The sequence below is a fragment of the Aestuariimicrobium sp. T2.26MG-19.2B genome, from assembly GCF_950101875.1.
GTDB lineage: Bacteria > Actinomycetota > Actinomycetes > Propionibacteriales > Propionibacteriaceae > Aestuariimicrobium > Aestuariimicrobium kwangyangense.
Genome location: NZ_CATNLW010000002.1, coordinates 114045 through 170662, shown reverse-complemented (window position 1 = coordinate 170662; position 56618 = coordinate 114045). Strand labels below are relative to the sequence as shown.

General features: G+C 67.7%; 51 protein-coding genes and 4 tRNA genes (2 of these 55 cut by a window edge). 18 read left to right on the top strand and 37 right to left on the bottom strand.

From position 1 onward, the window contains the following. The 7 genes from QQZ11_RS10560 to QQZ11_RS10530 all read right to left on the bottom strand — a co-directional run. Positions 1-860 carry the 5' portion of an ABC transporter permease gene (locus tag QQZ11_RS10560; protein ID WP_022910074.1) on the bottom strand. 211 nt of this gene lie to the left of the window's left edge, so the window shows 860 of its 1071 coding nt (coding positions 1-860); the start codon lies at positions 858-860; the stop codon falls past the left edge of the window. 111 nt (positions 861-971) lie between these two features. Further along, positions 972-2864 carry an ABC transporter substrate-binding protein gene (locus tag QQZ11_RS10555; protein WP_284550353.1) on the bottom strand — a complete coding sequence of 631 codons (1893 nt, stop codon included), beginning with the start codon at positions 2862-2864 and terminating at the stop codon, positions 972-974. Positions 2865-2985: 121 nt separating this feature from the next. Beyond that, a complete protein-coding gene (locus QQZ11_RS10550; protein ID WP_284550352.1) occupies positions 2986-4230 on the bottom strand; it encodes an ROK family transcriptional regulator in 1245 nt (414 codons plus the stop codon). Positions 4231-4304: 74 nt separating this feature from the next. After that, positions 4305-5480 (bottom strand): NAD(P)/FAD-dependent oxidoreductase, encoded by a 1176-nt coding sequence (locus QQZ11_RS10545; RefSeq protein WP_284550351.1) that lies wholly within the window; start codon positions 5478-5480, stop codon positions 4305-4307. Positions 5481-5619: 139 nt separating this feature from the next. Then, positions 5620-5691: transfer RNA gene (locus tag QQZ11_RS10540), tRNA-Val, on the bottom strand. 1 nt (position 5692) lies between these two features. Further along, positions 5693-5763: transfer RNA gene (locus QQZ11_RS10535), tRNA-Cys, on the bottom strand. A 44-nt stretch (positions 5764-5807) separates the two neighbouring features. After that, positions 5808-5880, bottom strand: a tRNA-Gly gene (locus QQZ11_RS10530). A 159-nt stretch (positions 5881-6039) separates the two neighbouring features. Here QQZ11_RS10530 and QQZ11_RS10525 point away from each other — a divergent pair. The 3 genes from QQZ11_RS10525 (at position 6040) to QQZ11_RS10515 (ending at position 8423) form a co-directional block, all read left to right on the top strand. Then, positions 6040-6111: transfer RNA gene (locus QQZ11_RS10525), tRNA-Val, on the top strand. A 365-nt stretch (positions 6112-6476) separates the two neighbouring features. Then, on the top strand, positions 6477-7439 hold the full coding sequence (locus QQZ11_RS10520; RefSeq protein ID WP_284550350.1) for a YihY/virulence factor BrkB family protein: 963 nt from the start codon (positions 6477-6479) through the stop codon (positions 7437-7439). Between the two features lie 168 nt (positions 7440-7607). Then, positions 7608-8423 (top strand): sirohydrochlorin chelatase, encoded by an 816-nt coding sequence (locus QQZ11_RS10515; protein WP_284550349.1) that lies wholly within the window; start codon positions 7608-7610, stop codon positions 8421-8423. A gap of 16 nt (positions 8424-8439) precedes the next feature. On the opposite strand, the gene QQZ11_RS10510 is transcribed toward QQZ11_RS10515, so the two are convergent. Beyond that, complete coding sequence (locus QQZ11_RS10510; RefSeq protein ID WP_284550348.1) at positions 8440-9321, bottom strand: PPK2 family polyphosphate kinase; 882 nt, start codon at positions 9319-9321, stop codon at positions 8440-8442. Between the two features lie 17 nt (positions 9322-9338). Here QQZ11_RS10510 and msrB point away from each other — a divergent pair, with 17 nt between their 5' ends. Further along, positions 9339-9758: a peptide-methionine (R)-S-oxide reductase MsrB gene (gene msrB / locus QQZ11_RS10505; RefSeq protein WP_022910067.1), complete on the top strand. Its 420-nt coding sequence runs from the start codon at positions 9339-9341 to the stop codon at positions 9756-9758. Between the two features lie 43 nt (positions 9759-9801). Here the strand turns inward: msrB and hemQ are convergent, their stop codons facing one another. Both hemQ and hemE read right to left on the bottom strand, forming a co-directional pair. After that, positions 9802-10503, bottom strand: coding sequence for a hydrogen peroxide-dependent heme synthase (gene hemQ, locus QQZ11_RS10500; RefSeq protein WP_022910066.1), 702 nt, complete (start codon positions 10501-10503; stop codon positions 9802-9804). Beyond that, on the bottom strand, positions 10500-11570 hold the full coding sequence (gene hemE / locus QQZ11_RS10495) for a uroporphyrinogen decarboxylase (RefSeq protein WP_284550761.1): 1071 nt from the start codon (positions 11568-11570) through the stop codon (positions 10500-10502). Before hemE ends, hemQ begins: the two co-directional genes overlap by 4 nt. A 183-nt stretch (positions 11571-11753) precedes the next feature. On the opposite strand from hemE, the gene QQZ11_RS10490 reads away from it, so the two are divergent. Then, positions 11754-12350 (top strand): DUF3000 domain-containing protein, encoded by a 597-nt coding sequence (locus tag QQZ11_RS10490; RefSeq protein WP_051139747.1) that lies wholly within the window; start codon positions 11754-11756, stop codon positions 12348-12350. Positions 12351-12376: 26 nt separating this feature from the next. Then, complete coding sequence (locus tag QQZ11_RS10485; protein ID WP_284550347.1) at positions 12377-13753, top strand: HRDC domain-containing protein; 1377 nt, start codon at positions 12377-12379, stop codon at positions 13751-13753. 12 nt (positions 13754-13765) lie between these two features. Here QQZ11_RS10485 and dxs read toward each other — a convergent pair whose 3' ends face one another. The 5 genes from dxs to QQZ11_RS10460 all read right to left on the bottom strand — a co-directional run bounded on the left by dxs (position 13766) and on the right by QQZ11_RS10460 (position 22533). Next, on the bottom strand, positions 13766-15679 hold the full coding sequence (dxs, locus tag QQZ11_RS10480; protein ID WP_284550346.1) for a 1-deoxy-D-xylulose-5-phosphate synthase: 1914 nt from the start codon (positions 15677-15679) through the stop codon (positions 13766-13768). Positions 15680-15760: 81 nt separating this feature from the next. Next, positions 15761-16246, bottom strand: a complete 486-nt coding sequence (locus QQZ11_RS10475; protein WP_284550345.1) for a hypothetical protein — start codon at positions 16244-16246, stop codon at positions 15761-15763. A gap of 192 nt (positions 16247-16438) precedes the next feature. Then, positions 16439-19267 (bottom strand): aconitate hydratase, encoded by a 2829-nt coding sequence (locus tag QQZ11_RS10470; RefSeq protein ID WP_284550344.1) that lies wholly within the window; start codon positions 19265-19267, stop codon positions 16439-16441. A 105-nt stretch (positions 19268-19372) separates the two neighbouring features. After that, complete coding sequence (locus QQZ11_RS10465) at positions 19373-20521, bottom strand: class I SAM-dependent RNA methyltransferase (protein WP_284550343.1); 1149 nt, start codon at positions 20519-20521, stop codon at positions 19373-19375. Next, positions 20521-22533, bottom strand: a complete 2013-nt coding sequence (locus tag QQZ11_RS10460; protein WP_446698846.1) for an APC family permease — start codon at positions 22531-22533, stop codon at positions 20521-20523. Before QQZ11_RS10460 ends, QQZ11_RS10465 begins: the two co-directional genes overlap by 1 nt. 168 nt (positions 22534-22701) lie before the next feature. Between QQZ11_RS10460 and QQZ11_RS10455 the strand changes: the two genes are divergently transcribed. After that, complete coding sequence (locus QQZ11_RS10455) at positions 22702-23349, top strand: potassium channel family protein (protein ID WP_211217331.1); 648 nt, start codon at positions 22702-22704, stop codon at positions 23347-23349. A 45-nt stretch (positions 23350-23394) separates the two neighbouring features. Continuing rightward, positions 23395-24087: a potassium channel family protein gene (locus tag QQZ11_RS10450; RefSeq protein WP_022910056.1), complete on the top strand. Its 693-nt coding sequence runs from the start codon at positions 23395-23397 to the stop codon at positions 24085-24087. A 9-nt stretch (positions 24088-24096) separates the two neighbouring features. Here the strand turns inward: QQZ11_RS10450 and QQZ11_RS10445 are convergent, their stop codons facing one another. The 4 genes from QQZ11_RS10445 to QQZ11_RS10430 form a co-directional block, all read right to left on the bottom strand. Next, positions 24097-24465 carry an OB-fold nucleic acid binding domain-containing protein gene (locus tag QQZ11_RS10445; protein WP_284550342.1) on the bottom strand — a complete coding sequence of 123 codons (369 nt, stop codon included), beginning with the start codon at positions 24463-24465 and terminating at the stop codon, positions 24097-24099. 5 nt (positions 24466-24470) lie between these two features. Beyond that, a complete protein-coding gene (locus QQZ11_RS10440; protein ID WP_284550341.1) occupies positions 24471-25322 on the bottom strand; it encodes a DUF3710 domain-containing protein in 852 nt (283 codons plus the stop codon). A gap of 85 nt (positions 25323-25407) precedes the next feature. Further along, positions 25408-25866 carry a dUTP diphosphatase gene (gene dut / locus QQZ11_RS10435; RefSeq protein ID WP_284550340.1) on the bottom strand — a complete coding sequence of 153 codons (459 nt, stop codon included), beginning with the start codon at positions 25864-25866 and terminating at the stop codon, positions 25408-25410. Further along, a complete protein-coding gene (locus QQZ11_RS10430) occupies positions 25859-26359 on the bottom strand; it encodes a DUF3093 domain-containing protein (RefSeq protein ID WP_022910052.1) in 501 nt (166 codons plus the stop codon). Before QQZ11_RS10430 ends, dut begins: the two co-directional genes overlap by 8 nt. Positions 26360-26422: 63 nt before the next feature. Between QQZ11_RS10430 and QQZ11_RS10425 the strand changes: the two genes are divergently transcribed. Further along, positions 26423-26710: a DUF4235 domain-containing protein gene (locus QQZ11_RS10425; protein WP_051139714.1), complete on the top strand. Its 288-nt coding sequence runs from the start codon at positions 26423-26425 to the stop codon at positions 26708-26710. A 77-nt stretch (positions 26711-26787) separates the two neighbouring features. Here QQZ11_RS10425 and QQZ11_RS10420 read toward each other — a convergent pair whose 3' ends face one another. Beyond that, positions 26788-27084 carry a DUF4193 domain-containing protein gene (locus QQZ11_RS10420; RefSeq protein ID WP_022910051.1) on the bottom strand — a complete coding sequence of 99 codons (297 nt, stop codon included), beginning with the start codon at positions 27082-27084 and terminating at the stop codon, positions 26788-26790. 153 nt (positions 27085-27237) lie between these two features. Beyond that, positions 27238-28293 (bottom strand): ferrochelatase, encoded by a 1056-nt coding sequence (locus QQZ11_RS10415; RefSeq protein WP_284550339.1) that lies wholly within the window; start codon positions 28291-28293, stop codon positions 27238-27240. 168 nt (positions 28294-28461) lie between these two features. Here QQZ11_RS10415 and sepH point away from each other — a divergent pair, with 168 nt between their 5' ends. Continuing rightward, positions 28462-29778, top strand: coding sequence for a septation protein SepH (sepH, locus tag QQZ11_RS10410; RefSeq protein WP_342395082.1), 1317 nt, complete (start codon positions 28462-28464; stop codon positions 29776-29778). A gap of 28 nt (positions 29779-29806) precedes the next feature. Here the strand turns inward: sepH and QQZ11_RS10405 are convergent, their stop codons facing one another. From QQZ11_RS10405 to QQZ11_RS10390, 4 genes are read right to left on the bottom strand one after another with little or no spacing between them, the layout of a single operon-like run. Continuing rightward, positions 29807-30658: a sulfurtransferase gene (locus tag QQZ11_RS10405; protein ID WP_284550337.1), complete on the bottom strand. Its 852-nt coding sequence runs from the start codon at positions 30656-30658 to the stop codon at positions 29807-29809. Next, positions 30655-31311, bottom strand: coding sequence for a thymidine kinase (locus QQZ11_RS10400; protein WP_284550336.1), 657 nt, complete (start codon positions 31309-31311; stop codon positions 30655-30657). The genes QQZ11_RS10405 and QQZ11_RS10400 overlap by 4 nt, the downstream gene beginning before the upstream one ends. Then, positions 31304-32497: an alkaline phosphatase family protein gene (locus tag QQZ11_RS10395; RefSeq protein WP_284550335.1), complete on the bottom strand. Its 1194-nt coding sequence runs from the start codon at positions 32495-32497 to the stop codon at positions 31304-31306. Before QQZ11_RS10395 ends, QQZ11_RS10400 begins: the two co-directional genes overlap by 8 nt. Then, entirely contained in the window at positions 32494-33084 is a 591-nt protein-coding gene (locus QQZ11_RS10390) for a DUF5998 family protein (RefSeq protein WP_284550334.1), read from the bottom strand. Before QQZ11_RS10390 ends, QQZ11_RS10395 begins: the two co-directional genes overlap by 4 nt. A gap of 55 nt (positions 33085-33139) precedes the next feature. Here QQZ11_RS10390 and QQZ11_RS10385 point away from each other — a divergent pair, with 55 nt between their 5' ends. From QQZ11_RS10385 to QQZ11_RS10370, 4 genes are all read left to right on the top strand, one after another. Then, entirely contained in the window at positions 33140-34183 is a 1044-nt protein-coding gene (locus tag QQZ11_RS10385) for an App1 family protein (RefSeq protein ID WP_284550333.1), read from the top strand. A gap of 103 nt (positions 34184-34286) precedes the next feature. Beyond that, positions 34287-36824 (top strand): DNA gyrase/topoisomerase IV subunit A, encoded by a 2538-nt coding sequence (locus QQZ11_RS10380; protein WP_284550332.1) that lies wholly within the window; start codon positions 34287-34289, stop codon positions 36822-36824. 114 nt (positions 36825-36938) lie between these two features. Further along, on the top strand, positions 36939-38159 hold the full coding sequence (locus QQZ11_RS10375) for a Gfo/Idh/MocA family protein (RefSeq protein ID WP_284550331.1): 1221 nt from the start codon (positions 36939-36941) through the stop codon (positions 38157-38159). Positions 38160-38367: 208 nt separating this feature from the next. Continuing rightward, positions 38368-38862 carry a beta-class carbonic anhydrase gene (locus tag QQZ11_RS10370; RefSeq protein ID WP_284550330.1) on the top strand — a complete coding sequence of 165 codons (495 nt, stop codon included), beginning with the start codon at positions 38368-38370 and terminating at the stop codon, positions 38860-38862. Positions 38863-38915: 53 nt separating this feature from the next. Here QQZ11_RS10370 and QQZ11_RS10365 read toward each other — a convergent pair whose 3' ends face one another. Together QQZ11_RS10365 and QQZ11_RS10360 are read right to left on the bottom strand one after the other, a co-directional pair. Continuing rightward, a complete protein-coding gene (locus tag QQZ11_RS10365) occupies positions 38916-40268 on the bottom strand; it encodes an MFS transporter (protein WP_446698845.1) in 1353 nt (450 codons plus the stop codon). 16 nt (positions 40269-40284) lie between these two features. After that, the gene (locus QQZ11_RS10360; RefSeq protein WP_284550758.1) at positions 40285-42384 is read right to left on the bottom strand and encodes a DNA gyrase/topoisomerase IV subunit B; all 2100 of its coding nucleotides are present in this window, start codon (positions 42382-42384) and stop codon (positions 40285-40287) included. Between the two features lie 230 nt (positions 42385-42614). Here QQZ11_RS10360 and QQZ11_RS10355 point away from each other — a divergent pair, with 230 nt between their 5' ends. Next, positions 42615-42827, top strand: a complete 213-nt coding sequence (locus tag QQZ11_RS10355) for a DUF7455 domain-containing protein (RefSeq protein WP_022910039.1) — start codon at positions 42615-42617, stop codon at positions 42825-42827. A gap of 88 nt (positions 42828-42915) precedes the next feature. Then, positions 42916-43275 carry an L-rhamnose mutarotase gene (locus QQZ11_RS10350; protein WP_284550329.1) on the top strand — a complete coding sequence of 120 codons (360 nt, stop codon included), beginning with the start codon at positions 42916-42918 and terminating at the stop codon, positions 43273-43275. A gap of 81 nt (positions 43276-43356) precedes the next feature. Here QQZ11_RS10350 and QQZ11_RS10345 read toward each other — a convergent pair whose 3' ends face one another. From QQZ11_RS10345 to QQZ11_RS10310, 8 genes are all read right to left on the bottom strand, one after another. Beyond that, on the bottom strand, positions 43357-45213 hold the full coding sequence (locus QQZ11_RS10345) for an ABC transporter substrate-binding protein (protein ID WP_284550328.1): 1857 nt from the start codon (positions 45211-45213) through the stop codon (positions 43357-43359). Then, positions 45210-45416 (bottom strand): hypothetical protein, encoded by a 207-nt coding sequence (locus tag QQZ11_RS10340; RefSeq protein ID WP_157438916.1) that lies wholly within the window; start codon positions 45414-45416, stop codon positions 45210-45212. Before QQZ11_RS10340 ends, QQZ11_RS10345 begins: the two co-directional genes overlap by 4 nt. After that, positions 45413-46447, bottom strand: a complete 1035-nt coding sequence (locus tag QQZ11_RS10335; RefSeq protein WP_284550327.1) for an ABC transporter ATP-binding protein — start codon at positions 46445-46447, stop codon at positions 45413-45415. Before QQZ11_RS10335 ends, QQZ11_RS10340 begins: the two co-directional genes overlap by 4 nt. Next, positions 46440-47537 carry an ABC transporter ATP-binding protein gene (locus tag QQZ11_RS10330; RefSeq protein WP_284550326.1) on the bottom strand — a complete coding sequence of 366 codons (1098 nt, stop codon included), beginning with the start codon at positions 47535-47537 and terminating at the stop codon, positions 46440-46442. Before QQZ11_RS10330 ends, QQZ11_RS10335 begins: the two co-directional genes overlap by 8 nt. After that, positions 47534-48466, bottom strand: a complete 933-nt coding sequence (locus QQZ11_RS10325; protein WP_284550325.1) for an ABC transporter permease — start codon at positions 48464-48466, stop codon at positions 47534-47536. Before QQZ11_RS10325 ends, QQZ11_RS10330 begins: the two co-directional genes overlap by 4 nt. Before the next feature lies 1 nt (position 48467). Beyond that, complete coding sequence (locus QQZ11_RS10320; RefSeq protein ID WP_022910032.1) at positions 48468-49562, bottom strand: ABC transporter permease; 1095 nt, start codon at positions 49560-49562, stop codon at positions 48468-48470. Between the two features lie 243 nt (positions 49563-49805). Then, a complete protein-coding gene (locus tag QQZ11_RS10315) occupies positions 49806-50336 on the bottom strand; it encodes a GNAT family N-acetyltransferase (RefSeq protein WP_284550324.1) in 531 nt (176 codons plus the stop codon). Beyond that, on the bottom strand, positions 50336-51718 hold the full coding sequence (locus tag QQZ11_RS10310; protein ID WP_342395085.1) for an RNA polymerase sigma factor: 1383 nt from the start codon (positions 51716-51718) through the stop codon (positions 50336-50338). Before QQZ11_RS10310 ends, QQZ11_RS10315 begins: the two co-directional genes overlap by 1 nt. A 163-nt stretch (positions 51719-51881) precedes the next feature. On the opposite strand from QQZ11_RS10310, the gene QQZ11_RS10305 reads away from it, so the two are divergent. Beyond that, positions 51882-54077 carry a S9 family peptidase gene (locus tag QQZ11_RS10305; RefSeq protein WP_284550322.1) on the top strand — a complete coding sequence of 732 codons (2196 nt, stop codon included), beginning with the start codon at positions 51882-51884 and terminating at the stop codon, positions 54075-54077. Between the two features lie 18 nt (positions 54078-54095). Here QQZ11_RS10305 and QQZ11_RS10300 read toward each other — a convergent pair whose 3' ends face one another. Continuing rightward, positions 54096-55217 (bottom strand): ScyD/ScyE family protein, encoded by a 1122-nt coding sequence (locus QQZ11_RS10300; protein WP_284550321.1) that lies wholly within the window; start codon positions 55215-55217, stop codon positions 54096-54098. Between the two features lie 300 nt (positions 55218-55517). On the opposite strand from QQZ11_RS10300, the gene QQZ11_RS10295 reads away from it, so the two are divergent. Continuing rightward, positions 55518-56441 carry a sigma-70 family RNA polymerase sigma factor gene (locus tag QQZ11_RS10295; RefSeq protein ID WP_284550757.1) on the top strand — a complete coding sequence of 308 codons (924 nt, stop codon included), beginning with the start codon at positions 55518-55520 and terminating at the stop codon, positions 56439-56441. A gap of 117 nt (positions 56442-56558) precedes the next feature. Here the strand turns inward: QQZ11_RS10295 and QQZ11_RS10290 are convergent, their stop codons facing one another. Then, positions 56559-56618 carry the 3' portion of an acyl-CoA thioesterase gene (locus QQZ11_RS10290; protein ID WP_284550320.1) on the bottom strand. 813 nt of this gene lie beyond the right edge of the window, so 60 of the gene's 873 nt are visible here — the last part of the coding sequence; the start codon falls outside the window, past its right edge — the gene reads right to left on this strand; its stop codon occupies positions 56559-56561.

Here is a 56618-nt window from a genome sequence, read left to right as displayed (position 1 = left end):
ATCATGTAGTAGCCCACGCCGGGGTACTGGAAGTAGGTCTCGATGAACACCGACCCACCGAACATGAACCCGATCGAGAGGGCCAGCTGCGTGATCATCGGCAACATCGAGTTGCGGCCGATGTAGGAGCGGGTGATGACCCGGTCGGACAGACCGCGCGACTCCGCGGCGCGCACGTACTCGGCGCCGAGCACCGACACGGCGCTGCCCTTCATGCCCAGGGCCCACCCACCGAACGAGGTGACCACGTAGGCGACGATGGGCAGGGCGGCGTGGTGCAGCACGCTGAGCACGTAGTCGAGGTTGGGGCCAGGCGCCACGTCGACGGAGTAGGCGCCACCGGTCGGGAAGACCCGGTAGATGCCGGTCAGCACGTAGAGCAACAGGATGGCCACCAGGTAGCTGGGCACCGCGCTGAGGAAACTGACGGTCAGCGTCATGATGCGGGCACCGACGCTGCTCTGGTGGGCGGCCATGGCCTGCCCGACCGCGCAGCCGATGATGAAGCTGAGCAGCAGCGAGACACCGACGATCATCAGCGTCCAGGGCAGTGCCTCGGCGATGACGGCGACCACGGTGGTGCCGGGATTGGTGAGGGGACGACCGAGGTCACCGCGCAGCACATTGCCCAGGTACTGCAGGTACTGCTGCCCGACGGGCGAGTTCGGCTGCAGGCCGTAGATGGCATTGATGCGGTTCTGGATCTCGATCTCGGTGAGGCCACCCTGCATGCGCAGTTGCGACTCGAGGGCTGCCATCGGGTTGCCCGGCATCAACCGGACCATGAAGAACGACAGCGTGACGACGATGTAGATGATGACCAGCGACAAGACGAGCCGCTGGAGGATGTACTTGACCATTCAGGTGCACTCCTGGGTGTGGGCTGTGCCCCAGCCCTCCACAGGCCTTCCGGTGCCGGGCACCGGAAGGCCTGCGGAGGGTGGGACGGGTTGGCGTCCTTCAGTGATCGATCACTTCGGGACGATGTAGCCCTGCTGCATGGCCAGCGAGAGACCGCCGGTCATGTTGTTGGAGATGATGTCCCAGAGCTCGCTCGAACCGTTCTGGTCGGCAGGCGGCCAGTTGTCGAAGTGCTTGGTCGAGTACGAGAACTGGTACACCTTGGTGGCGTACCACAGGTACGGCATGTCTTCGTTGACGAGCTGCGCCCAGGCCCAGGTGGCCTTCTTCATCTCGTCGTTCGGGGGGACCGTGCGCTCCTGGTTGGCAATGGTCGAGGGGATGTCGACGGTACCGAGACCGGGGACGTCCATCTTCGGGCCGAAGCCGATACCGCGCTTGCCTGCGTAGTTGCCCTGGTTGGTGAAGTTGTAACCGGGGCCGAGCAGCGAGGCGTAGTTGCTGATCGGGTTGTTGCCACCCACGAAGGCCATCCCGATCTCGAAGTCACCGTTGTGCTGGTCAGCGTCCTGCTGGGCACCTGAGGTGGCCTTCACCTCGGACTTGATGCCGAACGCCGTCAGGGCAGTCGCAGCCGCGTTGAACGAGGTCACGATGTCGGAGGTGTCGGCGTTCACGGTCAGGGTCAGCGTGAACGGCTTGCCGTCAGGCTTGATCCACTGGTTGCCCTGCTTCTTGAAGCCCTTGCTGGTCAGCAGGTCGCTGGCCTTCTTGGCGTCCACGGGGTAGGGGTTCAGCTGCTTGAGCTGCTCGGGGGTCAGGTACAACTTGTCGAGCGTCGGCGACAGACCGGTCGGGATCTCCTTCCAGGCGCCACCTGCTCCCTCGACGTTGCCGTACGCAGCCTCGGCCAGCTTCTGCCGGGGGATGACGTAGGCGAGGGCCTGACGGACCTCCTTGATGTTCAAGGGGGCCTTGTTCGAGTTGAACGCCATCACGAACCCGAAGGCCAGCGGCAGGGCCGTCTTGGCGCCCTCGGTGTCACCCCAACGCTTCAGGATGGGCGGGGGCAGGTAGACGTTCGAGAAGTCCGCACCGTCGCTGAACAGCTGCGGGTAGATGGTCTGGTTCGACCCGTTGAGGTAGTCGATGCCGGCCACCTTGATCTTGTCGGCGGCCCAGAAGGTGGGCGACTTCGAGAGCTTCGCCTCCTTGGTGGTGATGTTGTCGAGCTTGAACGGGCCGTTGCCGATCAGCTTGTCGACCTTGAGGGCCGCGAGCTTCTGGAAGACGGCGCCCATGCGCTTGAACTCCGCCATCGAGGTGGCGCCCTCGGGGTCGGTCGCGGCCTTGGCGAAGTACGCCTCGGCGTCCTTCTTCAGTTCGTCGGTGACGAAGGAGCCGTACACGCTGGAGGGGTACACGACGATGTTGGGCAGGATGGCCAGCTTGGCCAGCGACATGTCCTGGCCCTTGGCGAGGGTGAACTCGACGGTCGAGTCGTCCTTGGCGGTGGCCGACTGGATCGTGCGCCAGAAGCCGTCGCCGCGGGTGGCGTCGAGGTAGACGGTGTCGACCAGGTCCTTGGCGGTGACGGGGGTGCCGTCCTCCCACTTGGCCTGCTTCTGCAGGTGGACGACGAGCTTGTCACCGCTCTCGTCCCAGCTCTCGGCGAGCTGCGGAACGAAGTCGGTCAGACCCGGCGCCTTCAGGATCGCCAGACGCATCGAGACGAAGTCGTTCTGGATGCCGAGCCCGTTGACGTTGTAGGGGTTGAACGACCACGTGGTGTTCCAACTGCAGCAGGGCGACAGCTTGATGTATCGGTTCGAACCGGCGGCGGTCTTGCCACCTGAACTGTTGTTCGGTTGCGTGTTGCCGGTGCTGCCCTGACCTGCTGTTCCCGCCGTGCAGGCGGCCATCAGTGACATCAGCACGGCCACGACCAAGGCCATTGCGGCGGGCAGACGCCCGCCCCGACAGCCCGGGGTACCTCTGCTCATGGATCCTCCTTGATCCTCAGCGCCCAGTTGCGCCATGTGCCATGACTATTCCAGCGCCGGAGCAGTTAGTCCCGAACTTGGACGAAATACACCGTTTCGTTACACAACTGGTGGCCAAGGATCACGGTCGTCGTCCTGACAGGCCCCGGGCGTCCGGGCTGACCCGTTCGTCCAACACCATCGTTGCGGCCCCAATGGCGATCGCCTCGTGCATGGCCCGCGAACTCTGCACGTGCACGGGTCGAGCCGTCCGCAGCACCGCCCTCTCCCCCAGCCGACGTGCCATCGGCGACTGGACGAGATCGGCGTACCTGGCCCAGGAGTGGCCACCGATCACCACCTCGTTCACGTCGAGCAGGTCGGTCAACGGGGCCAGTCCAGCTGCCAGGTCGTCGGCCAGCGCATCCAGCACGCGGGCGCTGGCGGCGTCACCGTCGCGCGCCTGCTGGGCCAGCACCGCAACCAGCGCGTCACGGCCGGTCGGGCTGTTCTTGGCCGACTCCACCTCTGCCGGATCGAGGGCACCCACCTCGGCCGCCGCATGGATCAGGTGGCGGGGTGAGATGCGGTGCGCGAACGAGCCCGGCACCACACAGCACGACAGGGTCGGCTGCGAGGTCTGGACGATGAACATGTTGACCTCGCCGAAGTTGTGCGACACCCCGTGCTGCACGGCCCCGTCATGCACCAGCCCGAAACCCAGCCCGGCGCCCAGGTAGACGTAGAGGAAGTCGGGAGCGGTGGAACCCTGCCGCAGCCACGCCTCGCCGGCCGCCGCCGCGATCAGGTCCTTCTCGACACAGACCGGCAGTCCCAGTCGCGACCGCAACAGGGTGGCGATGGGCACGTCGCGCCAGGTCTGCAGCAGCGGAGGATTGATCATCACCCCGCGGGCGACGTCGATCGGACCCGGCACCCCCACCCCGACGCCCATCATCCTGCCCAGGGCAGCCGGGTGCCCGGCCGTCACCCGCTCGACCGCGGTGACGATCCCGTCGAGCACGCAGGCCGGGTCGGCGTCGTCCTCCAGCACCACTGTCGTGCGCTCGACCACCTCGCCGGCGAGGTTCACCATCAGGACGGCGACACTGACGGGGTCGAGGTGGATGCCGATCGAGAACATGCCCTCGGAGTTGAGCCCCAGCATGGTTCGGGGCTTGCCCGGACCGTTGACCTCCCGGCCCAGTTCCACGACGAGTCCTTCGTCGAGCAGCCGTCGGGTGAGGTTCGAGACGGTCTGCTCCGACAGGCCCGTGAGCCCGGCGATCTCGACCCGACTGATGCCCACGGTGGTACGCCGGATGCAGTCGAGCACCACCCGTTGATTGAAATCCCCCAGCCGCGGCACGTTTGACCCACGTTGCATGGAGGTCATTGAACCAAATGACCAACCTCCCCACCTGATCGGGTTGGTCTCAGGCGCGTCGCGATCGACCAGCGTCAGTCGGCGTCGAGCCATTCGACGTCGTCGACACGACGCCCGATGGCCTGCTTGAGTGGCGAGGTCGCATCCCAGTCGTTGAGGTGCATGCCAGCCACCACCGTGCCGTCCCGCACCCACAGCACCCGCATCGTGCGGGCCGCACGATCTCCGGTGACCACGGTCTGGTCGTCCGGCTTCGACCTGCCGACGTACTCCATGCCGAGGTCGTACTGGTCGGTGAAGAAGTAGGGCTGCCGCTCGTAGGGGGAGTCGTCGCCGGTGAGCTGCCTCGCGACGTACTTGCCCTGCTGCAGCGCCGTGTCCCAGTGCTCCACCCGCAGTCGTCCGAGCCGGGGGTGGTCGTGGTTGGCGATGTCGCCGATGGCGAAGACCCTGGGGTCGCTGGTGCGCAGGTGCGCGTCGACGAGCACACCGTCGTCGACCTTCAGACCGGCGCCCCGGGCCAGGTCGACGTTCGGCTCGGCACCGATGCCCACCAGTACGAGGTCGGCCTCGACCTGGGACTTGTCGTCCAGGGTCAGCACAGCCCCCTGGCCGTGGGACGAGATCGAGGTCACGTTCACCCCCGTGCGCAGGTCGACGCCGTGCTCGCGGTGCAGGTCGGCAAAGACCTGTGCCATGTCGTTGCCGAGCACTGCCTGCAGGGGCAGGGCGTCGCGGACGAGGACGATCGCCTGACCGCCCGCCTGTTGCACGGCTGCTGCCACCTCGAGCCCGATCCAGCCGCCGCCGATGATCGCCACCCGCTCGGGCAGGTGCGCCAGCAGGGCGTGGGCGTCGTCCAGGGTTCGAAGGTAGGCAACGGGCGCACCGGAGTCGTCTGCCATGGGCAGGGGACGGGGGCTCGACCCGGTGGCGAGCACGAGCTGGTCGAACGCCAGCCTGCGGCCATCGGGGAGCACGACCTCGGCAGCGTCCAGGTCGACCTCGTGCACCGTCGTGTCGGTCAGCAGTTCGACGTCGTGCTCGGAGTACCACGTGTCGTCGTGCACGAAGGCCTTGGCCTCTGCATCCTGCTTGCCGAGCAGCAGGTCCTTCGACAGCGGTGGCCGCTCATAGGGCAGGTGGGGCTCAGCGCCGATCAGGGTGATCGGGCGGGTGTCGCCTCGCTCACGCAGTTCTGTCGCCACACTGGCTCCGGCCAGTCCTGCACCGATGATCACCACGGACATCGCAATCCCTCCTCGACGAGTGTGACCACCCTAGTTGAGCAGGCATGACGGGGGCAGGAGTCGTGTGAGGTGATCACGCGGCAGGGACGCGAAAGGCTCCTGACCAGCGTTTCCGCTCGTCAGGAGCCTGTTCGTTCGGTGGGCGATACTGGGTTTGAACCAGTGACCTCTTCCGTGTCAGGGAAGCGCGCTACCACTGCGCCAACCGCCCGAGGTGGAGACGGGATTTGAACCCGTGTACACGGATTTGCAGTCCGTTGCCTCGCCTCTCGGCCACTCCACCAGGGAGAAGTGACCTCAAGCCTCGACTGGGCTGAGACCCCTCCGAGCGGACGACGAGATTCGAACTCGCGACCCTCACCTTGGCAAGGTGATGCTCTACCAACTGAGCCACGTCCGCATGCCCCCGGCCCGGATCTTCCCTTGCGGGATCCCGTTCTTGGGGCGTTGAAAACCATAGCGGACTCTTCAGCGGATGCACAAACCGGACGACGACCGAGCGTGTCCGGGCGGCGATGTGCAAACCGGGCGCGGCTGCTGCTACGGTTGCTTCTCGCACGGGCGATTGGCGCAGTGGTAGCGCGCTTCGTTCACACCGAAGAGGTCACTGGTTCGAACCCAGTATCGCCCACCCGTCTGGACGGCCCCTGACTCGCGGAAACGCGGTCAGGGGCCGTTCGCGTGCGATGAGCCCCCGAGCGCGTGGTCTCCACCGGTCGTCCAGCTCGGGAGGAAGGGCGGCCACCCTTCCCTTGGCGCGCACCTCCTGAATGGGGGGATGGAGGGCGCAGCGTGAAGGGTGACCAACGTCGGCAACGCTACAGAGCGCTCCTTGCCACGTATCGGCGCCCCCTGCATTGGCGTCGGGTGCGACCCGGCGGAGCGTCGCCCGCTCCTGCGGGCAGACCCGTGGCACCATCGTGGGGTCAGTCCTTCCCCCTGGCACTTCCCCGTTCGAAAGCTCCTCCGTGCATGCTCACCGGATCCGTTGTCGTCATGCCCCAGCCTTGGCGTGAGCGCCTGCTCGACGTCAGCCGCCACCCTGCGCTGGCCCGGCTCGCCCTTGCCGCGAGGGTTCCGTGGCGCACCATCCAGGCCGCCATGCGCTACCGGGTCATGGGTCTGGCCGCCGAATCGGCCTTCTTCGCCGTGTTGTCCCTGCCCCCGCTCTTGTTCGGTCTGGCAGGGTCGGTCGGCTTCGTCGCCCAGCGCTTCAGCGTCCAGTCGGTCGAGGAGTTCAAGACACGCATCGTTGACGTCGCCAGCCCCCTGCTGACCACCTCGGCCATCGACCAGGTGCTGGTGCCCACCCTGAACGAGGTGCTCGGGTCGGGGCGTGTCGACGTCATCTCCATCGGCTTCCTGCTCGCCCTGTGGTCGGGGTCCCGGGCCATGAGCGTCTTCATCGACACAGTCTCGATCATGTACGGCCACGCCGGCAAGCGAAGCATCATCCACGCCCGGGCCCTCAGCCTGGGCATCTACCTGGTCGTGCTCCTGCTGACGGCCGTGATGCTCCCACTCGTCCTCGCCGGGCCGAGCCTGGTGGCGCGACTGCTGCCGACCCAGGTCGCCTGGGTCGCCGCCGCCTACTGGCCCACCGTGCTGATCGGGTCGACGTTGTTGCTCACCACGTTGTACTGGCGAGCGGTGCCGCTTCGTCGCAAGTGGCGGGCCGACCTACCAGGCGCCCTGCTCACCCTGGGCCTGTGGTTGGCAGGCTCGTGGGTCATGCGTCGCGTGCTCGACGAGTCCCTGGGGGGATCGTCGCTGTACGGCCCCCTGAGCGCGCCCATCGCGCTGCTGCTGTGGCTCTACCTGACCTCGCTGGCGGTGCTGATCGGGGCGGCGTTCAACGCCGCCCTGGAGTCCGTGTGGCCCGAGTTCTCCGGGATCAGCGTCGTCCAGGCCGAACTGATCCGTGAGGGCGTGGCCGAGGGCGACTCTCCCTTGTCGTGAGTGGTCAGCACGGCCCCCCACCCGGGCGACGGCCGCGTTCACATCGCCGGTCTGATGGACGTCCGTCCCGAAATGTGGGATTTGCCCTTGCGGATTGTCCACATGGCGAGAAGAGTACGCATCACGGCAACGGCGCCACCCTTCCATTCAACTCGGAAAGGCAGATCCATGACTGCTCCGGCCCTGGTGCTCGCCGCTGTCGGCGGCGACGACGCGCATGTTCGTCAGGTGGTGCACACTCTCGCCACGCGCATGATGAAGCTCCGTCCGACGGTTTCGGTGCAGACCGCCATGGTGGACGGTTCTGGGTACCAGCTGCGGGCTGCGGTCGAGCGCCTGTCCCAGCAGGGTGCCGACGAGATCGTGGTGGTCCCCCTCGACGTCACCAGTGCCATCGACGCCCACCCGGATCTGGCAGGTGAGCTCGGGGACCTCACGGCGACCTACCCCCTGCTCCGGATCGCGATGGCTCGTCCGATCGGCCCCGCTGCCGAGCTGCTGAACATCCTCGACGACCGGCTGCGTACCGCACTGCGAGCCACCCGGACCGTGGAACTCGACGCCCTGGTGCTCTCCCTCCCTGCCGGTGGCGACGTGCGCGGACACGGACTGGTGTCCCGCCGGGCCCGTCAGTGGGCCACTCACCACAAGCTCCCCTGCGTCGTCGCGGTCGCCGACGGCTCCGGCCCCAACGTGGCCCAGGCCATCGCCACCCTGCGGGGCCAGGGACGACGCCACATCGCCGTCGGTTCCCTGTTCCTCGCCGAGGGCCCCCGCTGGACGGCCCAGGCCGAACTGGCGCTGCACAGCGGTGCAGTCGCGGTCAGTGGACCCCTGGGTGCCGACGAGCGCGTGCTCGACCTGGTCATGGCCCGCTACGCCTACGCGGCGATGGACCTGCTGGAAGCGGACTCGGATGCGCCGCTCACCGACGTCGAACTGCACACCGAGGACGCCCTGATCGAACTGCTCGCGCACAGCTGATCACCCGAGCGCGGCGTCAGCGCAGCTTGGCCAACTCCTCCAGTTGCTCGGCTGCGCTGAACTCACCCACGGGCCACCCGAGGTTGAACGCCCGCAGGTGTTCGAGCAGGAGCTGGGCCACGGCCCAGTTGCGATACCACTTGCGGTCGGCTGGCACGACGTACCAAGGGGCCACGTCGGTGTTCGTCCGCGAGATGGCCTCGCTGGCGGCCGTCTGGAACTCGGCGAAGTGTCGTCGGGTGTCGAGGTCACCGGGGTTGTACTTCCAGTGCTTGTCGGGATTCTCGAGCCGCTCCGCCAGCCGCTCGTACTGCTCGTCCCACGACACGTGGAGCCAGCACTTCAGCACGGTCGTGCCCGACGCGGCCAGGTCGGCCTCGAATGAGTTGATCTCGTCGTAACGGGCCTCCCACGTGGCCTTGTCGATCCAGCCGTTCACACGGGTCACCAGCACGTCCTCGTAGTGCGAGCGATCGAAGATGCCGATCATGCCGCTGGTCGGCAGCGCCTTCTTGATGCGCCACAGGAACGGGTGCGACTTCTCCTCGTCGGTGGGTGCCTTGAACGCCTTCAGTTGAACGCCCTGGGGGTCGACCATGCCGATCGCCTTCCGGATCACCCCACCCTTGCCTGACGTGTCGAGTCCCTGCAGCACCAGCAGCAGGCTGCGGGGAGGGGCCTCGTCCACCCGCGACGCTGCGTAGAGCCGCTCCTGCAGGTCCGACAACTCCGGATCGATGATGGCCATGTGTGCCGCCGAGTCCCGCTTGCCACGTCCTGGGTAGCCCAGTCGGCCTCGGGGATCCACGTCGTCGAGGTTGAACGCTCCAGCGGGCACCCGGAGCAGGTCGGTGAGATTCAGCTCTGCGTTGATCGGTTCTGCATTCTTCGTGGCCATCCGGGCATCATAGGAGGATGACCAACCCCACCACCCCCCGCGTGACGAAGACCTCGGACGAATGGCGTGCCCAGCTCAGTGACCTGGAGTACCACGTGCTGCGGGAGAGCGGCACCGAGCGTCCGTTCACCGGGGAGTACACCGACACCACCACGACGGGCGTCTACAGCTGCCGGGCGTGCGGTGCGGAGCTGTTCACCTCGACCGAGAAGTTCGAGTCCCACTGTGGGTGGCCGAGCTTCTACGCCCCGTCCGACAACGACGCGATCCGCTACCTGACCGACGACTCCCTGCCGGGGCGGCCCCGCATCGAGGTGCGCTGCGCAGCCTGCGACTCCCACCTGGGCCACGTCTTCGAGGGTGAGGGATACGACACCCCGACCGACCAGCGGTACTGCATCAACTCCGTCAGCCTGAAGCTGACCCCCCGATCCTGAGGGCAGGCCGGGGTGGGCCGCCGAGGTGGCGACCCGCTCCGGGTCAGGACCAGCTGGCCACGATCTGGGCCAGGTCGCGACGGCGCCCGGTGAAGAAGGGCACCTCCTCGCGGGTGTGACGGCGCGCCTTGGCGGCACGAAGGTTGCGCATCAGGTCGACGATCCGGAAGAGCTGGTCGGCCTCGAAGGCCAGCAGCCACTCGTAGTCACCGAGGGCGAAGGCGGAGACGGTGTTGGCGCGCACGTCGGCGAAGTCCTTGGCCAGCATGCCGTGTTCGCGCAGCATCTCGCCGCGCTCCGCGTCGGGCAACAGGTACCACTCGTAGGAACGCACGAACGGGTACACGCACACGTAGGCTCGCGGATCGTCGCCCATCAGGAAGGCGGGGATGTGTGACTTGTTGAACTCTGCGGGACGATGCAGGCCCACCTGCGACCAGACCGGGTCGAGCACCGAACCGAGCGCTCCGCGACGAAGGGCCAGGTAGGCGTCCTGGAGCACCTCGGTCGAGTCGGGTGCGCTCCACCACACCAACAGGTCGGCGTCGGCACGGAAACCGGCCAGGTCGTAGAACCCACGGATCACCAGTCCGCGACCTGCATTGGCCTCCTCGATGGCCCGCAGCGTGGCGGCCACGTCGTCGGCGCCCACCGAACCGGTCCTGCGGAAGACGGCGTACTGGGTGTAGTGCAGGCCGGCGTTGATGGCCTCATGGTCGACGGGGGTGGTGGTCGTGTCGTTCACGACAGGTCCTTCCTGATTCGGGGGCCCTCGGTGTGCACCAGCTCCACGATCCGGGTGAGCACATCAGGATCTGTGGTGGGGGGCACACCGTGTCCCAGGTTGAAGATGTGGCCGGGGGCCTTGGCCCCGGCGCTGATCACCGCGCGCACCCGCTCGGCGAGCACGTCCCACGGGGCCAGCAGCAGGGCTGGGTCGAGGTTACCCTGCACCGCCGTGCCGCCCCCGACCCGGTCGGATGCCACATCGAGCGGGGTACGCCAGTCCACCCCGATCACCCGGCTTGGCACCTCGTCGGCAGCGGGGACGCCCATCGCCTCGGTCATCGCCGGCAACAGTTCGGCGGTGCCGACACCGAAGTGGATGCGGGGCAGGCCCTCGGGCAGTGAGGCGAGCACGGACGCGCTGTGGGGCAGCACGCGGGCGCGGTAGTCCTGCTCGTCCAGCGAACCGGCCCACGAGTCGAAGAGTTGGACGATCCTGGCACCCCCGGCGATCTGAGCCGCCAGGAAGGCTGACGAGATCCCTGTCAGCCACGCGCACAAGCGCTCCCACAGCTCGGGCTCCCCCACCATGAACGCCTTCGCCACGGCATGGTCCTTGGACGGGCCCCCTTCGACGAGGTAGCTGGCCAGGGTGAAGGGGGCTCCGGCGAAACCGATCAGGGGCACCGACTCGTCCAGTTCGGCCACCGTCTGTCGGGCGGCCCTGGTGATCGGCTCGAGCGCCGCCGGGTCGAGCTCGGGCAGCCGGTCGAGATCGGCGGCCGTGCGCACGGGGTGCGCCACCACCGGGCCGGTGCCGGCAACGATGTCGAGGTCCACCCCTGCCGCCTTGAGCGGGACCATGATGTCGGAGAAGAAGACTGCGCCGTCGACCCGGTGGCGTCGAACCGGCTGGAGGGTGATCTCGGTCACCATGTCTGGGTCGAAGCAGCTGTCGAGCATGCGAGTGCCGGCCCTCGTCTCGCGGTATTCCGGCAACGATCGACCCGCCTGCCGCATGAACCAGACCGGCAGACGGTCCGCCTGCCTCTGGTGTGCCGCCGCCAGCAAGGCGGGCTCAGCCACCCCCGAAGGGAGGAACCCGTGGGAGGGGGCGACGGGGGTGTGGTGGGCGAGGGGCTTGGGGACGGTCACCCAACAATCCAACCACACCCCTCCAGACCCGCAGGGGCGGCCGGGGAGCCGCTGGCCGCCCGGGGTCGGCGTGGCAGCAGCCCCCCGACGGCTGGCACGCCGTACCGTGTGGGGGTGAGCGCGATTCCTCCCATCCGGGCTGCTGCGGACAGCTTCGCTCTGGTCGAGCGCCAGCTTGCCGAGTTCCGCTGGCGGCCCGAGGTGCAGGTGACCGAGATTCCCGCCCCGAACCGGATCGCGCCTCGCGCGGCGGCCGTCCAGGCGGTGGTGATGGGCGACGGGGACGAGATCGGTAACGGGCGCCTCGTGCTGCTCCATGACCCAGCCGGCAACGAGGCATGGGCCGGCACCTTCCGGCTGGTGTCGTTCGCGCGCGCCGACGTCGACGAGCAGATGGTCGCCGACCCCCTCCTGCCCGAGGTCGGTTGGTCCTGGCTCACCGACTCGCTGACCCAGCGTCACGCCGACTTCACGGCCGCCTCCGGCACGGTCACCTCGGTCGCGAGCCGCAGCTTCGGTGAGATGGCCGACGACCCGGCTCGCAGCGAGGTCGAGATCCGGGCGTCGTGGACCCCCGTGTTCGCCGATCCCGCCGATCTGGTGCCGCACCTGAGGGCATGGCAGGACCTGCTCTGCACCACGGCGGGGCTGCCCTCGCTGCCGGACGGGGTCGTGCAACTCGCCCCGCGCAGTGGTCTGCGGCCGCTGTGAAACGAGAACCCGAGGAATCATTGACCGTGACCCCAGAACCCCCCGCAGAACCCCCCACGGACGGCGCATCCCCCGACACCCCGGGGACGTCCGACAGCCCCGCCTCGCCGAGCCTGCCCGTGCTGCGGGAGCCGGCCGACGGCATCCCACCCTTGGTCGACACCCCTGACGCCTTGGCCGACACCATTCGCGCGCTGACGGCCGGCGAGGGTCCGATTGCCGTCGACGCCGAACGGGCCCAGAGCTTTCGTTACTCGTCGAAGGCCTACCTGCTGCAGCTGCGTCGTTCAGGTTCGGGAACCCACCTGATCGACCCGGTCGCGTTCGAGGACGCCGACGGGACCCCCCAGCTTGCGCAGTTGCAGGCCGCCATGGCCGACGCCGAATGGGTCATCCACGCCGCCAGTCAGGACCTGCCGTCCCTGGCCATGGCGGGACTGGTGCCCACGAGGGTCTTCGACACCGAACTCGCCGGTCGCCTGCTGGGGCTGCCCCGCGTGGGCCTGGGTGCCCTGGTCGAGGCCGAGTTCGGGGTGCAGTTGCTCAAGGAGCATTCGGCCGCCAACTGGTCACAGCGTCCGATTCCCACGGAGTGGTTGGCCTACGCGGCCCTCGACGTGGAACTGCTGGTCGAGTTGCGGGAGCGGATGGAACAGCAACTGCGCGAGGCGGGCAAGCTGGAGTGGGCCCACCAGGAGTTCGCCTTCGGCATCGTCAAGGCCTTGGAGCCCGTCGCCGACAAGGGCGACCGCTGGCGGCGGACGAACGGGTTGCAGCACGTTCGCAGCCGCTTGGGACTCGCGCTCGTCCGCGAATTGTGGGACGAACGAGACCTGCTCGCCGAACGCTACGACCTCGCCCCGTCCAAGGTGCTGCCCGACAAGGCCATCACGGAACTGGCCGCGTCGATGACCTCTGGCCGGCAGAGCGCGTCCCATCCTGCGACCAGGCCCGATCCGGTGCTGCCCACCCGGGCAGACCTGCGCACGATCGAGGGGTTCAGGCGACGCAACGCCCGCCGTTTCGAGAACAACTGGCTGGCAGCCATCGAGCGGGTCTCCCAGCTCCCGAGCCGGGAACTGCCTCCCCTCAAGGTGCCGCCCGTGGGTCCGCCCAACCCTAAGAGTTGGGAACAGCGCGACCCCGAGGCATGGGCACGGTGGAACCGGGTTCGACCCGCCACGCAGCAGGTTGCCGAGGTGCTGGGGATGCCACCCGAGCAGTTGATCCAACCGGAGGCGCTCAAGCGGATCACCCACCGCCCGCCGAGCCCGTTGACCGAACAGAGTGTGGACGAGGCTCTGGCCACCCTGTCGGTGCGCCCCTGGCAACGGAGCCACCTGGTGGCGACCTTGCTCGAGGGTCTCACTCCTCGCCCGGAGGACTCGCTGCCCCCGGGCTGACCTGGCGGACGGTCAGCCTCGGGACGCGTTGACGTCCTCGGACTGCTCCTCGGGCTGCATCCGCAGCCACCGTTCGGTGACCTGCCGCGCAATCGTCTGGGGCGTCAGGCCGCAGTGTTCGAGCACTTGTTCGCGTGAGGCATGGTGCAGGTACTCCAGGGGAATGCCCAGGTCCATGACGACGGTGGACGATTCACGGCCGCGAAGCAGTTGGGCGAGTCGTGAGCCCACTCCCCCGTTGACCAGGTTGTCCTCGATGGAGACGACCAGACGGTGCTGGCCGGCCAGTTCGACCAGGCCCTCGGCGACGGGCAGTGACCACAGCGGATCGACGACGATGACACCGATGCCCTGTTCCTCGAGGCGCCTGGCAACCTCGACCCCGAGACCGACGAACTGGCCGTGGGCCACGACGAGCACCTGCTGGTCACCGGAGAGGTGGACGACGTCGCAGCTGTGGCGGTGGGCGAGGGCCGGGATCGGGTCGGGGAGCTTCTCCTTCGAGTAGCGCACGACGGTGGGCGCGTCGGTCACACTGATGGCTCGCTCCAAGGCGGCCTTCAGCCGATCGGCGTCCCGTGGCGCCGCCAGTTGCAGCCCGGGGACCAGACCGAGCAGCGACATGTCCCACATGCCGTGGTGACTGGGCCCGTCCGGACCGGTGATGCCCGCCCGATCGAGCACGAAGGTGACGCCTTGGCGGTGCATGCCCACGTCGAGCAGGGTCTGGTCGAAGGCCCTGTTGAGGAAGGTGGCGTACAACGCCACGACCGGATGGAGGCCGGCCGAGGCAAGCCCTGCCGCGGAGGCGACGGCGTGCTGCTCGGCGATGCCGACGTCGAACGTGCGATCGGGGAAGGCTGCGGCGAACCGGGCCAACCCGACCGGGTGCAGCATGGCGGCGGTGAGGGCGACCACCTCGGGGTGGGCGTCACCGATCCGCACCATCTCGTCGGCGAAGATGTCGGTCCACGTGGCGCGGCCACCCTCGGAGAGGGACTCGCCCGTGATCTCGTCGATCTTGCCAACGGCGTGGAAGCGGTCTTCCTCGTGGTTCTCGGCAGCGTGGAACCCGGCACCCTTGCGGGTGATGCAGTGGACGATGACCGGACCACCGAAGCCCTTGGCTTGTTCGAGGGCGCGTTCTGTTGCCGCCTCGTCGTGACCGTCGATGGGGCCGATGTACTTGATCCCCAGATCGGAGAACATGCCCTGGGGCGCCAGCACGTCCTTGATGCCGGTCTTGACCCCGTGCAACAAGTCGTAGGCGGGACGCCCCACCAGTGGGGTGTTGTTGACCCCCCGCTTGACGAACCCCAGGGTCTGTTCGTAGCGCTTGTGGGTGCGCAGTCCCGACAGGTGTTGGGCCAGCCCCCCGACGGTGGGGGTGTAGGAGCGGCCGTTGTCATTGACCACGACGACCAGCCTCAGGTCGGGCTCCGCGGCGACGTTGTTGAGTGCCTCCCACGCCATTCCCCCGGTGAGGGCACCGTCACCGATCACGACCACGACAGTGCGGTCCTGGTGCGTGACCCGGAAGCCCTTGGCCAACCCCTCACCCCACGAGATGGAGGTTGAGGCGTGGGAGTTCTCGACCCAGTCGTGGGGTGACTCGGCCCGCTGGGGGTAACCCGCCAGTCCCCCGCGCTGCCGCAGTCCCGGGAACTGGTCGAGTCGTCCAGTCAACATCTTGTGCACGTAGCTCTGGTGCCCGGTGTCGAAGATGATCGGGTCGTCCGGGGAGTGGAAGACCCGGTGGATCGCGAGGGTCAGTTCGACGACTCCCAGGTTGGGGCCCAGGTGTCCGCCCGTGCGGCTGACGTTCGAGATCAGGGCTCCCCTGATCTCGGCTGCCAACGTCTCGATCTGGCCCCGTGACAAGCCTCGGAGGTCGTCGGGGCCACTGATGCGCTCGAGCAGTGACATGTCGACCAGTCTAGGTCCAGCGATTGAAGGTTCACGCATTCAGCACGGGAAGGTCTCCACCCCAGGCAGGTGACGGTGACCTCACAGACGGCTCACGAAGATCTTGCCGCGCAGCGTCTCCTCGACCAGCATCACCGCTCGACGCAGGCGCACCAGTCGCGCCTCCTCGGTCTGCAGCAGTTCCACGGTGCCGTCGAGCACCGGCGTGTCGACGTACTCCTGCAGCCCGGCCCGCGCCTGCATCAGCCCCTCTCGGGTCGCTCGTACCTGCGACTCGACGTACTGAGCGGCCAGCCGCGCCAGCACCACGGGTTGGCGTCGCAACAACGGGTAGCCACGGTACTCGTGGGGGCAGCAGTCCAGCAGGAAGGCAGCAGCCGACTGCTCCCAGTCGGGCTCGCAGGCAGGCAGCACCGATTCGGGCCAGCCCGGCGGCACGAACATGCGGTCCTCGTCACGGATCGGCTTGCGACGCTCCCCCGATCGGGCACGCGGCTCCCGCCGGGGTTCCCAGTCGAGACCCTGCTCGACCTTGGCCCAGTCATGGCGAAACACGGTGGTGCTCATGGCTCGTCCCCTCACTCCCGCCCCGTGGGGCCTCGTCTCTGTTCGATTCTAAATCGAACACGTGCAGGAGTCTAGGGGCGGCGTCCGACAATTCGGGCCCTGGCCCGAGCCACCATCCGAACGACGAGCGGCCGGTCCCCACTGGGGGCCGGCCGCTCGTCGTCCGATCAGGCGGGACGGTGACGTCTCAGGTCACGCCTTGGCGAGGTTCCGCAGGACGTACTGCATGATGCCCCCGTTGGTGTAGTAGGCGCGCTCCCCGGGGGTGTCGATGCGCACCACTGCCTCGAACTCGGTCACCGAGCCGTCCGGCTTCGTGGCGGTGACGTGCATCGTCGAGGGCGTCGCGCCGTCATTCAGACCGGTGACACCCGAGATCGAGAAGGTCTCGTCCCCGGTCAGACCGAGGGAGTCCGCGCTCGTGCCTTCGGGGAACTGCAGCGGGAGCACGCCCATGCCGATCAGGTTGGAGCGGTGAATGCGCTCGTAGCTCTCGGCGATGACCGCCTTCACACCCAGCAGGGCCGTGCCCTTGGCCGCCCAGTCACGCGACGAGCCCGAGCCGTACTCCTTGCCGGCCAGCACCACCAGGGGCACACCGGCGGTCTGGTAGTTCACCGATGCCTCGTAGACCGTGGTGACAGGTGCACCCTCGACGGTGAAGTCGCGGGTGAAACCGCCCTCGGTACCCGCGGCGATCTGGTTGCGCAGGCGAATGTTGGCGAACGTGCCCCGGATCATCACCTCGTGGTTGCCACGACGCGACCCGTAGGAGTTGAAGTCCTTGCGCGCGACCCCGTGCTCGGTCAGGTACGTACCAGCCGGGGAGTCCGCCTTGATCGAACCAGCAGGTGAGATGTGGTCGGTGGTCACCGAGTCGCCCAGCTTCAACAGCACTCGAGCACCCTCGATGTCGCGAACCGGATCGGGGGTGGCGGGCATGCCCTCGAAGTAGGGGGGCTTGCGCACGTAGGTCGAGTCCTCGGCCCACTCGAAGGTGTTCCCCTCGGGCGTGGGCAGCGAGGTCCAACGCTCGTCGCCCTTGAAGACGTCGGCGTACCGATCGGTGTACATCTGGGAGTTGATGGACGAGGCGATCACCTCGTCGATCTCCTCGGGGGTCGGCCAGATGTCGCGCATGAACACGTCGTTGCCGTCGCGGTCCTGACCGATCGGGTCGTTGAACAGGTCGATGTCCATGGTGCCCGCGAGGGCGTAGACGATGACCAGCATCGGGCTGGCGAGGTAGTTCATCTTCACGTCGGGGCTGATGCGTCCCTCGAAGTTGCGGTTGCCCGAGAGCACCGCAGTGACGGCGAGGTCGTTGTCATTGACCGCCTGCGAGATCTCCGGGATCAGCGGGCCGGTGTTGCCGATGCAGGTGACGCAGCCGTAGCCGACGAGGTTGAACCCGATCTGGTCCAGGTAGCGCGTGAGATCGGCCTTGTCGTAGTAGTCGGTCACGACCTGCGACCCGGGAGCCAGCGAGGTCTTGACCCACGGCTTGCGGTTGAGCCCACGTTCGGCTGCCTTCTTCGCCACCAGCCCGGCCCCGATCATCACGCTGGGGTTGGAGGTGTTGGTGCAGGAGGTGATGGAGGCCACCGTCACGGCGCCGTGGTCGAGGTTGAACTGCTCACCCGTGGCCAACGTGATGGGCACCCCAGCCTCGGGACGTGACTGTTCGCCCCCATCACCCATGTGGACGGGTCGGGCCGAGTCGTCATGGTCGGCCGGGTTCGAGCCGGTGGGGTCGGAGGCGGGGAAGCTGTCGGCGACGGTCTTGTCCCAGTCGTCCTTCTCCTCCGCGCCCCCCGGCAGCTGGTTCGCGGGCGCATACGCCTTGAGGGCCTCGCGGAACGCACTCTTGGACTGGTCCAGGCGGATCCGGTCCTGCGGGCGCTTCGGGCCAGCGATGGAGGGCACCACCGTGGACAGGTCGAGCTCGAGGTACTCGGAGTACACCGGCTCGTGTGCTGCGTCGTGCCACAGTCCCTGTGCCTTGGCATAGGACTCGACGAGGGCGATCTGGTGAGCCTCGCGGCCGGTGAGGCGCAAGTATTCCGTCGTCTTCTCGTCGATCGGGAAGACGGCGATGGTCGAGCCGTACTCGGGCGACATGTTACCGATCGTGGCGCGGTTGGCGACCGGCACAGCCGACACCCCCTCGCCGTAGAACTCGACGAACTTGCCGACCACCTTGTGCTCGCGCAGCATCTCGGTGATCGTGAGCACCAGGTCGGTGGCGGTGGTGCCCTCGTTGAGCTTGCCCGTGAGCCGGAATCCGACCACGCGCGGGATGAGCATCGAGACGGGCTGGCCGAGCATGGCGGCCTCGGCCTCGATGCCGCCCACGCCCCAACCAACGACGCCGAGCCCGTTGACCATGGTGGTGTGCGAGTCGGTGCCGACGCAGGTGTCGGGGTAGGCCTGCAGCACGCCGTCGACGGTGCGGGGGAAGACGACTCGGGCGAGGTGCTCGATGTTGACCTGGTGCACGATGCCGGTGCCGGGGGGAACCACCTTGAAGTCGTCGAACGCAGTCTGGCCCCAGCGCAGGAACTGGTAGCGCTCGCGGTTGCGCTGGTACTCGATGTCGGTGTTCTGCTGGAACGCCTCGGCGGTGCCGAAGACGTCGGCGATGACCGAGTGGTCGATCACCAGTTCGGCCGGGGACAAGGGATTCACCTTGTCGGGGTCGCCGCCGAGGTCGGCGACGGCCTCACGCATCGTGGCGAGATCGACCACGCAGGGAACGCCGGTGAAGTCCTGCATGATGACGCGGGCCGGGGTGAACTGGATCTCACGGCTCGGTTCGGCGCTCGGATCCCACTGGCCGAGGGCGCGGATGTCGTCCGCTGTGATGTTGGCCCCGTCCTCGGTTCGCAGCAGGTTCTCCAACAGCACCTTCAGGCTGTAGGGCAGCTGCTCGTGACCGGGAACCGTGTCGAGACGGAAGATCTCGTACTCGGTGCCCTGCACGTCGAGGGTGGACCTGGCTCCGAAGCTGTTCACGCTCATGGTGTCTCCTGTGGCTCAAAGTCTCTTGACGTCAAGATATCACGCGGTCCGACGCCGTCCCCGTCAGTCTGCCGCAATCGGCGCGAGGAGGGGCGGGGAGGGGGCTCAATGCTCAGTCGGACGAAGGCTGGCGACCGCTTCGAGGTGCTGGGTCATGCCGAACAGGTCGAAGCCCCGGATCCACTCGGGTTTCCAGCCCTGCTCGGCGAAGAGGGCGAGGTCACGGGCGAACGATGCGGGGTCGCAGCCCACGTGCACGATCGCTCGAGCGCCGAGCCCCGCCACGTGCCCGACGACCTTGCGTCCCGCGCCCTGACGGGCGGGGTCGAGCACCACCAGGTCGACGTGGTCGGGCAGCCGTCCGAGTGCTCGGTCGAGGGGGGCCGCGATGAAGCGGGCGTCGGGGACGTTCCGCCTCGCCTGCGCCACCGCGTGCTTGTTGATCTCCACCCCGGTGACCCGGACGCCGCGGTCGCTCAGTGCGCCGGCGAACAGTCCGACACCGCAATAGAGGTCGAGCGCGGTCTCCCCCGCCCGAGGGTCGAGCCCGTCGAGCACCACCTCGGTCAGCAGTTCGGCTGCTCGGGGGTGGACCTGCCAGAAGCCGGCGGGGTGCACCCTGAACCGGTGGCCCAGCACGGTGTGCTCGACCAAGGCCGGTCCGTGGATGACCCGCCCGTCGGACACGGCCGAGACCCCGGACTCGCCGACCGCCAGGCGCAACTCGTCACCCTCGGCGCGGGCCGCGAGGTCGTCCAGCAGGTGACGGTCACGTAGCGCGGGGTCGGCGATCAGGCACCCCTGGGCTGGCAGGTCGACCAGGTGGTGGCTTCGATGGGCCAACAGTCCCAGTCGGGTGCCCGAATGACGCAGGTCGAGTCGGGTGCGCCAACCCAGCAGGTCACCGGCGGACTCGACCGTGCCCGACCACTCGATCCCGGCCAGACGGAGCAGTTGCTCGGCGAGCACGTCGGTCTTCCAGCGCAGTTGCCCGGCCTGGCTGACGTGCTGCAGGTCGCAGCCGCCGCACTCACCGGCCACCGGACAGGGAGGGACCACGCGGTCGTCCGAGGCGACCAGCACCTCGGTGACCTCGCCGCGCCAGAAGGCCTCTCGCGTGTCGTCGGTTATGCGCACCATCACCCGCTCGCCCGGGAGGGCACCGCGGACGAAGACCACTCTCCCCTCATGGCGGGCGACGGCATGGCCACCGTGTGCCACCCGCTCCACCTCGAGGGGTCCCACCACAGCCATCAGTAGGTGGCCCGGTCGTGCTCGACCTCACTGCGCCACGCCAGCGGGTCGTCCTGCGAGAAGCGTTCGCGGGAGGACTTCAACTGGTAGGGCACCGAGGTCACCATCACCCCGCTCATGAAGTGCAGCCGGGTCCTGATCAGCAGCGCTGTCTGGTTGTGCAGCAGTTGCTCCCACCAGTGCCCGACCACGTACTCGGGAATGAAGACGTTCACCACGTCGCGGGGATTGTCGGAGCGCAACCCGCGGATGTACTCGATGAACGGACTGGTCAGCTCCCGGTAGGGCGAAGCGAGCACGCGCAACCGCACACCCAACTCGGCGGCGTCCCAGTCCTCGATCAACTGCTGGGTCTCGGCGGTGTCGACCGAGACGGTGACGGCGTCGACCGACGACGCACGGGCAGCCTTGGCGAACATCAGGGCGCGCACCGTGGGCTTGTTGAGCTGGTGCACGAAGACCACGTTGCGGATCCTGCTCGGCAGCACCCGGTCGCTGTTCGACTTGATCCGGGTCTCCTCGGTGACCATGTCGTAGTGGTGGCGCACCAGCTTCATCGCCGCGAACACCAGGGCCATCGCGATGATCGCCAGGTACGCCCCGTGGGTGAACTTCGAGACGAGCACGATGACCAGCACGACACCGGTCATGGTCAACCCGATGGCATTGATCACCCGCGAGCGCTGCATGGTGGCCCGGCGGGCCGGATCGGTCTCGGTGCGCAGGTGCCTCGTCCAGTGTTTGAGCATGCCGGTCTGGCTCACGGTGAACGAGACGAACACCCCCACCACGTAGAGCTGGATGAGGGCCGTCACCGAGGCGTTGAACGCCAGCACCAGTCCGGCAGCCGCGCAGGCGAGCAACACGATGCCGTTGGAGTAGGCGAGTCGGTCGCCTCGGCTGTGCAACTGCTTGGGCAGGTAGCTGTCGCGCGCCAGGATCGAGCCGAGCACGGGGAAGCCGTTGAAGGCGGTGTTCGCAGCCAGGAACAGGATGATCATCGTGGCGATGATGACGAAGTAGAACGCAGGTCTGAAGTCGGAGAAGACGGTGGTGGCCAACTGGCCCACGGCGGTGCTCGCCTGCTCGTGGCGTTGGGTGCCGTCGGGCAGCACGTAGTACGAGCCGCCGTGCTCGTCGATCAGGCGCACGTCCACCTTGTTCGCGAGAACGATGGTGCCCAGCAGCATGGTGACCGCGACCCCGCCCAGCAGCCCCAGGGTGGTTGCGGCGTTGCGGCTCTTGGGTTCGCGGAACGCCGGCACGCCGTTCGAGATGGCCTCGACACCGGTCAGGGCGGCACAACCGGACGAGAAGGCCCGGGCCAGCAGGGCCACCATGGCGAAGCCGGTCATCGCCGTGTACTGGGGGTTGGTGCCGATCACCTGCCAGTCGGCGGTGGGGGCCCGCAGTTCCTGTCCCAGCACGAAGATCTGGAACAACCCCCAGGCGGTCATGCCGAGGATGCCCACCATGAAGCAGTAGGTGGGGATCGCGAAGATGGTGCCGGACTCCTTCACCCCGCGCAGGTTCAACAGCATCAGTACCATGATCATGACCGCGGCGATCGGCCCCTCGTGGCCCTGGATGAAGGGCAGCGCCGCCTCGGCATTCTGGATGCCCGACGAGACCGAGACGGCCACGGTCAGCACGTAGTCGACCATCAGGGCACTCGCCACCGTGAGGCCGGCATTGGGTCCGAGGTTGACCGTGGCCACCTCGTAGTCGCCACCGCCGGAGGGATAGGCGTGCACCGTCTGGCGGTAACTGGTGACCACCACCAGCATCACCACGGCGACGACGATGCCGATCTTCCACGAGAACCCGTATCCCGCCATGCCGGCCAGCGACAGGGTGAGCAGGATCTCGTCGGGGGCGTAGGCCACCGACGACAGGGCGTCGGAGGCGAAGACGGGCAGCGCAATGCGCTTCGGCAGCAGCGTCTCGCCCATCTGGGCGCTGGCCAGCTTGCGGCCCACCAGTAGGCGTTTCAGGGCATCCAGCGCGTTCACGAGCGCTCACAATACGCCCCGCAGGGCGTGCCCGGGCATTCGCCGGATCGGCCTCACGGCCCGGCAGGCGACGGGGTGCCGTTCAGCGTAGGCTGACCCGCGAACGGCCCACCAGGAGTGGGCCGCCGCCGGAGTCGAACGAAGGGACAGCGCGTGCACGTCGTCATCATGGGTTGTGGACGAGTGGGCTCGACCTTGGCCAAGAGCCTCGAGAAGCGCGGGCACACGGTGGCGATGATCGACATCGACGTCGACGCCTTCCGCCGTCTCGGCCCCGACTTCCGTGGCGACACCGTCAAGGGGGTCGGCTTCGACCGCGAGGTGCTCCGGCAGGCCGGCATCGAACACGCCGGCGGGTTCGCTGCCGTCTCGTCGGGTGACAACTCCAACGTCCTGGCCGCCCGCACGGTGCGCGAGGAGTTCGGGGTCGACAACGTCGTCGCCCGCATCTATGACCAGGGCCGCGCCGAGGTCTACGAGCGACTGGGCATCCCCACGGTGGCCACCGTCAGGTGGGCCGCGAACCAGGTGCTGCGTTCCCTGCTGCCCGAGGGGTCGGAGCCCGTGTGGCGCGATCCCGCCGGTGGCGTCCGGTTGGTGCAGATGCACCACCACGAGGACTGGGTGGGCAAGCGGGTGTGGCAGATCCAGGAGGCGGTGCGCACCCCGCTGCCCATCGTCATGCGATTCGGCAAGGGCATGATCCCCGCCGAGGACACGGTGCTGCAGGATGGCGACCTGTTGTACGTCGCCGTCGCCTCCGACCGCCTCGACGAGGTCGAATCGGCCCTGGCCAACCCGCCGGTCAAGCACTGAGCGTCGACCACCACCCCACCACCAGTTTCTGGAAGAAGGACAGACATGCGTGTCGCCATCGTCGGAGCCGGCAACGTCGGGCGATCGATCGCCCGCGAACTGCTGGCCAACGGCCACTCCGTGCTGCTGATCGACCGTGACCCCAGGGCCATCAAGACCGAGTCGGTGCCGGACGCGGAGTGGCTGCTGGCCGATGCGTGCGAGCTCGACACCCTCGAGGAGGCCAGGCTCGACAGTTGCGACGTCTCGATCGCAGCCACCGGCGACGACAAGGCCAACCTGGTGCACTCGCTGCTCGCCAAGACGGAGTTCGCCGTCCCGCGCACGGTCGCTCGCGTCAACCACCCGGGCAATGAGTGGATGTTCGACGAGGTGTGGGGGGTGGACGTTGCCGTCTCCACCCCGCGGTTGATGTCGGCACTGGTCGAGGAGGCCGTCAGTGTCGGCGACCTGGTGCGGCTGCTGACCTTCAAGCAGGGATCGGCCAACCTGGTCGAACTGACCCTTCCCTCGTCGTCACCGGTGGTCGGCACCCAACTGCGCGACATCGTGTTGCCCGGGGACGCCGTGCTGGTCGCACTCATCCGCGACGGGATCGCGACCGCTCCCGAACGTGACGGTGCCCTGGAGGGCGGGGACGAGTTGCTCTTCGTGGTGTCGCCGGAGTTCGAGACCACCCTGCGCGACGTGCTGGCTCCCCGCGAGAAGGTCGAGGGCGACAAGCGGGCCTTGGGCTGAGCCCTCGTGTCAGCCGACGATCCGGTACTCGGGGTTGAAGATGACCTTGCGTCCGTGGTCGTTGGCGAGCCGTCCCTGCACTCGCAGACGGCGCCCGCTCTCGATGCCGGGGATGTGGTCACGTCCCATCCAGACGAGGGTGACCTTGCCGGTGCCGTCGGTCAGTTCGGCCTCGAGCCAGCGCCGGTCACCGCGAGGTTCGATGGTCAGGCAGTTGACCATGCCCTGCAGGTTGACCCGGTCGCGCACGTGGCAGTCGGTGACCTGCGTGCAACCCGACTTCTTCGCCTCTTGTGCCAGCACCTGGTCGGCGGCCTCGGCGTCCGACTGCAACAGACGCCGCATGGCCTGCCGGAACCCTCCGCGTCGCTCGCCCATCGCCGTCAGCCCTCCACGGGAACCATGGACTCGGGCAGTGACATGGGAATGAGGTCACCGGGCACCTTGGGGTCGGTGCCCCGGCGTACCACCGTGTTGCGGAAGACCTCGAGGAGCAATTCGGCGTCGGGGCTGGAGAAGTCGTCGGCCAGGGCCGCCTGGCCCATCAGCGTTCCGCGCAGCAGCCACCGTGGGCCCTGGGCGTACCAAGTGCGGGACACATGCATGAGTTGCTCACCCTGCTCGTTCTGCACGGGCACCGTGCGACGCACGTCCGGCCCGTAGGGGCCCTCCTGCACCTGTGTCTCGCCCCCTTGCTGGGGGGTGGCGTTGACCACCTCCGCCACCACCTCGTCGACCATCGAGGTCGTCAGAGGGGCCGCGAACAGGGCCAGCTCCAGAGCGGACTGGCCCGCCATGATGAGCGCGCTCTGCACCTCATTGGTGGTCTGGTCGGCCTGCAGTTGCATCTGCATGTCCTCGAACGGGGTGATGATCAGGGTGCCGAAGTCGAGCCGGTCAACCTCGTCGGCGTCCAGGTCGACCTCCTCGATGTCGAAGGGGCCGTCGGCCCGCAGGGACGAATCGACCGGCCGCCCCCGGTCGTCATCATCGTCGTCCTCGTCGTCGTCTTCTTCGAGGTCGTCATCCTCGTCGTCTTCTTCGAGGTCGTCATCGTCGTCGAGGTCATCGTCATCGTCGAGCTCATCGTCGTCGAGATCATCGTCATCGGGGTCGTCGAGGCGGACGCGGTCACCCTCGTCGTCCAGGAGCTCATCGGCATGCGCCTGCGGGTCGACCCCGTGCTGCACCTCATCGGCGCCCTCGTCAACCTTCTTCTTGCGTCCGAAGATCATCGCGCATCCTTCCATCGGCACGTGGTCAGCCCGCACGAGCGTGCGGGCACACAGCACAAGTCTAGACACCCCCGCACGGCTTGGGTCAGCCGGTGAATCCGCCCGTCGAGCCGAACCCGCCGCTCCCCCGGTCGCTGGGGGGCAGCACGTCGACCTCCACGAGGTCGGCCAGCCCGACCCTTTGGAAGACGATCTGCCCGGCCCGGTCGCCCCGCGCCAACTCGATGGCTCGGTGGGGGTCGGTGTTCAGCAGGCACAGCTGCACCTCGCCGCGGTAGCCGGCATCGATGGTCCCGGGAGTGTTCACCATGGTCAGCCCGTGACGAGCAGCCAGACCCGACCGGGGGTGGATCAGACCGACCCACCCCTCGGGGATGGCCAGCGCAACACCCGTGGGCACCAGCACGCGTTCCCCGGGCGCAATCGTGACATCCACGGCCGTGACCAGGTCCATCCCGGCATCCCCGGGCCGTGCGTAGCCCGGGGTCGGCAACTCCGGATCCAGCTTCTGGATGAGAACCACCGGGCGCTCGACCTCAGTCATCGCTGCCACCACCCGTCGGACCCTGCTCGTTGACCGCGCGGGCCAGTTCGTCGGGTCGACGGCTGGCCACCAGCCAGGTGCGGTGCCGGTCGGCCGGGTCGTGCAACTGGATCCGCACCGATCGCGACAGCCAGGGACGAAGGTGCAGCCACTCGTCGGGACGCCCCGACCGGAGAGCTGACTTCGTCTGGGTGGCCGTCAGCGCGGAGGCCGTGCCGAGCCAGGTCGTGTCGACCCAGGCACCGCCCACCTGCAGGCGGCCCCCGTCCACCCGGATCACCGTCCGACCCCAGGCGTACAGTCCGCCCACGGTGAGCACCATCACCACGACCAGGCAGCCGAGTCCCCAGGTGGTGCCCAGGAAGGCCCAGACGGCCACCACGAGTGAGCACGCCAGCAGGAGCAGTCCGGCGGACCAGGACAGCGGGACCCATTGTCTCTCCCGGTAGGTGACGGGCGGGTGCCCCTTCGACGGGGTGGTGGGTTGGATCACGGCCCCCACGCTAGTCGCCGCGATCAGCGCTCGCACCAGACCCTCGCCCCTAGGATGGTGCCCATGAAACTCACCGACAAGGTTCTGCTCAAGGTCTACGCGGCCGTCCTCGCTTCGGTGTCGACCGTGGCCACCCAGAAGCTGCTCGCCGCCGGCTGGGAGTTCGTGACGGGCGAGAAGCCACCGGAGCCGGGTGACCCCGAGGTCTCGGGCGCCGCCGCGTTCACCTGGGTGCTGGCCAGCGCAGTCGGTTACGGGGTCAGCCAACTCGCGGTGCAGCGGGCCACGGCGCGGATGACCGTCAAGCGCGGTGGTCTTCGCCGCTCCCACCCGTTGCAGATCAAGATCTGAGGACGACGAGGGGCCCGACACCGTGGTGTCGGGCCCCTCACGTTCGTCCCCGGAATCGCTCGGGGTGCGGGTCGCGCTCAGACGCAGTCGACGCAGATCGGACCCTTCTTGGTCTCCTCGGCCAGTTGGCTGCGCTGCTTGACCAGGTAACAGCTCACGCAGGTGAACTCGTTGGCCTGCCGGGGCAGCACGCGAACCGTGAGTTCCTCGTGCGAGAGGTCGGCCCCGGGGAGTTCGAAGGCTTCGGCAGCCTCGACCTCGTCCTCGTCGACCTTGCCTGAGTTCTTGTCGTTGCGGCGAGTCTTGAGCTCCTCGAGGGAGTCCTCATTCATTTCCTCGTCGGTCTTGCGTGGGGCGTCGTAGTCAGTCGCCATCGGTGTCCTCTCCCGGTCACGTCCATGCCTGCGGCCCCGCTCCGGGCGGGGTGTCGCGGCATTCCTATCACAGCTGTCAAGGCCGCCGCGACCGGGGTTGTTCCCATCGGCCGTCCGCCGAGGGCTGAGCGGTGCCTTCGCTCAACCCCTGCGTCAGTGCACGGCCTCGCGATCGGGCTCCCGGAGGTTGCTGCAGCACCCCAGCCCACCGCAGCCCGGGGGCGTCTCGGTGGGGTCCCGGCGCGCCGCCGCCGCTTCGATCCGGTCGACCAGAGTGCGGACGAACGCGGGGTCGACTCCGGCGGTCGCCGAGCGAGCCATGCTCAGGCCGAGCCTGTCACAGGTCTGTCGGGCCTCGGTGTCGAGGTCGTAGATCACCTCCATGTGGTCGGAGGTGAATCCGATGGGAGCCAGCACCACGGAGCGCACTCCTCGTTCCGCCAGCGCCTCGAGGTGGTCGTTCACATCGGGTTCGAGCCACGGCTGGCTCGGCGGGCCCGAGCGCGAGCAGAAGGCCAGGTCGAAGTCCTCGACCCCCAGCAGGGCGCAGACCCGCTCGGCGACCCGCTGGTGCCAGGCCACGTAGGTGCCGGGCTGACCCGCCGGCCCGGAGGCATCGTCCATGGCGGTGGGGATGGAGTGGGTGACGAAGACGACCCTGGCACCCGGCTCGACGCTCGCCAGGGCCGCGGCCACCGCGTTGGCGTTGGCCTGGACGAAGCCCTCGTCCAGCGCGTAGTTGCCGATCCGCAGGAACTCGAAGCCCTCACCCTCGCCGTCGTCGCGGTCGGCGGCCGCCTCGGCCAGCGCCTCGCGGTAGCTGCGGCACCCCGAGTAGCTGGGGTAGGCAGCCGTGGTGAGGACGACCAGTCGGCGTCGTCCCTCCTGCTTGGCCGCGCGAAGGGTGTCGGGCAGCAGAGGGTGCCAGTGGCGGTTGCCCCACAGCAGGGGCCAGTGGTGTCCGCGGGCCGCGAACTCCGTCTCGATGGCTGACAACAGCTCACGGTTCTGGTCGTTGATCGGGCTGCGGCCGCCGAACAGGAAGTAGTGCTCACCCACCTGGCGGAGCCGCTCCTCGGGGATGTTGGCACCCCGGGTCACGCTCCTCAGGAAGGGCACGACGTCATCAGGCTGCTCGGGTCCCCCGAAGCTCACCAGCAGTACCCCGTCGATGGGGCGATCGGGCTCGTTCGCAGGTGCGGTGTCCATGCGCAGCATCGTCGCACAACGCGCCAACTCGGTCATCGGCGGAGGTGGACCAGGCGCCCCTGGATTCCTGCGGCCGGGGTCGCCGGGAGCGAGGGCGCCAAGCATCAAGTGCTGGTTCAGCGGCACGAGGCGCGGCGCAGTGGCCTCGCGGTAGTGTCGGGCGGAAGAATGGTGAGGACGATCATGTCTGCGAACGAGCCAGGACACCTTTGTCACATTCCCGCCCGTAACCAGGACGCATTGGAGATCCCCATGGAGAGCGCGCTCAGTCCCCGCGACATCCAGGCACGCATCCGGGCGGGCGAGAGCCTCGAGCAGGTCGCCCAGGCAGCCGGCGTTCCGATGGAGAGGGTCGAGGTCTTCGCGGCTCCGGTGTTGGCCGAGCGGGAGCACGTCGCAGGGGCTGCCCAGGCCGCTCCTGCCCGCAGAACGGGCGAGTCGTCGACCACCCGCTCCCTGCGCTCGGTGGTCACCGAGAGGCTGCAGCATCGGGGCATCGACATCGATGACGTCAGCTGGGACGCCTGGCGGGAGCCCGACCGCAGTTGGACGCTGGTGGCCCGTTACCACTCCGGCAGCGCCGAGCACGAGGGCCGCTTCCGATTCGACCAGCGGGCCCGGTTCAGCGTCGCCCGCAACGACGAGGCCCGTTGGCTGATCGGGGACGTCTCGCCCCTGCACGGGCCCCAGCCGGGGCGGCACACCGGGCGACACGGTGACCCCGACCAGGAGCCCACGGTCGACCTGAACGACGAACTTGCCCTGGTGCGTGCCGTGCAACCGGGTGGTCGGACTGCCAACCCTGCCCCGACCCCCGCGGCCCCGACCTCCGGTACACAGGTCGAGCCGGCAGTGTCGAACCCCGAGCCCGATGACTACGCCGAGGCCGACCTGCAGGAGGTCGACGGTGTCTACGACATCGTCCCGCAGCAGTCCGAACTCGACGTCCTCTACGAGATGCTCTCGTCGTTCAACGAGGACTCGGTGAACATCTACGCCGGTCTCACCCAGCCGGTGGTCGACGAACTGCTCGAGGGCGACCAGCCCCCGACCTCGTCCGACGTGGACGAGGCCCGCGCCGAGGAGGTCGAGGAGGCGGAGGTCGAGCACGAAGCCCAGTCGCACCAGTCAACCCAGTCGCACCAGTCAACCCAGTCGCACCGGGGAGACCAGTCACCGGGGACCGGCCCGAGTCTTCCCCCCGGGCAGCCGGAGGGCCTCGAGCAGGATCCACTGATCGCCCCGCACCTGATCCACGGCTCCCAAGCCGAGACGGAGTCCCCACAGGGCCCCGCCGAAACCCAACATGCCGAAACCGACCCGGACGGGACCGAAGCGGGAGAGACCGAAGTGGAGTCCATCCCGGCCGAGTCGAAGGAGTCGACCCAGCCAGCACGCCGCAAGCGCACCCCGCGCAGGAAGTCGGGCCGGGCGCAGGTGCCGAGTTGGGACGAGATCATGTTCGGCGGGCCCAAGGACTCCTGACCGGCCGACCGGTCAGCACGGGCGCCGATCAGGCGTCCGGGTTCGGACCCGTCGTAACCGGCCGTGTGGGATCGGAGATCCAGTCCGACCAGGAACCGGGATAGATCGACAGCCCGGTCAGCCCGGCGGACTCCGCGGCCAGCAGCGCCAGGCTGGCGGTCACGCCCGATCCGCAGCTGAACGCGTCACCGGGACCCAGCCCGGCGAAATACGCTCGGATCTGGTCGGGGGACGCGAAACCGTCGGTGGTGGCAACCTCGGTCACCGGTTTCGAGACCGATCCCGGGATGTGCCCCGCCACCGGGTCGATGGTCTCGTTCTCGCCCCGGTAGCGATCAGCGGCCCTGACGTCGACCACGGATCGTCCGGCTGCGATCGCGGCGGCCACACCGTCGGCATCGAGTTGGGGCAGCTGGCCACTGCGCAGGACCACGTCACCGAGGTGTGGCTGGGGCACACGATCCGTCACCTCGCCACCCGCTGCAAGCCAGGCCCCCAGCCCGCCGTCGAGCACCCGCACGTCCTCCTGGCCGGCATCGCGCAGCAGCCACCACAGGCGAGCAGCCGCCAGTGACGAGCCCTGGTCGTAGACCACCACCTGACTGTCCTCGTTGACCCCGGCGCGGCGCATGGCCTGCTGCAGGCCGACGGTGTCGGGCAGAGGGTGGCGACCCCCGCGTCGGTCGGGGCGGAGGTCACCGGTGAGGTCCCCCTCCAGGTCGACGAACACCGCGCCCGGCAGGTGCGACTGCTGGTACTCCGAGCGTCCCCGCGTGGGGTCGGGCAGGTACCACCGCACGTCGAGCAGCACCAGATCGGACTCGCTCGGGTCTTCGGCGAGCAGCGCTCGCAGTTGCTCGGCACGGATCAGTGGGCTCATGCGTCCTCCTCGAAGGGCAACACCTCGGGACTGAGGGTGGCCATGGCGACGTGTTTCGACATCTTCAGACGGTGGTGCTTGCGACACAGCACCTCGTACTGCACCACGTGTGCGGGTTGCGTGCCAGCGGTGTCACCGACCACCACCTGCGAGCCCTCGGTGACCATCACCCCGTCCAGGGTGCGGGCGTTGTGCGTGGCGCGGGCACCGCACCAGCACAACGGACGAACCTGCAGGGTCTCCATCCGATCGGCCAGTTCGACCAACCGCCGTGACCCGGGGAACAGTTCGGTGCGGAAGTCGGCGAGGATGCCGAAGCACAACACGTCGATGTCGAGTTCATCGCAGACCCTGGCCAACTGGTCGATCTGGTCAGGAGAGTAGAACTGCGCCTCATCGCAGATCACGTAGTCGATCCTGCGACCTGAGGTGAGCCCCGCGACCACGTGGTCGAAGAAGTCGAACTGCTCGCCCACCTCGGTGGCAGCACTCGACAGGCCGATCCGTGAGGTGATCACCGCATGGCCCGACCGGTCATGGCAGGTGAACAACTCACCTTGTCGATCGTGGGCCGACTGCGTGTAGTCCATCTGCAGGGCCAGGGTCGACTTGCCGCAGTCCATGGGTCCGGTGAAGAAGACTAGTTCAGCCACGCGCCGCTCCCCCGTTCGACGTGGCGGGGTGGTCGACCACGAGCGGCACCACCATCTCGTCACCGGTCAACGAACCGTGCATGCCGATCAGGGTGAATTCGCCCGGAAGGGTGGTGCTCATCACGGCCCACCGATCCCGCGCGGCGACCAGCACGTCACCGATCCGGTCGACCACGGGGTCATCCACCACCCCGAACCACCCCTCCGCGATCGCCTCCTCACGGGTCCTGACCCAGGCGCGATCACCGAGCACGGACGACCAGCGCCTCGCCACCGCCTCGGGTTCGTCGGTGTAGAGCTGACGGAGCCTGGCCTCACCGGCCAGATCGTCGACGCCTCGTTGCAGTTCGGGCTCCTCCTCGAAGACCAGACGGTTCTCGAGGGGCACATCGACCATGCCGTGGTCACCGGTGACGACCAGGCAGGTGTCATCGTCGAGTCGGTCGCGCAGGTCGGCGAGCCACGCGTCGGTGCTCTCCAGCGCGATCAACCAGGCCTCGCTCCCCACTCCCTGACCGTGACCGGTGTGATCGACCGATCGGTCGTAGACGTAGACGAGGCTGCGGTCGCTGGAGCGACTGGCAGAGACAGTGCGCTGGGTGCGCGACTCGAGGTCGTCCTCGTGGCGGATGCCGATGAACTCGCCCCCGCGCAGTCCCGATTCGGTCAGTCCGGAGCCCTGGTGACGGGCGGGCATCACCCGGGCCACCGCCACTCCTTCGTCGTGCAGACGCTCGAGGACGGTGGGATGCGGCTGCAGGTCGTGGGGGTCGACATCGGAGTCCCAGGTGAGCGCGTTCATCACCGGACGGCCCACCTCGGGCCTGAACATGTACCCCACGATGCCGTGGGCGCCAGGCACGAGTCCCGAACCCAGCGACGTCAGCGAGGTGGCGGTGGTCGAGGGGGCCCCCACGGTCACGGGGCGAGCCTGTGCGAAGCGCTTGCCGAGCCAACGGGCATGGCCCAGGGCCGATCGGGTGATCGACCAGCCCAGCCCGTCGACGAGCGCGACCACGTAGCGCTTCGCGGGCGGTAGCCCCAGCACGTCGGCGTGGCCCGCCACTCCCATCGCCGCGGCGACCGAGGGCAGGACATCGGTCAGCGAGGCGCGTCCGTAGGCGGGCAGGACCAACTGCCCCGCCGCGGCTTCAGCCAACAGGTCGCGGTGTGCGGCAGCGGTCATCGACCGACGGCCCGCTGCAGTCGGGTACCGAACTCGACGAGTTCGGCGACCTTGTCGACCCCGTCGGCGGTCGGACTCATCCGCACCGTGATGTCGTCGTTGACGAGCGTTCCGCTGAAACCGTGGTCGGCATCGCACTCGGGGTCGGCGCAGCCAGCCGGCTCGAGGTCGACGCGCCGCATCGTTCCCCAGCCCAAGGTCAACCAGGTCTCGACGACGGAGCGATGCGCCTCCTCAGCGACCTTGAAGCGACTGGGATTCTGGATCACCCGGGTGAGCGACACGGCTGACACCTGCCGCAGCGGGATCACCTCGGTCGACGTGATGGCCGTCGCCCCCTGGTCAGGACGATCGCTCTGCTCGTCGGTGTGCCCCACGATCAGTCGCGCCTCGGTGAGCACCAGCACCGTGAGGTGGCGGAGCACCTCCTCGGAGGTGAAGGTGGCCTCGTGGTGGACAAGATGGGCCAGCACCGCATCGTCGCCGATCGCTCGGGCCACGGCGTCCGACACCACCTCGGGGTAGTAGCCGGCGTCGAAGATCTGTGCCCGCAGTGCCGGGGTCAACGCGTTCGCTGCAGAATCCACCCGCCCATCTTGACACTTGCGGGCCCGCGACACCGAGTTGGCTAGGGTGCTGCTCATGAGCAACCGCCCCTTCATCGGCGCCCGCGCTGAAGAGGTCATGATCCGACGGATCGTGGCCGGCCTGCGCAAGCGTGGGTGGGTCGAGACGATCACCCCGTACACGGGGTACGGGTCGTCCGACCAGGTGCGCATCCTGGGTCGGGTGGTGCTGACCCCCCGCAACCCCCACACCGACCTGCTCCGCGCGGCCGACAAGTTCCTCAGCCAGCGTGGTTGGCGCAACTTCATGGCGGTGCCCATCCCGCTGGCCACCGTCAGCGTCACCAGCATGGACCAGACCCTCGAGATCCAGGCGGACCGCACCGGGCACATCGACGTGCGCATCAAGAACCCCGGACTGCCAGCCGGGCTGCAGCACATCGACCTGCGCACGCCCGACTCGCACCTGGTGCAGGCACCGGTCCACGTGGTCTCGGACGAGATCGACTTCGGACTCATCTCCGACATCGACGACACGGTCATCTCGACCTGGCTTCCGCGACCCTTCATCGCCGCGTGGAACAGTCTGGTGGTCACCGAACAGGCACGCGAACCCGTGCCGGGCATGGCCAGGCTCTACCAGCGCCTGCTGGCCGAGCATCCCGGTGCGCCGATCATCTACGTGTCGACCGGCGCCTGGAACACCTATCCCTTCCTGCAGCGGTTCTTCAAGCGCCACGGCCTGCCGCTGGGCCCCCTGTTGCTGACCGACTGGGGACCCACCAACACCGGTTGGTTCCGCTCGGGCCCCGACCACAAGCGCATCGCCCTGCGTGAACTGGCCCGCGACCTGCCCAAGGTCAAATGGGTCATGTTCGGCGATGACGGGCAGCACGACCCCTCCCTCTACAGCGAGTTCGCCAATCTGCAGCCCGAACACGTCCGCGCCATCGCGATCCGTCAGCTCACCCAGGCCCAGCAGGTGCTGGCACACGGCACGGCCACCGTGCTGCACGACGACGACCACCTTCAGTGGCAGCCCGACGCGCCGCCCGAGATCCGCGGGGCCGACGGGGACGATCTCTCACCGAAGCTCACCGAGGTGCTGGCCCAGGGGTGAAACCCACCGTGGGCGGCGTGTACGGTGCCCAGCGTGCCCGCAGCGCGGGACAATGAGGGGTCGTGCGCCGCGGAGGTCGCGGCGTGACCGGTGAGGAGTGAGAGTGGCGAAGTCGGACGGACCCGACGAAGAGGTCGTCGAACGGATCATCGACGTCGACGTCTCGGCCGAGATGGAGGCCAGCTTCCTCGAGTACGCCTACTCCGTGATCTACTCCCGCGCCCTGCCCGACGCTCGCGACGGGCTGAAGCCCGTGCAGCGGCGCATCCTCTACTCGATGGACGACATGGGCATCCGACCCGATCGGGCTCACGTGAAGTCGGCGCGCGTGGTCGGCGAGGTGATGGGCAAGCTGCACCCGCACGGCGACTCCGCGATCTACGACGCGCTGGTTCGCACCGCGCAGCCCTGGGCCATGCGCCTTCCGCTGATCGACGGCCACGGGAACTTCGGCTCGCTCGACGCCGGCCCCGCGGCCATGCGCTACACCGAGTGCCGGATGGCCGCCTCGGCGGTCGCGATGACTGCAGGCCTCGACGAGGACACGGTGGACTTCCGTCCGAACTACGACGGCAAGGAGACCGAACCGTCGGTGCTGCCGGCCGCCTTCCCGAACCTGCTGGTCAACGGCACCACCGGGATCGCGGTGGGCATGGCCACCAACATCCCCCCGCACAACCTGGTCGAGGTCGTGCAGGCGCTCAAACACCTGCTGGCCCATCCCGACGCGACCCTGGACGACCTCATCCGTTTCGTGCCGGGACCGGACCTGCCCACCGGCGGCACCATCATCGGCCTCGACGGCATCAAGGACGCCTACGCCGCGGGTCGCGGCAGCTTCCGCATCCGCGCCACCGCCAGGATCGAGCAGGTCACACCCCGTCGCAAGGGCATCGTGATCACCGAACTGCCCTACATGGTCGGGCCCGAGAAGGTGATCGAACAGATCAAGAACCTGGTGCAGTCGAAGAAGTTGACCGGCATCGCCGACGTGAAGGACCTGACCGACCTCACCCGCGGCATGCACCTGGTGATCGAGGTCAAGAACGGCATCAACCCCGAGGCCCTGCTCGAGCAGTTGTACCGGCAGACCAAACTCGAGGACTCGTTCGGCATCAACGCCGTCGCCCTCGTCGAGGGACAACCCCGCACACTCGGCCTGAGGGAGCTGCTCGAGGTCTACCTCGGCCACCGGCTCGAGGTCACCCGACGTCGCACCCAGTTCCAGCTGGGCAAGGCCCAGGACCGGTTGCACCTGGTCGAGGGACTGTTGCTGGCGATCGTCGACATCGACGACGTGATCGCGATCATCCGCTCCTCCGATGACGTGGCCGAGGCACGAACCCGGCTGATCGAGGCCTTCGAACTCTCGGAGATCCAGGCCAACCACATCCTCGACATGCAGTTGCGACAGTTGACCAGGCTGTCGTCGATCAGGCTCGAGTCCGAGCGGGACGACCTGCGGGCCCGGATCGCGCGGCTCACCGAGATCCTCGACAACGACCATGTGCTGCGCGGTGTCGTCTCCGACGACCTCGACACCGTCACCCGCGAGTTCGGTACCCCCCGCCGCACGGTGCTGCTCGAGGGATCGGGAGCCGTGGCGAAGGCCTCGTCCACCCCCCTCGAGATCGCCGACGACCCCTGCTGGGTGATGCTCTCCTCCACCGGGCTGCTGGCCCGGCTCGACCAGCGCGACGCGCCCGCCAGCACCGGTCCGCGGGGCCGCCACGACGTGATCATCTCCGCGGTCCGCGTGAGCGCCCACGCGGAGTTCGGGGTGATCACCTCCGCGGGCCGACTGGTCAAGGCGCGCGCCATCGAACTGCCCACCGTCCCCGTCACAGCGAACGCCCCGCACCTGCGTGGCGGATCACGGCTGACCGAACTGGTCGCCCTCGAGAAGGACGAACGTCCGTTGGCGCTGACCACCCTGTCACCCGACTCATTGGGGTTGGCCCTCGGCACCAGCGCCGGGGTGGTCAAGCGGGTCAACGCCGACGTGCTGGCCCGGGACTCGTGGGAGGTGATCCGGCTCGACGCGGGTGACCGCCTCGTCGGGGCGGCCGAACTACCCGCCGACGATGTCGAGTTGGTCTTCGTCACCGCCCAAGGGCAACTGCTCCACTTCCCCGCCAGCGCCGTCCGGCCGCAGGGACGAGCAGGCGGTGGGGTCGCCGGGATCAAGCTCGGCGCCGGAGACAGCGCCCTGTGGTTCGGGATCGCACCCGCCCAAGGGGCGCAGGTGGTCACCGTCTCCGGCACCTCCGCGTCACCGGCGGGCACGCAGAGCGGCTCGGCGAAGATCACCGCCTTCGAGGAGTACCCTGCCAAGGGAAGGGGCACCGGTGGCGTCCGCGCCCACCGGTTCCTGAAGGGCGAGGACACCCTGCTGCTCGCCTGGGTCGGAGCTTCGCCGGCGGTGGCGGCAGCCAGTTCGGGATCGCCCGTCGATCTGCCCCCGGCCACCGGCAAGCGGGACGGGTCTGGAGTGCCACTCAGCCAACCCGTCGCCGGTGTCGGGTCGCGCCACTTCGTGACTCCCCCGGCCGACGTCGGCAGCGTGTCGACGGCCCCCTCGTCCGAGGAAGCCGAGCCGATGGACGAAGAGGTTGTCGACGAGGACGAAACGCTGTTCTGAGCCCCGATCGGTCCGCGGAGGTGCAACACAGTTGATGGAGGGCGGCCACGCCCGATTGACTGGTGTGACATCCCCATCCCCCAGCGGAGTCAGTCTCCCTGAAAGGAACGATCGATGAAGATCGGCATGGTCGGCGCCGGCCAGTTCTCCCCCAGCTTCACGGGTCTGTGGCAGTTGCACCCTGACGTGGACGAGGTCTGGATCACCGACGTGGTCCCAGAGCGGGCCGAGAACCTGGCGAAGAAGTACGCTCTGGCCGGTACCTACCCCAGTTTCGAGGCGATGCTCGAATCGGACCTCGACGCCGTCGCGCTGCTCACCCAGCGGTGGACCCACGCCCCGCAGGCCATCCAAGCCCTGCGAGCGGGCAAGCACGTCTACTCCGCGGTCCCCATGGCCACGCGCACCGACGAGATCGCCGACATCATCCAGGCGGTGCTCGACACGGGCAAGGTCTACATGCTCGGTGAGACCCACTGGTACTACCCCCAGGTCATCTGGGCCCGTCAGGCCCAGGCCGAGGGCAAGTTCGGCCGCCTGTTCTACGGCGAGGGCGACTACGTCCACGACATGGACCACGGCTTCTACGCCGCCTACCAGTACTCCGGCGGCGACCAGTGGAAGTCGACGGCCTCCTACCCGCCCATGCTGTACCCGACCCACTCCACGGGCGGGGTGCTCGGCGCCTGGCCCGACGCGGTCCCGGTGAGCGTGAGCGCCCTCGGCGTGGTCGACAACCGCGGCGACGGTGTCTTCGACAAGGACGTGTCGATGTTCGGCAACGACATGTCGAACATGTCAGCGCTGATCGAACTCTCCGACGGCGGCATGGTGCGCATCAACGAGTTCCGACGGGTCGGCATGGCCGGGCAGATCGACGAGTCGACCCACCGCTGGTACGGCACCGACGGCATGTTCGACCAGGGGGCGCGGGTGAACAAGTTCTACTCCCGGGACGAGACCATCGACCTCACCGAAGACCTGCGCATCGGCAGGGCCGACCTGTCCGCCGAGGAACTGCAGGGCATCGACCCCGCGCTGGTGGAGTCGTTCGCCTCGGGTGTGGCACGCGTGCATGACCGCAACCGCCTCCCGGTGGAGTACGACGGCGCGCACAACGGCCACAACGGTGCACACCACTACCTGGCCGACGACTTCGTCCGCGCCGTGAAGTCGGGGCTGCAGCCGCCGCTGAACGCCTGGAATGCCGCCCGGATCAACCTCGGCGGCATCGTCGCCTGGGACTCCGTGCGCCAGGCGGGCGCCCGCCTGCCCGTGCCGCAGTTCGGTGCCTGCCCGCTGCCGATCGTGGACGTCACCACACCGGCACGCTGACCCGCGAACTGGCCTGTGGCCGGGTGCGCTCGTGGCCAGGACCCGGAAACTCGTCACCAGATCCCCTGCCCCGCCCCTGAGGGGCTGGTTGCGGCGGACTGGTGACGACTTTCCGGGTCCACCGCACCCAGGGCATGGTGGCCGGATCCGCAGGAACGCTCCGCGGACCGCCCGATCGAGGTGCCCCGACGGCCCTACAGTGGCAGGCATGTCTGACTTCGATGATCTGCTCGCAGCCAACCAGTCCTACGCCCAGGGCTTCAGCGACGGCGGGTTCGACGGCATCGCCCGCGCCGGTGTCGCCGTCGTCACTTGCATGGACTCCCGCATCGAACCTCTGGCGATGCTCGGCCTGAAGCTCGGTGACGCCAAGATCCTGCGCACCCCCGGCGGCCGCATCACCCCCGACGCCCTCATCGGCTGCATCCTCGGGGTGCACGTGTTGAACGTCGACCGGATCATGGTGGTGCCGCACACGCGCTGCGCGATGGCCTCGGGCACCGATGCCGACATCGCCGAGCGGATCCTCACCCAGAACGGGGTCGACATCCGCGGTATGACCTTGGGCGCCAACCCCGACCAGGAGCGAACCCTCGACTTCGACGTGCGCCTGCTGGCCTCGCACCCGCTGATCGACGGACGCGCCCAGGTGGGTGGCTTCCTCTACGACGTCGACTCCGGTTTGCTGACCCAGCTGCACTGACCTGGACGACCCCGTCTCGAGGGCCCACGGATGCCGTGGGCCCACCGACGGTCTCACAGGGTGTGGTGGGTGTGCTCCTTCACGGGCGCCATCACGGCCAACCCCGCCGCCAGCACGACCACGATGCCCAGGATGCCCCAGTACTGCGTGTTCTCCGCCTTGGTCAGGGCCGCGCCCAGCGTGATCGCCAGTCCGAACATGGCCGGTGACAAAAAGCTGACGACTCGTCCGGTGGTCGCGTACAGACCGAAGATCTCACCGGACTTCCCCTCCGGGATGAGCCTCGCCAGGAAACTGCGGGAGGACGACTGAGCCGGGCCCACGAACATGCACATCACGAGGCCGGCGGCCCAGAAGACGCCCGGCCCTCGGTCGTGGAAGAGGAAGACGACCAGGCCGGTGATCACGAGCCCCACCAGCGAGGTCATGATCACCACCTTGGGGCCGAGCCGGTCGTCCAGCAGTCCGGCCAGCATCGCCGACAGGCCGGCGACGACCGAGGCGGCCGCACCGAAGATGATCACCGAACCGGCGCTGAAGCCGAAGGTGCCCGTCGCGATGACAGCACCGAACGCGAACACCCCGGCGAGCCCGTCCCGGAAGAGCGCCGAGGCCAGCAGGAAGTACACGGTGTGAGGGGAGGTGCGCCACAGTCTCCTCACGGTGCGCCAGAGCGACACGTAGGAGCGCATCAGCGACTCGCGCCCGCCCGGCTGCGCAGGCTGGTCCTTCAGCACCACGAACGCCGGGATGGTGAAGACCAGGGTCCAGACCATGCAGACGAGCATCGAGACCCTGATGTCGAGACCGTTGGCCCCGGTCACACCGAACAGGCCGACCTCCGGGCCGATGAAGGCGAAGTAGATCAGCAACAGCACCAGGATGCCGCCGAGATAACCCGCGCCCCATCCGAAGCCCGAGACCCGTCCCACATTGGAGGGGGTGGCGACCTGCTCGATGGTGGCGTTGTAGTTGACCCCCGCGATCTCGGAGACGATGGAACCGACCGCCAACAACGACAGCCCGACCCACAGGTGCGAGGGGCGCGGCTCCACGAAGAACAGCGAACCAGAGATGAGCGCCAAGGCCCAGGTCAGGTATTTGAGCACCGTCACCAACCGGCCCGAACGGTCCGACATCTGCCCCAGCACGGGAGCCAGCAACGCGATCAGCAACCCCGCGAGGGTCGTCGAGACCGACAACGCCTGCGAGGTGTGATTGGTGTCACCGAACGGTTTCGAGGTCAGGTAGACCGCGAACACGAAGGTGGTGATGACCGTGTTGAACGGCTGGGTCCCCCAGTCCCAACTCGCCCAGGCCGCGATCTTCCTGCCGGACGACGGGGGTGCCTGCTCGAGTGCCGTGGGGGGCGGGGCCGAGTGGCCCGTGGTGGCTGCGGTGGTCACGACCGCACTCTAGTGGTCAGGCGTCGATTGCCTCGGCATCAATGGTGTACGCGCCGTCAATGATGAATTCCTTGCGCGGGGCCACGTCATTTCCCATCAGCATCTCGAAGGTGCGTTCCGCGGCTGCCGCCTCGTCCACCGTGATCCGGCGGAGGGTGCGGTGCAACGGGTTCATGGTCGTCTCGTTCAACTGGCCCGCGTCCATCTCACCGAGCCCCTTGTAGCGCTGGGGCTCCTTGAAGTTCTGGCCCTTCTTGGTCAGTTCGGCCGCCTTGCGCTGGTATTCCGCATCGGAATAGGTGTAGATGAACTTCTCGTAGCCACGCTTCGGGTTGACCAATTCGAAACGGTGGAGGGGAGGAACGGCCGAGTACACCCGACCGGCCTCGACCAGCGGCCGCATGTAGGTGAAGAACAGGGTCGCCAGGAGGCAGCGGATGTGGGCACCGTCGGAATCGGCGTCCGCCATGAAGATGACCTTGCCGTAGCGGGCGGCGTCCAGGTCGAAGGAGCGGCCCGACCCGGCTCCGACCACCTGGATGATGGAGGCGCACTCCGCGTTCTTGAGCATGTCGCCGACCGAGGCCTTCTGCACGTTCAGGATCTTGCCCCGGATCGGCAGCAGCGCCTGGAACTCGGAGTTGCGGGCGACATTGGCCGTTCCGAGCGCCGAGTCACCCTCGACGATGAACAGTTCGGTGCGGTCGACGTCGGACGAGCGGCAGTCCTTCAGCTTCGGCGGCAGTGAGGACGACTCCAGTGCGTTCTTGCGGCGCTGGTTGTCGCGGTGCATCCGCGCCTGGATCCGCGCCCGGCCGGCGTTCGCCACCTTCTCCATGACCAGACGCGCCTGCGCCTTGGTGGCGGCCTTGCTGCTGGTGAGCCAGTCAGCGAGTTCGGTCTCGACCACCTTGGCCACCAAACGGCGCACGGGTGGGGTGCCGAGCACTTCCTTGGTCTGTCCCTCGAACTGTGGTTCGGGCAGGCGGACGGTCACCACCGCCGTCATCCCCTCGAGGATGTCGTCCTTGATGACCTCCTCGCCTGCCTTGAGGATGCGGGTGCCCTGCATCGAGTTGACGAAGGCCTTCGTGATGCCCTGCTCGAACCCGGCCACGTGGGTGCCGCCCTTGGGGGTGGCCACCACGTTGACGAACGAGCGGGCGACGGTCTCGTAGGCGTTGGTCCAGCACAACGCGATGTCGACGTCGAGGCGGCGTTCGACGTCGGTGGGGGTCATGGCACCGTTGTCGTCGAGCATCGGCACCGTCTCGGTGAACTCGCCGCTGCCCTGCAGGCGCAGGATGTCGGAGACCCGTTCACCGGTGGCCAGGAAGTCGGCGAACTCGGCGATGCCACCGTCATGCTTGAACGTCTCGCTCACCTTCTCGGCGGTGCGCGAGTCGTTGACCACGAGCTCGAGGCCGGGCACGAGGAATGACGTCTGGCGGGCCCGGTTGAGCAGGTTCTCCAGTGACAGTTGGGCGTCCTTGAGGAAGATCTGGCGGTCGGGCCAGTAGGTGATGGTGGTGCCGCTGGTGCCTCGCTTGGCGCGCCCGATCTTGCGCAGTTCGTGATCGGGGGTGAACGGGGCGTCCGGGCCGTCACCGTCGAAGACCCCCGGCACCCCGCGCCGGAAGCTCATCGCCCAGACGGCCGAGTTGCGGGTCACCTCGACGTCGAGCCTGCTCGAGAGTGCGTTCACGACCGAGGCCCCGACTCCGTGCAGCCCGCCGGTGGCGTTGTACGAACCGCCGCCGAACTTGCCCCCGGCGTGCAGCTTGGTGAACACCACCTCGACACCTGACAAGCCGGTTCGGGGTTCGGTGTCGACGGGAATACCAGCGCCCTGGTCCGACACGCGCACCGAACCGTCGCCGAGCAGGTCGATGTCGATGCGGTCACCCGAGCCCGCCAGTGCCTCGTCGACGGAGTTGTCGATGATCTCCCACAGGCAGTGCATCAGACCCTTGGTGTCGGTCGATCCGATGTACATGGCGGGGCGCTTGCGGACGGCTTCGAGGCCCTCGAGCACGAGCAGGTGCTTGGCCTCGTAGTCGCGGCCCTGCGCCGGGACGGCCTTCTTCGCGGCTGCCGTCTTGGGGGTCGTCAACAGTGCTTCGGTCACCGAACGAGGTTACAGTCTGGGCACGACACGCTCACGCAGGCTCTCCGCCCGCACCTGGGTTGCGCTGAGTCGGTACGGTGGGGGTCAGGCCAACCGGAATGTCCGGGCCCCCTCGGGCGTTCCATGAGGCGAGAGTGATCAGTACGCGCCAGCTCGTGGGCACGCCCGTATGGGCGCGGAACCCTCATTCATGTGACACCACGACAGAAGGAGTAGCCATGAGCACCACCGTCACCGAGGACCGCAGCCTGACTGCTGCCGACCGTTGTGACCGCTGCGGCGCCCAGGCCTACCTGCGCGTCACCCTCCCCTCGGGGGGCACCCTGTTGTTCTGTGCGCACCATGGGCGCGCCCACCAGGACAAGCTGCAGCAGGTTGCCCTCAAGATCCAGGACGAGACCTCGGCCCTCTCGGAGAAGAACCCCACCTGAGGTGCCGACCGACCCGACGAGGGCCCGAGCCGATCCGGCTCGGGCCCTCGTCCGTTCAAGGGGAGCTGTCGGCGGCAGAATGTCAGCCATGGACGATTCCCTCACCCACCTGCTGGCCACCACCGACCAGTCCGACCCCACCCGCTGCTGCTTCCTGTTGAAGGTCCGACCGGAACGGCTGGCCGACTACGTGGAGGTGCACCAGCGGGTGTGGCCAGAGATGCGCGAGGCACTCAGCCGCTGCGGGTGGCGCCGCTACTCGTTGTTCCTGGACCCCGACAGCGGGCTGGTGGTCGGCTACTTCGAGGCGGACGACACGGCCGCTGCCATCCAGGCCATGGGTGAGGAGCCTGTCGACGGGCGCTGGCAGGCAGAGATGGCCCAGTACTTCGTCCAGCCGGACGGTGGCACACCGCGGTTGCTGCCGCAGTACTTCCACCTCGTCTGAGGCGGGCCACCCGCCGCAAACAGGGGAACGCCCCCGGGACCGAGGTCCCGGGGGCGTGCCGTGGAGTGGAGTCGTTCCGGATCAGACCGGTTCGATGGTTCCGTCCATGATGCCGATCACGACGAAGTTGTCGGAGTAGGCCGGGTTCTTCAGAACCGGGTTGTCGTCCGCCGGGAACTTCTTGACCCGCACGCCCTCGACCGCGGCGTTGTTGCCGTAGCGCTCGAACAGCGGGATGATCGGCAGCTCCTCGTTGAACAGCTGCGCGAGGATTCCGATCTGCTGCTTCTGCTTGTCCAGGTCGAGACCCTCACCGCACGCGGTGATCTGGTCCTCGATGTTGTACTTCTTGCCATCCGGGCCGGGAACCGCGGACAGGTCGTAGTCGATGCCACGGCCTCCGTTGTTCTTGGCGATCGGGTAGTTGTGCGTCAGGTAGTCAGCCTGGTACGCGAAGTACGGGTGCGGGTGCGAGTTGGCACCCCACGCCTGGATGATCAGCTGGAAGTTGCCCTTGTCGGCGTCCACCGGAACCTGGGCGAAGTTGACACCACGAGGGGTCACCTTGATGCCGAAGGTGGTCATCTGCTCGGCAACGTTCTTGCCGGCGGCCGACCAGTCAGCGAACTCCGCCGGGAACTCGAGCTCGTAGGCAGCGTCCTTTCCGGCGGGGGTCTTCCAGGTGTTGCCCGACTTGGTCCAGCCGGCTTCCTTCAACAGGGACTCGGCCTTGGCGTCGTCCTTGTCGTAGGTCTTCAGCTTGTCCTTGACACCGGCCGGCAGCCACTCGTCCACCGAGTTGTCGGTGAAACCGGCCATGTACTTCACACCCACACCCGACTCAGCCAGCGACACCTTGCCGACCACGGCTCGGTCGATCAACGTGGCGAAGGCCTGACGGACGCGCTTGTCCTTCAGCTCGGGCTGCTTGGCGAAGTTCATGAACAGCGCCGGGCCCGACAGGTTCGGCGGGCGCAGGATGCGGATACCGGCAGCGATGAACGACTTCTCGGTGCTGGGCGGGAAGCCGTGGGTCGCGTAGTCGACGGTCTTCGACTGCACGAGCGGGGTCACGTCCGGGGTCTCGCCGTTGTAGATGACGACCTTGTCGAACTTGATCTTGTCGGCGTTGACGCCCTTGTCGTTCTTCACCAGGGTCAGCTGGGTGTTGGTGATCGACCCGGTGTCGAACTTGAAGGGGCCCGAGGTGATCGGATCGGCAGGCTTGAGCTTCTGCAGCTCGGCCAGCAGCGCCGAAGGCTCGGGATCCGAGGCGGCCTTGCCGGCCTTGATCAGCGGCCCGACCTTGTCGGCGATGGCACCGTAGGTCTGGGTGTCGGAGATCTTGAGCTTCAGGATGTAACGCTCGAGCACCGTCGAGGGGTTCTTCAGGGTCAGGACGAAGGTCTTGTCGTCCTTCGCCTCGACATCCTTGACGTACTTCCACACCGGCTGGCTGGTGAGCCAGGCGCAGTAGAAGGAGGTCACGTAGTCCTTGGCCGTCAGCGGCTTGCCGTCCGACCAGGTGAGGCCGTCCTTGACCGTGACGGTGTAGGTGTTGGACGCCTCGTCCAGCTTGTAGTCGTCGATCAGGAACTTGATCCACGACTTGTCAGCCCACAGGTAGTAGGCGGACGGCATGTGCAGCATGTCGCCGTAGGGAACACCGACCGCGTCGATGATGGTGTTGGCCGGCGCGAACATGTTGAACGTGCCCTCGGGAGGAGCGGTGAACGGGTAACCGACGTGGATCTCACCGCCACTCTTGGTTCCTCCGCCGGTGCTCCCCGAGCCGCTGGGCTTGGTCGAGCTGGTGTTGCCGTTGTCTGCGGTACCCGGTGAGCACGCGGCCAAAGCCCCGGCGCCCACCACGCCGACTGAAGTGATGCCCATGATCTGCAGCATTCTGCGCCGCGAGACCGAGATGGGATCGCTCATCGTTCTTCCTCCTTGAAGTTGGGCCGTTGGATGGTCCAACGCGCCACCAGGGTTGCACCGACCACAGCGACCAGGGAGACCCCCAGGCTGAGGACGGTGACAACGAACTCCGCCGTGCCGGGTTCGACCATGAACATCAACATGATCGAACCGACCAAGACGAAGCAGCTGACCGCCAGCATTCCGCGGGCGACAGCGTTCATCCGGCCAGCTCCCGGGTGGGAGAGTCCGTTTGGCTTCGGGTGTCGCGCCCCGTGACGTGGCAGGCCACCTCACGGTTCGGACCGATCTCAGCCAAGATTGGGACCACCTTGTCGCAGCCCGCCTCGAACAGCGGGCAGCGCGGGTGGAAGGTGCAGCCGGTCGGCAGTTCGCGCAGGTTCGGGATCTCCGAGGAGCGCAACCCACCGTTGGGCAGCTTGGTGCGGGTGAGGTCCGGGTCCGGCTCCGGGACCGCGTTCAGCAGAGCACGGGTGTAGGGATGCTGCGGATTGTTGATCACCTCGGGCGTCGGGCCGATCTCGACCACCTTGCCCAGGTACATCACAGCGGTCTTGCCCGACCAGCCGAAGTACTTCGCGATGGCCAGGTCGTGGGTGATGAACAGGAACCCGACGTTGAGCTCGTCACGGAGCTTGCCGAGCATCTTGAGCATGCCCACTCGGATCGAGACGTCGAGCATCGAGGTCGACTCGTCGGCGATGATCAGCTTCGGGTTGAGGGTCAGCGCACGAGCCACCGCCACACGCTGACGCTGGCCACCCGAGAGCTGGTGGGGGAACTTCGACAGGTAGGCCTCGGGGGGCGTCAGGTCGACCCGGCGGCACAGTTCGGCGGCCTGCTCCCAGGCTTCGTGGCGGTTCTTGGCCAAGCCGTGCTTGAGCAGGGGCGCCGTCAGCGTCGCCGCCACCGAACGAATCGGGTTCAGCGAGGCGTACGGATCCTGGTGCACGTACTGCACCGAGCGCCGGTAGTCGATGAACTCCTTGGAGTCCATCTCCCAGATGTTCTTGCCGAGGTAGGCCACCTCGCCGCCGGTCGGCTTCAACAGGCCGCCCGCCATCCGAGCGCTGGTGGTCTTGCCACAACCCGACTCCCCCACCAGGCACAACACCTGGCCGGGCCCGACCTCGAAATTGACGTCCTGGACTGCCGGGACGTCACCCTTCTTGGTCTTGAAGGTCTGGTCGACGTGGGTCATCCGCAACAGCGGGGTGTCTCCGGACTCAAGCACGTGCAATCACCTTTCGCTCATGGTGCACCTCACGCCAGTGAATGCAGCGGACTTCATGGGACTGACCCTGGTCCCGGGCCTCGATGGTCTCCTCGGGCGGCTCGGCGGCCCGGCACTCCGGGGTCGCGTACGAACACCGCGGTGCGAACGAGCAGCCGACCGGCAGGTTCGCCAGTGACGGCGGCGATCCCGGGATGGACGCAAGTTCGGGGAGGTCACCCACCACTGGGGGCACCGCGTTGATCAGACCTGAGGTGTAGGGGTGACGAGGCTCGTAGAAGATGTCGTGGAGTGACCCGCGCTCGATGATCTGCCCCGCATACATGGTCGCCACCCGGTCGGCCAGTTCGGCGGCCAGCGCGAGGTCGTGGCTGATGAAGATCATCGCGAATCCCCGCTCCTCGCGCAGTTCGGCGAGCAGGTCGACGATGCCGCGTTGGGTGAGGATGTCGAGGGCGGTGGTCGGCTCGTCCAGCACGAGGAAGCGAGGGTCGAGCAGCAGGCTCATCGCGATCAGGGTGCGCTGCCGCATGCCGCCCGACAGCTCGTGGGGGTAGGACCCCAGCACCCGGGAGGGGTCGAGCCGCACCCGCTTGAGCATGTCACCGGCGCGCTGGATGCCTTCCTTCTTGTTGTACCGCTCGCCCTCGCGAACGTGGGCCTTGAGGGTGTCGGCCATCTGGTCGCCGATGGTGATCACCGGGTTGAAGGCGCTCTGGGCACCCTGGAAGACCATGGCCGCCTCGGCCCAGCGCCACCGGCGCAACTGGCGCGAGTTCAGCTTGAGCACGTCGATCGGGGTGGCGCCGGGCTGGCGCCGGTAGGTGATGGAACCGGCGGGGATGTGCCCCAGTCGCGGTAGCAGCCGCAGCAGCCCCAGACCAAGGGTGGTCTTGCCACAACCCGACTCCCCCACCAGCGCGAGCGCCTGATTCGGGTAGAGGTCGAAGCTGACGCTGTTCACCGCGTTGACGGTCGTGCCCGAGCCGGTGCGGTACTGCACCACGAGGTCGCGCACGGAGAGCACGGGCTCGTCGGTTCGCTTGGCGGTCCTGGTGGACGAAGTGGATGCCACGCTGGTGTCGCTCATCGGTCACGCAACCTCGGGTTGAGGATCTCTTCGAGAGATCGGGTGAGCAGGATCAGGCCCAACTGCAGCAGCACGATCATCGCGACCGGGGCCAGGATGTAGGGCAGGGCGTCGGGGTTGAACATGGCGCCGTTGGTCCAGCCGTCCTGCACCATGATTCCCCAGTTGACGCCGGCCAGCGGTGCCAGACCCAGCAGGTACAGGCCGACCATCGCGTAGATGGCGTTGGTGACGGCGATGATGAAGTTGATCAGGATGAAGCTGGCCATGTTCGGCACGATCTCGACGAACACGATCCGCAGGGTGCCCAGGTCGAGCAGGCGGGCTGCCTCGACGAACTCGCGCTCCTTGAGGGTCAGCACCTGTGCACGGATCGAGCGCATCAACACTGGCCACGAGAGGGCACCGACGATCACGGCCAACCAGAAGGGCGAGTCGAACCTGAACAGGGAGCCCATCACGGCCAGCAGCACGATCTGCGGGATGGTCATGAACAGGTCGGCCACCTGCAGCATCAGGGCGTCGAACCAGCCACGGAAGTAGGCGGCCAGGGAGCCGATCACGACAGCGATCAGCACCGTCAGCGCGGCAGCTCCGAAGCCGACCAGCAGCACGGTCTTGCCACCGTTGACGACCATCGCGAGGGTGTCGATCCCCTGACCGCTGGTCCCCAGCGGGTGGGCGGCCGAGAAGGGCGCCCAGTAGTCGGTGGTCGGCTTCAGGTTGCCCCGCAACAGCGGCGCGAAGATGGTCATGGCGACCAACAGCACCACGATGATGAAGCCGATCAGTCCCGAGGTGGATCGAGCCAGTTCCCGGAAGAACCCACGGATGGGGCCGACCCCTTTGGCCTTCACGACCTCATCGGAGACGTGGGGCTCCTCGCCCTTGGCGGGTTCGAGAGTGGCGTCCGCGACGTTGATCCCCATCTCAGTCCTCCGTTCGCTCGTCGGTCCGGATGCGGGGATCCAGGAAGCTGTAGATGAAGTCGGCCAACAGGTTGGCGAAGATGACCACGATCGTGATCATCAGCAGGATTCCCTGGATGATCGGGTAGTCGCGGAAGTTGATCGACTTGTAGAGCTGGATGCCGATGCCGTCGTAGGCGAAGGTCTGCTCGACGAAGATGGCGCCGCCGACCACGAACCCGGCCTGGGTGGCGATCTGGGCCACCAGTGGGAGCACCGCGTTGCGTCCGACATAGGTGCCGGCGATGCGTCCGCCCGAGAGCCCTCGGGCACGCGCGACGGTGACGTAGTCCTCACCGAGCACCTGCGTGGTGGATGACTTCATCACCAGTGCCCAGGTGCCGGCCGTGGTCAGCACGTAGGTCAGGATCGGCAGGGCCGCGTGGTAGAAGATGTCCTGGATGAAGTTGATGTTGAACCCCGGCTGCACCCCCGGAGTGACGCTGCCGCGCATCTGCGCGAAGTCGAACCACTTCAGCTTCACACCCCCGACCACGACGATCAGCATGGCCAAGAGGTAGTTGGGGATGGCGTGCAGCAGCGAGCCGATCACCGAGACCGCGTGGTCGACGATGCCGCCGCGGCGGTAGGCCATCAGCATGCCGAGCACCAGCCCGAGGCCGATGGCGATCACCATCGAGATGCCCACCGAGAACATCGTCCACGGCAGGTGGGCCGCGACCTTCGAGGCGACGGTCGTGCCCGACGAGACGATGGAGCTGCCCATGTCGCCGTGGAGCAGGTTGTTGAGGTAGTCGACGTACTGCAGGATGAGCGGCTTGCTCGAGTCGAACTGGAACAGCGTGGCGGCCTGGGCCCTGGCCTGCTCGTACGAGAGGCCCTGTTCGGCGATCAGCTTGTTGGTGTAGGTGTCGACGGGGTTTCCGGGCATCAGTCGCACCAGGAAGAAGATCGCCGAGGTCACGACCCAGATCATGATCAGTGCGCGCACGACCCGCCGCAGGAAGTAGTTGCGCCAGATGCGCAACCAGATCGAGGGCGTCCGTGGGCGGTCCGGGTTCGCGACGGGCACGGATTTCACTGCCACTGCCGTCATCGCCACCTCCTGCCGGTGTCACACCGGGACACTGCGTCCCGCTTGGTGGACCCAACCTAGGGCCGGGTGACCAATCGCGCGCAATTGCAGCGCCGCCACTTGTGCAACGATTCGGTAACAGCGGATTGACAAGGCATGACACGGCTGAGCGATGCGTTCATTTCGCGCAACCGAACTGCGCAATGGTTGCGCTCGGGCGGCACCGAAGCGGGCCTCGCACGAAGCCCGGACGACAGCCGGACCTCAGTCCCGGACGAGCCGTGTCTCGCAACCTCCGACGGGCACCCCGCCAGCGGGTCGGGTCACCCCGTCCGGACGAAAACCATGGCGCCCCAGGAAGGCCGCGACTCGCGGGTTGTCGACCGGCAGCCACAGGTACGCAGGCGCGTCACCGATGGCCATCTGCAGCAGCCGATCGGCGATCCCGGAGCCCCGGGCAACCTCGAGCAGGTGCAGGACGGCCAGCTCCAGAGGTGCCGGGGCACCCTCCTCACAGGCGGCACGGGCGTGGGCGACCCCCACCCACACGACACCCTGATCCGCCGGGACACGGGAGTCGACCACACCCCAGTAGTAGCCACCGCGCTGGGCCTCCCCGAGCCACTGGCTGGCGACCCGATCGATGTCCGCGTCGCAGAGGTACGGGCTGGGGGCATCCTCGTCGCCGGGCCAGCAGGACCGTGCCCTCACCCGGGCAAGCTCCGGCAGGTCCGCCAGGGCGGCCTGCCGGATCCGGAAGCGCCCGTCGAGCCGACGGGCGTCGGGGTGCGACATCAGTCGAGGTAGTCCCGCAGCACCTGGGAACGCGAGGGGTGACGCAGCTTCGACATCGTCTTCGACTCGATCTGCCGGATGCGCTCGCGGGTGACCCCGTAGACCTTGCCGATCTCGTCGAGCGTCTTGGGCTGACCGTCCGTCAGGCCGAAGCGCATCTGCACCACACCGGCCTCGCGCTCGGAGAGCGTGTCGAGAACGTCATGCAGTTGCTCCTGCAACAGCGTGAAGTTGACGGCATCGGCGGGCACGATGGCCTCGGAGTCCTCGATCAGGTCACCGAACTCGGAATCCCCGTCCTCGCCCAGGGGAGTGTGCAGGGAGATGGGTTCGCGCCCGTACTTCTGCACCTCGACGACCTTCTCGGGGGTCATGTCGAGTTCCTTGGCCAGTTCCTCCGGGGTGGGTTCCCGTCCGAGGTCCTGCAGCATCTGCCGCTGCACACGAGCCAGCTTGTTGATGACCTCGACCATGTGGACCGGAATGCGGATGGTGCGGGCCTGGTCGGCCATGGCGCGGGTGATGGCCTGCTTGATCCACCAGGTCGCGTAGGTCGAGAACTTGTAGCCCTTGGTGTAGTCGAACTTCTCGACCGCGCGGATGAGGCCGAGGTTGCCCTCCTGGATCAGGTCGAGGAAGAGCATGCCGCGCCCCGTGTAGCGCTTGGCCAAGGACACGACCAGACGCAGGTTCGCCTCGAGCAGGTGGTTCTTGGCCTTGCGACCGTCGGCAGCGATCCACTCGAAGTCCTCGAGGTCGGCGGCAGAGACGACCGTCTCGGGATCGTTCAGTTGCTCGTCGGCGAACAGGCCGGCCTCGATCCGCTTGGCCAGTTCCACCTCCATCTCGGCGTTCAGCAGAGCGACCTTGCCGATCTGCTTGAGGTAGTCCTTGACCGGGTCAGCAGTGGCACCTGCGGTGACCACCTGCTGCTCCGGCTCGTCGGCGTCGTCGGCGTCCGAGAGGCTGAAGCCCTGGTCCTCGGTCAACTCCTTCTCGAGGGGAGCCTCCTTCTCGGGCACGAACTGCGCGTCGTCGACGTCGTCGAGATTGCGCTTCTTGCCCCCGACGGTGAGCACCAGGTCATCGCCGTCACGCTCCGCGACGACCTCGATCTCGCGGTTGGCGACCTGCTCGACGGTCTCTGCAACGGTCGGGGAGGCCTTGGCTGCTCGGCTCACCGTCTTACGGGGGGCAGCCTTGGTGGCAGCCGTTGTCTTGGGGGCTGCCTTCGTTGCGGCAGTGGTGCCGGTTGCCGCCGTGCTCTTGGTGGCCGCAGGGGTCTTGGTGGAGGGCGCAGCCTTGGCCGAGGCGCCGACGGGTGCGGACTTGGCTGTGGTGGCCCTCGTCCGTCGGGTCGTCGCCGGTGCCTCAGGGGTGATGTCCTCGGCGGGCTTCTGACCGGTGGAACGTGGCGTCACTGGGGATCCTCTTCAGTCTCGCGAATCGCTTCGAGGGCGCAAGAAAGCCGGTGGCTGTCAAGACCCGTGTCGTCCATCATGCCACGCCACGTTCGCTCACCCAAGCTGCCACTAGCCTTGGCACATGTTTGACCAGTCCTCCCGTCCCCAGCCGCCCGTCGCCGATCGCCGTCCTCACCCGCGCCGCCACCACGGTGACGTCTTCGACGACCCCTACGAGTGGCTGCGCGACAAGGCCAACCCGGAGGTGATCGAGCTGCTGAATGCCGAGAACACCTACGCGGACGCCATGACCGCTCACCTGGAGGGTCTGCGTCAGGAACTCTTCGACGACATCAAGGTGCGCACCCAGGAGACCGACCTGTCGGTGCCCTCGTTCACCCGCCACCGCGGCGGCGACGCATGGTGGTACTACAGCCGCACGGTCGAGGGCAGTGCCTATCAGCTGTACTGCCGCGCGCCGGCCACGGACCGTGACCACGCCCCCCAGCTCGGGGAGGCCGAGATCCCGGGCGAGCAGGTGCTGCTCGACGCGAACCTCGAATCCCAAGGGCACGAGTTCTTCTCGCTGGGAGCGCTCACCGTCTCACCCGACGGCACCCTGCTCGCCTTCTCGGTCGACAACTCCGGAGACGAGCGCTACGACCTCTGGGTGCGACGCCTCGACCTCCAGCAGATCGACGACGGCGGGCAGCCCGATGCGCTGGGAGCCGGCCAGGCGGGCGGCCCGGTCGTGACCGACATCGCCCACGGGGCGACCTGGGCAGGCCAGCAGCACCTGTTCTACCAGCGGGTCGACGAGGCCTGGCGTCCCCACCAGGTCTGGCTCCACACGTTGGGCAGCGACCCCTCGTCCGACGTGTTGGTCTTTGAGGAGACCGACGAGCGCTACTGGGTCGGGGTCGACGCCTCCCGCGACGAGAACTGGATCGTCATCCACAACGGCTCGAAGCTCACCAGTGAGGCCTTCCTGCTCCCGGCCGCGCAGCCGACGGCGAAGCCGGTGCGAGTGGCCGAGAAGGTCGAGGGCGTCGAGTACGGGGTCGAGGTGGGAGACGGTGTGCTCTACCTGCTGCACAACCAGAACTCCCCCGACTTCGAAGTCTCGTCGTGCCCACTGGTGTGGGACGAGTCGGCTGGGGAGTTGGCACCTCGGCACCGATGGACGAGCGTCGCCGCCCCCGCGGAGGGCGTGCGCTACACCGCGGTCGAGGCCTACCGCGACTTCGTCGTGGTCTCCCGACGACGCGACGGCATCGCCGGGGTGCAGGTGCACCGGGGTGACGACGTCACCCACCTGGAGTTCCCCGAGCAGGTCTACGACGCCCAGACCACCGGCTCGGAGGACATCGACACCGATCGGTTCCAGCTCACCTACACCTCCTTGGTGACGCCCACCACGGTGCACGACTACCTCGTCGACCGCGGTGAACTGGTGCAGTTGAAGCAGACGCAGGTGCGCGACCACCCCGTCCGAGGCGCCTACCGTCCCGAGGACCACGTCTCGGAACGCCAGTGGGCGCGGGCCACGGATGGCACCCTGATCCCGCTGTCGATCGTCCGCCGCCGCGACACCCCCCTCGACGGCACGGCGCCCTGCCTGCTGTACGGCTACGGCTCGTACGAGATCTCGATCCCGCCCGCCTTCGCCGTCAGCCGGCTGTCACTGCTCGACCGTGGCTTCGTGTTCGTGATCGCCCACATCCGTGGCGGCGGCGAGATGGGACGAGCCTGGTACGAGAACGGCAAGACCCTCACCAAGAAGAACACGTTCACCGACTTCGTCGACTCGGCCAGGTGGCTCGTCGACAACGGCTACACCTCGAGCGATCGGCTCGTGGCCGAGGGGCGGAGTGCTGGTGGTCTGCTGATGGGGGCCATCGCCAATCTCGCACCCGACCTGTTCGCGGGTGTGCACGCCGGCGTCGCCTTCGTCGACGCGCTCACGACCATCCTCGACCCCTCGCTGCCCCTCACGGTGACCGAATGGGAGGAGTGGGGAGATCCCCTGCACGACCCCGAGGTCTACGCCTACATGAGGGGTTACAGCCCCTACGAGAACATCGCCCCGGTGCAGTACCCCGCGATCCTGGCGACGACGGGCCTCAATGACACCCGTGTCTACTACGTCGAACCCACCAAATGGGTGCAGCAGTTGCGGCACACCATCCCGAAGGAGGTGGCTCGTCCCGTCCTGCAGAAGACGGAGATGGTGGCCGGCCACGCGGGGGTGACCGGCCGTTACGACCAGTGGAAGGAGCGTGCCTGGGAGCTGGCCTGGATCATCGATGTGGCGGGCCAGCACCCAGGGCACGACTGACTTCAGCGGGTCAGCACCTCATCGAAGGACGGTGCTGGCCATGGGCACGCCGTCCTTGATCTTCACGATGGTTCCCGGCATCGGCGGCTGCGACGGGTCGAGGCTCATCGTCGTACCCGCCCACAGCGATCCGTCGCGACCGGACTCCAGGGCCACGACGTTGGGGAGGTCGAGGTAGTGGGACTTCTTCCCGCTCGCCTTGACCAGGGTGATCCGACCGGCGAAGTACTCGGCCACGAAGATCTGGCCCGACTTGTCGATGGCAAGGTTGGTGGCTCCGAGGAATCCACCGGCCAGCTTCATGGCTGCGCCAGTGCTCGGGTTCACCTTCCACAACGAGCCGCGTGCACCCAGCACGTCACTCTCGGGCCCTCCGGGCAGCGTGGTGACGTAGAGCATGCCGTCACGGCCCACCTCGACGTCGGTCGGGACCGGTTCGAAGTTGTAGGTCAGGCCGATCGCGCAATCCGGCAGTCCCAGGGCCGAGGCCGCGCCAGCGGTGATCACCGTGGGCTGGGCAGGCAGCACCGCCAATGTGCTGATGTCGCCGGTGGCACTCACCTTCCACAGGGCGTTGGCACCAGCATCGGCGACCACCCAGGAATGGCCCAGCGCAGTCACCGAGTACGCATGCGAATCGATCCCACCGGTGTAGGAGGCGGGAATGCCCATCTCGGCAAAGGCGTCCAGGGCGCACTGGTTGGGATTGACCAGCCCGTAGTGGTTCACCTGGTCGGGGTTGTGGGCCGATTCGTAGGCGAACGTGTCGGCGTAGACGGTGCCGCCACCGGGCACCCAGAGGTGGAGCCCGCTGGCTGTGTTGGTGAACGTGCCCATGTCGGTGACGGTGGTCGTCCACACCAGCGCTGAGCCGTCGGACGAGGTGGCCACGCCCGCGGCACCGGGCTGGTCGACCGCGACCGGGATGAGGGACCCGTTGGGCCCCAGGGTCGCCACCATGTTGGCGAATCCGTCCGCCACGTACACCGTGTCGCCGCTGACGGCCAGGTTGAAGGGTGCCGCCAATTGGTCGGAGGCCACTCGTGGATCGGGTTTGGGTTGGGCGGTCGCTGCCACCGGCGCGGCCAGGGTGAGTCCGGCCATGGTCAGACCGGCGACTAGCAGATGTGCTGCACGCATGTTTCCCCCTTGGTTGTCTGGGCCCGCCCCCCGCGGGCTCCCCCGACCCGGCGGAGGCGTCGCTGCCCCGGGGTCGGCGGGACGCCTGCGTCAGCGTCCCTGCCGCCCATCGTGCGCTTCGGGGTGCCTCAGGGTCAATGGGGTCGATCTCGCCGGTCTTCTCGGGGTCGAGTACGACCACGGTCTTACTCGCTGATCGCTGTTGGCGTACTTGGGGCCAACCACGGTGGTGGCGCGCAACATTTCTCGTCTTCCGGGCGTTGAACAGGGTGAATGTCGCATGAAAGGGGCACCCGGATGATCACCACCAGGACGCGTACTCGAAGCAGTGACGGAATCGACGGCAAGGACGCAGTCGGGCTCTACCTCGAGTCGATCGCCAAGACACCTCTGCTCAATGCCGAGGAGGAGGTCGAACTCGCCAGCCGGATCGAAGCCGGTGTGTTCGCCCAGGCCCTGCTCGACGGAACGGTGACCAGCGAGGTCGAGGCGACGGCAGAGGAGTTGCAGGCCATCGCCGACGACGGTGACCGCGCCATGCAGCACTTCGTCCGCGCGAACCTGCGACTGGTGGTCAGTGTCGCCCGCAAGTACTCGCGTGCCCCCATGCCCCTGCTCGACATGGTGCAGGAGGGCAACACGGGTCTGATCCGCGCCGTCGAGAAGTTCGACTACACCAAGGGATTCAAGTTCTCGACCTACGCCACCTGGTGGGTGCGGCAGGCAATCAGCCGTGGTATCGCCCAGCAGGGCCGCATCGTCCGGCTGCCCGTTCACGTCGCCGAGCAGGTCAACCAGGTCTCGGCCGCACGCCGGAACCTTGAGCGCCAGCTGGGCCGAGAGCCCGAGGTGGAGGAGATCGCTGCCGAACTCGCGCTCGAGCCGGAGAGAGTCGTCGAGCTGATCCGCTACAGCCGCGAGCATGTCTCGCTCGATGCCCCCGTCGACGAGGACGGAGACACCGCGCTGGGTGACCTGATCGCCCGCGAGAACGCACCCGGCCCCGACGAGGAGGTGCTCAACGGGCAGGACCGTGGAGTGCTGGAGGGCATGTTGAAGAACTTGGACGCGCGCTCGGCCGATGTGGTGCGGCGTCGCTACGGCCTGCTGGACGGACGACAGGCCAAGCTGGCAGACATCGGGGCAGTCTGGGGCATCACCGCTGAACGGGTGCGCCAGATTGAACGCAACGCCTTGGCCGCCCTGAGGACCACGGCCGCCTGAGGCACGTCCAACACCGGCACCCGCCGTCGGTCCCCGTTCTCCCTGGGGGCCGACGGCGGTGCTGTGTCCCGCCCGTCCCCCTGCAGGTTCCCCCGACGCGCGGGGCGACCCCCCCGATCAGTGACGGGCGGTTCCGGGCACGACCCGGATGAGCCCCTCCTGGTTGCAGGTGGCCAC

What these genes read in the sequence shown, in the direction of transcription:
- QQZ11_RS10555 (WP_284550353.1), bottom strand. Translation starts at nt 2,864, where the DNA reads ATGAGCAGAGGTACCCCGGGCTGTCGGGGCGGGCGTCTGCCCGCCGCA.
- QQZ11_RS10550 (WP_284550352.1), bottom strand. Translation starts at nt 4,230, where the DNA reads ATGCAACGTGGGTCAAACGTGCCGCGGCTGGGGGATTTCAATCAACGG.
- QQZ11_RS10545 (WP_284550351.1), bottom strand. Translation starts at nt 5,480, where the DNA reads ATGTCCGTGGTGATCATCGGTGCAGGACTGGCCGGAGCCAGTGTGGCG.
- QQZ11_RS10520 (WP_284550350.1), top strand. Translation starts at nt 6,477, where the DNA reads ATGCCCCAGCCTTGGCGTGAGCGCCTGCTCGACGTCAGCCGCCACCCT.
- QQZ11_RS10515 (WP_284550349.1), top strand. Translation starts at nt 7,608, where the DNA reads ATGACTGCTCCGGCCCTGGTGCTCGCCGCTGTCGGCGGCGACGACGCG.
- QQZ11_RS10510 (WP_284550348.1), bottom strand. Translation starts at nt 9,321, where the DNA reads ATGGCCACGAAGAATGCAGAACCGATCAACGCAGAGCTGAATCTCACC.
- msrB (WP_022910067.1), top strand. Translation starts at nt 9,339, where the DNA reads ATGACCAACCCCACCACCCCCCGCGTGACGAAGACCTCGGACGAATGG.
- dxs (WP_284550346.1), bottom strand. Translation starts at nt 15,679, where the DNA reads ATGTCACTGCTCGAGCGCATCAGTGGCCCCGACGACCTCCGAGGCTTG.
- QQZ11_RS10475 (WP_284550345.1), bottom strand. Translation starts at nt 16,246, where the DNA reads ATGAGCACCACCGTGTTTCGCCATGACTGGGCCAAGGTCGAGCAGGGT.
- QQZ11_RS10470 (WP_284550344.1), bottom strand. Translation starts at nt 19,267, where the DNA reads ATGAGCGTGAACAGCTTCGGAGCCAGGTCCACCCTCGACGTGCAGGGC.
- QQZ11_RS10465 (WP_284550343.1), bottom strand. Translation starts at nt 20,521, where the DNA reads ATGGCTGTGGTGGGACCCCTCGAGGTGGAGCGGGTGGCACACGGTGGC.
- QQZ11_RS10455 (WP_211217331.1), top strand. Translation starts at nt 22,702, where the DNA reads ATGGGTTGTGGACGAGTGGGCTCGACCTTGGCCAAGAGCCTCGAGAAG.
- QQZ11_RS10450 (WP_022910056.1), top strand. Translation starts at nt 23,395, where the DNA reads ATGCGTGTCGCCATCGTCGGAGCCGGCAACGTCGGGCGATCGATCGCC.
- QQZ11_RS10445 (WP_284550342.1), bottom strand. Translation starts at nt 24,465, where the DNA reads ATGGGCGAGCGACGCGGAGGGTTCCGGCAGGCCATGCGGCGTCTGTTG.
- QQZ11_RS10440 (WP_284550341.1), bottom strand. Translation starts at nt 25,322, where the DNA reads ATGATCTTCGGACGCAAGAAGAAGGTTGACGAGGGCGCCGATGAGGTG.
- dut (WP_284550340.1), bottom strand. Translation starts at nt 25,866, where the DNA reads ATGACTGAGGTCGAGCGCCCGGTGGTTCTCATCCAGAAGCTGGATCCG.
- QQZ11_RS10425 (WP_051139714.1), top strand. Translation starts at nt 26,423, where the DNA reads ATGAAACTCACCGACAAGGTTCTGCTCAAGGTCTACGCGGCCGTCCTC.
- QQZ11_RS10420 (WP_022910051.1), bottom strand. Translation starts at nt 27,084, where the DNA reads ATGGCGACTGACTACGACGCCCCACGCAAGACCGACGAGGAAATGAAT.
- QQZ11_RS10415 (WP_284550339.1), bottom strand. Translation starts at nt 28,293, where the DNA reads ATGGACACCGCACCTGCGAACGAGCCCGATCGCCCCATCGACGGGGTA.
- sepH (WP_342395082.1), top strand. Translation starts at nt 28,462, where the DNA reads ATGGTGAGGACGATCATGTCTGCGAACGAGCCAGGACACCTTTGTCAC.
- QQZ11_RS10405 (WP_284550337.1), bottom strand. Translation starts at nt 30,658, where the DNA reads ATGAGCCCACTGATCCGTGCCGAGCAACTGCGAGCGCTGCTCGCCGAA.
- QQZ11_RS10395 (WP_284550335.1), bottom strand. Translation starts at nt 32,497, where the DNA reads ATGACCGCTGCCGCACACCGCGACCTGTTGGCTGAAGCCGCGGCGGGG.
- QQZ11_RS10385 (WP_284550333.1), top strand. Translation starts at nt 33,140, where the DNA reads ATGAGCAACCGCCCCTTCATCGGCGCCCGCGCTGAAGAGGTCATGATC.
- QQZ11_RS10375 (WP_284550331.1), top strand. Translation starts at nt 36,939, where the DNA reads ATGAAGATCGGCATGGTCGGCGCCGGCCAGTTCTCCCCCAGCTTCACG.
- QQZ11_RS10370 (WP_284550330.1), top strand. Translation starts at nt 38,368, where the DNA reads ATGTCTGACTTCGATGATCTGCTCGCAGCCAACCAGTCCTACGCCCAG.
- QQZ11_RS10355 (WP_022910039.1), top strand. Translation starts at nt 42,615, where the DNA reads ATGAGCACCACCGTCACCGAGGACCGCAGCCTGACTGCTGCCGACCGT.
- QQZ11_RS10350 (WP_284550329.1), top strand. Translation starts at nt 42,916, where the DNA reads ATGGACGATTCCCTCACCCACCTGCTGGCCACCACCGACCAGTCCGAC.
- QQZ11_RS10345 (WP_284550328.1), bottom strand. Translation starts at nt 45,213, where the DNA reads ATGAGCGATCCCATCTCGGTCTCGCGGCGCAGAATGCTGCAGATCATG.
- QQZ11_RS10340 (WP_157438916.1), bottom strand. Translation starts at nt 45,416, where the DNA reads ATGAACGCTGTCGCCCGCGGAATGCTGGCGGTCAGCTGCTTCGTCTTG.
- QQZ11_RS10330 (WP_284550326.1), bottom strand. Translation starts at nt 47,537, where the DNA reads ATGAGCGACACCAGCGTGGCATCCACTTCGTCCACCAGGACCGCCAAG.
- QQZ11_RS10325 (WP_284550325.1), bottom strand. Translation starts at nt 48,466, where the DNA reads ATGGGGATCAACGTCGCGGACGCCACTCTCGAACCCGCCAAGGGCGAG.
- QQZ11_RS10320 (WP_022910032.1), bottom strand. Translation starts at nt 49,562, where the DNA reads ATGACGGCAGTGGCAGTGAAATCCGTGCCCGTCGCGAACCCGGACCGC.
- QQZ11_RS10315 (WP_284550324.1), bottom strand. Translation starts at nt 50,336, where the DNA reads ATGTCGCACCCCGACGCCCGTCGGCTCGACGGGCGCTTCCGGATCCGG.
- QQZ11_RS10305 (WP_284550322.1), top strand. Translation starts at nt 51,882, where the DNA reads ATGTTTGACCAGTCCTCCCGTCCCCAGCCGCCCGTCGCCGATCGCCGT.
- QQZ11_RS10300 (WP_284550321.1), bottom strand. Translation starts at nt 55,217, where the DNA reads ATGCGTGCAGCACATCTGCTAGTCGCCGGTCTGACCATGGCCGGACTC.